This is a genomic window from Saprospiraceae bacterium (assembly GCA_016713025.1).
Lineage (GTDB): Bacteria > Bacteroidota > Bacteroidia > Chitinophagales > Saprospiraceae > OLB9.
Genome location: JADJPZ010000004.1, coordinates 3,692,672 through 3,750,342 on the forward strand (window position 1 = coordinate 3,692,672; position 57,671 = coordinate 3,750,342).

Consider the following 57,671-nt stretch of genomic DNA (forward strand, 5'->3'; position numbering starts at 1 on the left):
AAATCGATATTTTATTATGAGTAACGAAGTTAATATTAATTATGAAATGGAGTATATAACGGATAAGAAAATCTTTTATTTACCCTGACCGACCGCTTCAGTAGTGTCACTCTCCAATATTGGCACAACATAATCACCTGTATCCAAATACACAGCAGGAAACTGATCGTATATAGTACTTAATAAATTTTTATCAATTTTGCTTCCATACAAATAGACTTTTTGAAGTGAAGGAATTTTCAACTGTTTCAGTCCGGCATTAGTCACAGATGTATATGCCAGGTTGATGAATTTCAGTCTTTTTAAGACATTAAGTGGAGAAAGATGCGCATCTGATATATTTGAATGGTCGAGAAAAAGTGTTGTCAGGTTATCCATCTGACTCACAATTGGGATAAGCTCATCAGCGAGGGGACAACCAGTGGCTTTTAATCGGATGATGTGCGATTTTAATGGCAATAGTTCGTTCAATTGACTTGGTGTAAGGTCTTTGCAATATGTGAGGTCAACTGTGAGATAGTTATCCTCCTGGGATACGGTATGCACAATGATGCCATATTTTTTAATTGCATCGATTACTTTAGGCTCTGCTTGTCCGATCTTTGGAAGAGGCACTTCTTTTGGCGATGTTTGCTGACTCAAGCCAAGTAGTATGGGTTTGATATCCGGCCCAGGAGTCAGAGCAGCAATGGTTTTGTCTTGATCAGCACCATTATCGATCCACCAGGAGATTAGTTTTATTTCATCATTGCTGAGTTGCGGTTTTCCTTTGGGAGGCATATGTTCTTCATCCGACTCAGGTAAATGGATTTTTTTGATCATCATACTTTCGGCAGATTTTCCTTTTAAGATGATGGCTCCGTTCTCACCACCTTTGATGATATGGGCGTATGAGTCCAAACGGAGATCACCCTTTTGTTTTTTATCTGAATGGCATGAGACACATTTTTCCTGCAGTATCGGTTGGATCACATCACGGAAAACCACCGAATGGTTCATGTCAATTTTGGGCCTTTGTATATCTTCATGTTTTGTAAGTGTTAGGTAATGTTCTCCATGTGTAAGGCTGCCTCCCAGATGCCCTGTGATGGTCAATATAATTGCGGTCGTCACCCAAAGTACATTCTGAAGTCGTTGATGTTGGAAAGTAAAATATAGGCCAACCACCATGATAGTCAGACCAATGCCGGAATACAAATGGTTATGGACCAATGTATCATCGTACTCACCTGACAAGTGAAGCACAAATCCTGTGATACTTGCAAAAAGACATGCTACAAAGGCAATTTTTAAGAGGAATGGCATCAAAGTTTTGATCTCTTGCTGGTAACGATATCCCGAGTATATCTTCAATATCATAGCGAGTACCAATATACCTATGGGAAGATGCACCACCAAAGGGTGGATTTTTCCAAATAATTCCTGAATCATAAAGTATATCTGTTTTTTATCAGGTTTTTCATATGCACATTGATGTCCCATTGATTGGCAACGGCTTGACGGGTATATGGCAATGCTTGTAAATAGTTTGGAGGACCAAATTCAGTGGTGAAAGAGATGTGTTTGTATCCTGATTTTTCTCTTTGTGCCACTACCTTATCCCACCACAACAGATGTTTTTCGACATGTTCTTTCCATTCAGGTGCACTAGGGTCGTTGACCTGTGGTCCTTGTTCATGACCGATCCTGGCGTGAATATGATGTGAATGATTCAATGCCTGATTGATTGTGTCTTTCTGGTTATCCAGCATCGATTCGTGTACATTGGTCCAATGAGAAATATCAAGAGTCAATTTCATTTTTTTATATCGGTCTAAAAACATTTTAGTGACCGGTGCGGAGTAACACATCCTGCCGCGATGGGTTTCATGTAGAATTTCTATGCCGGTTTTGGCTTCCTTTTCCAGGGTAAATTCAATCAATGCGGCATTCTGATCAAAGGTAAAAAAATCTTTGCCCGAATGGCAATTGATATATAGTGGTTTTTGGCTGATTCCAGATGTGGCAGCATCAACAGCTTCTTTAAATTCTTTCGTATGTTTTGCAAATTCAGAAGAATGTCCTCCACATAAAAAACCTACTTCCAGTTCATATTTTTGCAAAATACCTGCCATAGATCTAAATTTTTCATGCCCCGGCCACCAAATTTCAATACCGTCATATCCGGCATCTTTTGTTTTTTTGCAAAACTCCTCCGTTGTACCTGAAAAACCCCAATCCGTGTTCATTATTTTTACCTTTAGATTGGTTTTTACGGGTAAAAATGACTCTGTTGTCATGATCGCAGCCGGAGCAGCAATAGATGATTGTAAAAATGTTCTGCGTTTCATTTGTTTCTTATTGGTTCATTTTTTAGCAGGATTTTAAATTTTTTGTCCAAATTTAAAGTATTGGTTTAAGTATGGACAAATTCTGACAACATTTAGCCCGTTTACGCCAGTATTTCATGAATCACTTTTCCCCCAACATCTGTCAATCTGAATGGTCGTCCCTGGAATTCATACGTCAGTTTTTCATGGTCAAAACCCAGTCGATTCAGAATAGTCGCTTGTATATCAAATACTTCTAATTTTCCTTCTGTAGCATAATAGCCAAGTTCGTCTGTCGCGCCATATGTATGTCCCCTTTTGATACCGCCACCAGCCATCCACATAGTAAATGCTTCAGCATGATGATCCCTGCCTTTGAACGCATTTGGTTTACCTTCCCTATTTTCTGCCATAGGTGTACGGCCAAACTCACCACCCCAGACGATGAGGGTTTCGTCGAGCAGCCCTCTTTGTTTCAGATCCAGGATCAGCGCTGTGATGGCTTTGTCAGTTTGCCTGCATTTATTCTGAAGACCGATATCCACTGATTCTTTGGCCTGAGTACCGTGGGTGTCCCATCCCCAATCAAAAAGCTGTACAAAACGAACACCATTTTCCACAAGTTTTCTGGCAAGAAGTACATTATTGGCAAATGTAGCTTTGCCCGGAGTAGTCCCATACATGTCGTGGATATACTGTGGCTCGTCAAATATATTCATCACTTCCGGTGCAGAAATCTGCATTCTGAACGCCATCTCATATTGGTTGATTCTACTTAAAATCTCAGGATCCTGATACTCATTGTACTCTGCTTGATTGACTTCATTGATGGCATCTATGGATAGCTTTCTCAGGTCTCTGTTCAGGCCTTTAGGATCGTCCAGAAACAACACCGGCTGTCCATGTGATCTGCATTGTACTCCCTGATAGACAGAAGGCAAAAAACCACTTCCCCATATACTTTTGCCGGCATCCGGATTATTGCCTCCTGACGTTAATACGATGTATGCCGGCAAATCAGCATTTACACTACCCAAACCGTAGGTCGCCCATGCACCCAAGCCTGGCCTTCCCAATCTTGCTGATCCGGTATGCATGAGCAATTGTGCGGGAGCATGATTGAATTGATCAGTACTCACCGCTTTGAGAAAACTGATCTCATCGGCCACCGTAGAAAGATGTGGCAGATAATTACTTATGGTAGCACCACTTTCTCCGTGTTGTCTGAATTCGGCAGTTGAAGCCAGCATTTTAGGAACACCTCTGATAAAGGCAAATTTTTTCCCTTCCAAAAATGATTGAGGACAATCCTGACCATCCAGTTTTGCCAGTTCGGGTTTGTAATCAAATAATTCCAACTGGGAAGGTGCACCTGCCATATGCAAATATATAACCGATCTGGCCTTGGGTGCAAAATGAGGCGGACGCGGAGCCAAAGGATTTTTAGGATCAAATAAATTTAATGACGTTGGACCAGGCTTAGTCTGGCATGACATCATGGTGCCCAAGGCAAGCCCTCCCAAGCCCAGGAAGCTTTGTTTGATAAAATTGCGTCTTGTCTCCATCTGAAGATGCGCATGGATGGCTTCTTTCACTATTTTATCATTCATGTCTCAGCTTTTGGTAAGTACTTCATCCAAATTCAAAATTGCATTACATACTAACGATAGTGCGGCAAATTCCACATCATCATAGCCTTCGTTTTCACCTGCCAGGCAAGTCAAATATTGATCTGACTTATATTTATTAGTGGCTTCTATATATAATTTTTTCAATGCATTGAGTTTTTCTGACTTTATATCCCTGTTTGTAGCAAGATGATAGGCATAGGAAATCTTAGCATCAATATTTCCTTTTACAGTTTTGATCACCCGGCCTGCAAATTTGCCTGACAGATCCATATATACATCATCATTGAGCATGACCAATGCCTGGAGTGGTGTATTCGTTCGGATACGTCTGGACAAACATACTTCCCTGCCTGCACCATCGAAAGTAGTCATACTTGGATAAGGACTGGTACGTTTCCAGTAGGTATATATCGCCTTACGATACCGATTGGGATAATTGCTCATTTTCCAGGTGGCACCATCATAGGGAGAACTCCAAGTACCTTCTGGTTGGAATGGCATCACAGGAGGTCCGTACATCGTATCATTTAATGCGCCAGAAACCGTTAATGCCTGATCTCTGACTTGTTCGGCACTCAAACGGATTCTCGGACCTCTGGCCAGCAAACGATTGAAAGGATCTCTCTCCTGAAGCTCTTTTGATACACCCGATGACTGCTGATAAGTGGCAGAAATTGCAATTTCCCTGATGAGTCTCTTGATACTCCACTTATACTCGTGCATGAGTTGCCAGGAAAGGTAATCCATAAGTGCCTGATTGGATGGTGAGGCTCCCTGTGAACCGATGTTTTCTAATGTTTCCACCAGACCCGTACCAAATAACTGCTCCCATACCTTATTGACAATCGTCCTGGAAACTAAAGGATTGTTGATGTCTGTCATCCATTGTGCCATTCCAAGGCGGTTTTTAGGGGCATTTTCTGGAAATGGGTTCAAAATATGTGGTGTACTAGGTTGTACTTCCTTACCTTTTGACAACCACGAACCACGTTCAAACAAGTGATTTTTTCTAAGTAATTCCTTTGGGTTTTCTATAATGACGGGAGTACTGGGTACTGACGCATTGACCAATTCATAAAATACTTTTTGTAAAGAATCGGAAGGAGATGTTTGTGAAGGTAAACCTCTTGTAAAATAAAACCAGTTGAATCGGATACCGTATTCATCAGGATTGGTGAGTTTTGAATTTTGATATTCAAAAACCAGATCATGAACACCAGCTTTTGGCATTATGGGTATAGAAACGTTGAACCAATGTACATTTTCTGGCTTATAAGGTTGCCATCTACCTATGATTTCTCCTAAGTTATTGTCCAGTCTTATGATAAACTCACCTCCGGGTACGAAGACAGCAGTCTGGAAGATCAGTTGGGATTTACCATCAAGTGTCACATTGGGCATCCTTGCAGAGGCATTGGTTCTCATAGCCAAAAACTTGGTATCGCTAAGCTCACACCTTACAAAATCCCTGCATGCAATCGAATTGATGGAAGGTTGGAGAGTTTTTATAAATAACATCAATTCATTTTTGTAGCCTTCATCTACTTTGGTTGAAAGGTCTTTTTCCAAAAATGCCAATTTTTTGACCTGATCGGGATTGTAATGTCTGTACACCGGGTAGTCATGATAAGTATCCTCGTCCCTTGTATTGTTAAAAAAAGACATAAACTGAAAATACTCCTCATGTCTGAATGGGTCATAAGGATGGCTGTGGCATTGAACACATGCAAAAGTAGTACTCATCAGTCCTTCCCAGGTGGTATGGACCCGATCTATCACGGCAGCAACCCTGAATTCTTCATTGTCAGTGCCACCTTCATCATTGGTCATGGTATTTCTGTGAAAAGCCGTCGCGATATATTGGTCTTCTGTTGGATTTTCGAGCAGGTCTCCTGCCAGTTGCTCGGTGATGAACTGATCGTATGGTTTGTCTTCATTAAATGCCCTGATCAACCAATCCCTGTACCTCCAGATATCTCTGTGACCATCTCTTTCATATCCTTTGGTATCTGCATATCGGGCTATATCCAACCACATGGAAGCCCACTTTTCACCATAAGCGTTTGAAGACAGTAAAGCATCTATATATTTGTCAATGTTGGAATAATTTTGATTTAACGATAGTCCCTTCATTGAAGGTAATCCTGTGACATCCAATGCAAGTCTCCGCTGTAAAATATTGGCTTCGGCTTTGGACGATGGATGGAGTTTATTGTTTTGTAATGCGTGCAGAATAAATTTATCTATGTCATTTTGAATCCACTTATCATTAATATCTGGTATCTCCGGTTTTTTGACGGGAACATACGCCCAATGTTCTCCCCATTGTGCTCCTTCATCGATCCATTTAGTCAGTATTGTTATTTCGTCTTTTGTAAGCGGATCTTTATCATGTGGCATGCGCTCATCAGGATCGTGATGATTGATTCTGGCGATCATTTCACTTTCTGCGGCATTTCCGGGTACAATGGCATATTTTCCTGATTTACACTTCGCCAGAGCTTCCTCTCTGAAAAGCAAACTGAAGCCACCTTGTTTTTTGACACCACCATGGCATGCCAGGCAATTTTTGTTGAGTATAGGTTTTACCTGGGTGCTGTAATCAATTCTGTCTGTCTTCAGAGTACAATGGTTGAGCAGGACTACTGTGATTGTAATCAATAAAATAGTAATATATACAAATGGTTTGCTCAAGACACAATATTGAGAGAAGTTCAGCAATGCAACGTAAAAGCATTAATGTTAAAAAAGAGCAATTTGTAAATCACTAAAAAATATTGTTGACAGATAATTTATATATTTGCTCAATAACAAATAATCAACACAATATCTAAAAAAGAATCGATTAAGCAAGCAAAATTGCAGTAAATATTTTTGCCTTGGTGTATTATGTCGCACCGTGCCAAGCTTACCTTCAGCTTTCGAGACGTGCTGCCTCGATCAAGACAATTTTTTAAAAATCTTTTACAGGCTATATTCAGTATTTGCTACGAGCCTGACTGAATGATGATAAGCAAAATCGTGATACTAAATCATGATTTAATGAAAGGAACCTATCAAGCAAGTCAACCCTGCCTGCCAAGACGCAGGCAGGCTCATTCCCCGACAGGGGTCTACCCACGCAAAGTACAATTGGGCTATTGTTTTATGATATTTGGCTGCAGTGCAACAAAAGATTTTTCCAGATTTATCAGATCCCTGATGATAAACAGGGTTTCTTCGATATAAATGTCTTTTTTTAGTCCTTTGATAAATTCTTGATTTTTGGCAATATTAGATTCATCTCTATTTATTTTTGCCATATCGACCACAAGGTTTTTAATATCCAATCCTGCAATTTCGTTTTTGAACAGATTGTCAAATTTTTTACTTTCTTCGTTTTTCCTGTTGATCATTGATCTGTAATCATTGATTTTCAACGGGTATTTAGTCTGGTCTCTAATTTGCTTTATTTGGAGCGCACTTTCAAGTACCATTTGAAAATCCTTACTTTCAGCCACTCTACCTTTACTGTTTTCTATTAGTTTCTGTTTATTCTCTATCAAAACTACGTTTTGTGAAAGGGGAACTGATGAAATTTGTGTCCATTCAAGTGGATTGTCATAATCTTTTTCCCCTGTTTTGATATAGTGATAAGTATCAGGCAGAATAATATCCGGAACTACTCCTTTCAGTTGTGTAGATCCACCATTGATTCTGTAGAACTTCTGAGTTGTCATTTTGACCGCACCAAGAGGTTTGAACTCATCATAACCACTGATACCCCTGTCTAAATCGTAAAATCTCTGTACAGTACCTTTGCCAAAAGTAGAATTACTTCCTACAATGATAGCGCGGTTATAATCCTGCATGGCAGCAGCGATAATTTCTGATGCTGATGCACTAAACTGATTGACCATAATAACAAGCGGACCTGTGTAAAGCACACTTTTGTCTTTATCAACATGCAAAAAAGGTTTGCTTTCTTTTCCTTTTACCTGCACTATAGGTCCCTGCTCTATGAACAAACCACTCATATCTACCACATCGTTTAATGATCCACCTCCATTATTTCTGAGATCTAGGATGATGCCGTTGACTTGCTGTGCTTTGAGTTTTTTGATTTCTTCAGCTACATCTGCAGCGCAGGAATTGCCTCCTTCTGTCTCAAAAGAAGAGTAAAAACTCGGAAGGTTGATATATCCGATGTTCTGAATTTTACCAGGAATATTGAGTAAAACAGATTTTGCCTTATTGTCTTCGAGTTGTACTTCATCTCTCTCTATCGATACATCCACTACTGAATTGTCCTTTTTTCTGACTGTCAATATCACGGTAGTACCTTTTTTGCCTCTTACCATCTGTACTACATCATCCACTCTCATCCCGGCAATATCTACAGGCTCTTTGCCTTTTTGTGTTACTTTAAGTATCACATCATTATCGTCCAGCTTTTTGGTTTTCCAGGCAGGACCACCAACCACGATACTGAAAACTTTGGTATAATCACCCTCAGTGGTCAGACGAGCTCCTATTCCTTCCAATTTTCCGCCCATATTGATATCAAAATCCTGTTTGTCTTTAGGGCTGAAGTAATCTGTATGAGGGTCATAGTAATTAGTGATGGTACCGAAGTATACTTCCAGACGGTCACTTCTTCTGAGTTTCGCTATTCTGTCAAACCAATCTGTAAATCTTTTTTTAACATCCTTGACAGCATCTTCTTTGAGTTCTTCTTCAGTTTTGTTCCCTTCTTTGTTTTCCTTCCCTTCCTGATCTTTGATCAATTGAAACCATTTGCTCATCACTTCAAACTGAATGATATTTTTCCATTGAGCCTTCAACTCATTGTCATTTTTTGCATAAGTTCTTTTATCTGCATCCGTTTCTATCACATCGCCTTTGCTGAAATTCATTGGTTGATCTATAACTTCAGAAAAGAACTTCTTACCTTTCAGAACACCTGCATCCAACATAGGCAATGAAGCATTAAAAAACTCAAAAGTTCTGTTATTTGTCTGCTCATCTATCTGCTGCTCGAAGACTTTTAATTTGTCGATATCTTGTTGTGTTAAAAATCTTTTTTGAAAATCAATTCTGTCAAGATAGGTCTTGTAAACAAAAGCAGAAAAGCTGTTGTCTATGGTCTTTGGAGTCAAGTGTACATATTTTGTTGTCTCCATAATTCCTTGCAGAATTAAAGCTTCTTTATCATTTACGGGTGGCTTCTGGTCGAAATTTTTAATAAAAAACAATCCCAAAAGAGCTGTAATAACTAACGAACTTCTAAATATCATCTTTCTTATTTTTTCTGAACTCATTAAATATTCTGATTATTTCCAAATGTCTGAGTGGAATAAATGAATTGTAAAATAACACTAAAAGTTGTTTACAAAATCAAATATCAACTTTAAAACTCAATTTATAATCAAAGATATCAAAAACAGGGCCGTTTTAACAAAATTATAACGCGAAATTAGATTAAGTACCAATTTTTACCGACAGTTGTATACTCAGGTTGTTGCAGCATTAAATAATTGCTGAGTTATTTTTTCTATAATATATGCCCCAGCCGTCGGATCTGTTACAAACCCAAAACCACTTTCTTCCTTCAAAACATTGTGGATATTCAGGCTTAATCTGGCCGATTCACCATCATCACCATATGGGATGCCAAAAGCAGCATCACTCATGCCGAGATAGGCAGACATCAACAGATAATTGATGATGATCATAGGATGTACCTCAGTATTGTTGTAAGCATCATCATTTGCAATAGCAGCTATAAAAATTGTACTGTTTTGGGAAAGCGATAGCATACGGATTGCCCTCAACTCACTGATCTGCGTCAAAAAGTCCCTCTTAAGTTCTACGAAAATAATCTGATCATCTTTTTTGTTATCTATGAATGCTTTGGTTTTGGCCATCCTTTCCACAAAACTCAGGTCTGCTGATAACTGCAGGGCATTATTTTGATCTGCAATTCTGACATCAGTTTTTTTATTTTGGTAATTTGCAGTTATATATTTATCTATCATGGCCCTTATCCTCAAAGCATCTTCTGTTAATAATAATATCGTGATCATGTCAAGAAAAATACCTTCAAAAAGTTGATCAAAGTTGGTCTCTTCAGATACATCAAATGTCAAAACCTGTGCAGCATTCCTAAGCATTTCCTTTGCTTTCTGATTGGCTATTTTTTCATTTTCAGCTTTGATTGTTACTCCTGCCAAAGTTTTTGGCCCGGAAATGGATTGATTTTGTAATACTTCGTGATGAGTAATAAAAGGGCTGAAACTCAAGCCTTCCTCTATATCGTATTTGATATTTTCAGCTTGCACTTTGCCTTTAAGATCTGCGTTAGCATTTACTATCCATTCTTCCTGATTGATTTTTTTGAACATTTGATGCGTGCTCATTTGGTGAGTTTTATTAACAGCACAAATTTAGTAAATTTAAACGTACTTAGCACCGAAAGCATCTTCAATTTATTAGATACTCGAATATTAATTTGTATTTTTATTCAATCTAAATAAATTTTGTCACTAAGTATTAAACTATACTTTTTCTGATGTGTTTATCATCCTAAAATATAAAAATATGGAAGCTGTCAAGAGCCCAGTAATGTTATATACAGAGCAAACCCCAAATCCCGAAACCCTCAAGTTTGTCACCAATAAAATGTTGTATCGAGGTACGGCAGATTTTAAAGATGAATCTTTTGCAAAAGAATGGTCACAACTGGCAGCGGCATTGTACGCATTTCCATATGTCAAAGGTGTATATATATGCAATAATTTTGTGACCGTCACCAAAGAATTCAACTATGCCTGGGAAGACATCATGCTGCAGCTAAAAGAATTTATAAAATCTTATGTCACAGTAGAAAAATCGATCATCCACGAAGGATTTGAAGCAGCCATGAGCGAAATGGATGCGAAAGCCAATGAACATATTTACACTGGTGATCAGGGAGAACTGGTCAGAAAAATCAAGGAACTGATAGACACCTATGTCAAACCTGCAGTTGAAATGGATGGTGGTAATATCGAATTCAAGTCATTTCAGGATGGTGTAGTTACAGTGATATTGCAAGGTGCATGTAGTGGATGCCCTTCTTCTACTGTCACTCTGAAATCCGGCATCGAAGGCATGCTCAAGCGTATGGTACCCGAAGTGAATGAAGTCGTTTCTGAAATGGGGTAAGCAGCATACATTCAAAATAAATTGGTTTCTAAAAATTCATATTCTATAGTATTCATTTTAAGTAACGACGAAGTTTATGTATATCCAAAGCGGTAACACTAAGCTTGTTTTTAACGTGATTTGGGATCAGGACATTTATCGTCTTTATAAAAAGATACATAATATCATGTCCTGCGTAGCGAAGTTTTTCACCTAAGGCTAAGAATGGTTCCATGTCACCTCGGGTTCCAATAGAAGCTAAAAGGACTTTCATTAATAAAATTTACCAGTTATGATCAAAAAATAAATGTAAAGAAAAACTTCAAACCTCCTCACTGCTACACCAGGATGGAGATTAATCGATGTAAAATTATGATTTTAACGCCACTTTTCAAATGAAATGAGTATGAACCATCTTTGTGGTACACAAACCTTGATGATTATTTTCATGCGAAACGTAAGTTCGATAACACCAAGTTGGAGATAAGTTATCAATTCCATCTGACAATAAAAATCAAATAAAAATAAACAGATGAAATTAGACCAAGCCATCAAATTTAAAGATGATTGAAAAGATATCTTTTATATAAATTTATTTAAATTTACCTTTTATAAAATAATAAGCAACATGTTAGATCATCACGCACCTATAGAAGAAGCTGAAGTCTGGATCAACAGATTCAAGCGTCACGCAAGGGAAATTTTTATCAATACTATGATTGCAGGAACTGCGATTTTTATATTCAGTTATGGAGGCCTTTTTGTGGCCATTCGTTTGTATCCATCATTTTTTATTGACTATATCAATCCCGTGTTTAATTCAGATGGCAGCAGAGATACGTATTTTTATATGCATCCTTTTATCCTGGCTATTGCCTTGTCTGTATTCTGGAATAGATTTGGAAAATATTTTACAGGCAATATCCTGAAAGCGGGAATAGAGTTTGGCCTGGTGTATGCGTTCGTGGCCCTTGTTCCAATACTTTGGATCACTTACTCAGCCATGGATGTGGAATTTCAGATGGTAATAACATGGCTGGTTTATGGCTTTTTTCAGAGTTCAGTAGCGGGTATCTTTTTCTGCTGGAAAGGGAAGAGATAAACTCACTCCAAAATGAAGTACTTCTAAAATGTGTATTTTACAAATTACAGCAATTAATAAAAGCCCCTCTTTACCCCTGCCTGCGTGCCTTGTCAGGTAGGCTTAATTCCTAAAAGGACGACCCACCAATTTACCTCAATTTCATATAGAATCTGAGACGTTGCAATCCAGTGGGATGCGGTTCCTTCCCTATCTCATGCTTTTAGCATTCGATTTACTTTTCAACCGTTCAGTCATACTTTAGGAGTCGGGTCTGCCTGCCTGACCTGTCAGAAAGGGGTTATTTAAGCAAACCACTTCATTATACGTACATCTTACCTTAGCCTACTTTTCGCAGATGTAATCTTACTTCTACTTCAAGTTCGTTTTTCACTTTGATAGTACCTCCCAATTTACTGGGTGGTGTTAAGCCGAAATCGGTAAATAAGATAGTTTTGTTACCTTTGAACTCGATCATATTCTGATGATTTTTTGCAGTAAAGCGAATCTGATACTTTACCTTGGTTCCCGCCAATGAGATGTGGACATCCCCTGTACTACCTGTAGTCAAAGCATTACCGGGCAATGCATTTAATGACTTGATATCAATATACATTAAGGGATATTGGTTTATTTTCAAAGTCTTTTGAAGATCTTTGGTCATGATTTTATGGTGGCAGTCAAAATTGGAAACAGGCATATCCATGATGCTCCTGATTTTAAAATGCGTGTTTCCACCTCTGTTTAAATCACAAATTAATGTATCCGTTTTGCCATAAGAAGATACCACACACTTAAAAGTATTGATATTGGTCTTGCCATCTACGCTCAGGCTGCTTGAAGCGTTGATCTGCCAGTATTCGCTATTTGATTCTTTTACTTTGGGACTGAATACATGTACATGCAGATACCCAATGACTATGAAGAAGAGAATATTATACATGCTGCAAAAATAATTAAAATATAAAAATGATGAGCAATTTAAAAGTAGTTTTATGGTGTGTATAACATATTGCACTTCTTTTAGGATAAGAATGAAAACGAGCAAACTGCACTTTTGAGAATGTGTCTAGATGGAATATTTCATCAATTTACCCCCGACCCCTGAAGGCCCCTTAAAGGGGAGATCAGATGCCTGAAGAGTGGTAAAGGGTGGGTCGTCTCAAGCGTAGCTTGACAAGCTCTTTAGGGAATGAGGGTAGCGGGCCATTTAAATATTTGTGCAATATGTTATACACACAGTCTTATGTATCCAAATTGCACTTTTACAGTGTTTTTTTAAATTAGCGGTAAAAACATGGTTGAATTGGGCAGGTCGTCCCAAAGGGAATGAAGGTTAATGGGAAGGTAATTTGGCTTTTCTTACCCCTGCCCCTTAAAGGGGAATTCATCGCTTTTATTATGACAATTGGGCGGTAGGGAGGAAGAAAATTTGAATTTGTGCAGTTTGTTATACACACAAAGTTGTCCTTTTTATATGTTTCATATTTCTAAGAGCCGTCAACAGTGATTACACATTGTAAGTTCCTGATAAAAATTATACTTTTCTTAAAATAAAAAAAGAGTTGGGTCGAACAAGAAGCCCGACCCAACTCTTAATCAATTTTTATCATCAACAATACTAACAAACAATTTGTGTATTAGAAACCGATTACTGCTTCAATTACAACTCCGGAAAATTCTCCTTCATTCCTATAATCAGCTTTTGGAAAATCTTTATATTTCTGATTAGTATATTCTAATTTCAATAACATATTTTTGGTTGCAAAATATCCTGCACCTACTGAAAATCTATTTATACCCACTTTTGCTTGAGAATTAGCGGTTTTACCTGTATCAGATGCATCGTATTTTAATCCATTTGGCTCACCGTTAGCGTTGACGTATCTTGCGCCAATATATACTTCCTCATTTTTCAAAAATCTATATATTGCTTCGGCATAAAATTGGTTCCAAGATCTTTTTGTCCATTCCTTTTTGCCCGAAGTTTCGACAACATCTTGATAAACAGATCCCTTCAATACATCAACTCCACCTTGTACTTCCAGTCCTTTAAATTTGACAAATGGGCTTATATTGAATGTTGTCAACCTGTTTGCAACTCCCGGATCAAACCTACCTGAAGCAAAATTTGGCCCTGCTTGGGTTGCAGGGTTGGAAGGACTTGTTCCAATTGAAATAGGCAATCCACCGATAGTTGCTGGCTCCATAACTCCAAACCAATGTGAACCTGTTCTATCACCTGCAAACATAGTATTTCGTTGTATATTTGAATTATGGTATACAGAAGCTGAAAGTCTGTAACGGAGTTCTTCAGACGATTTATCATAAGCTATTTTAGCAAAAAGTGATGGATTCCTTTTAGTAGGAACTACTCCGGATGAATTAACAGCATCAGGTTGCTTAATGATATTCCCACTTATAAATCCAGAAGTCATACCACCCATCAACATTAGATTTTCAGCAGGAAAGATATAAACTTCACCACCAATTTCAGTCGTAAATGCATCAAGAATTAAATTTTCTGTGAAAGGATTGAATATTGTGTTCCCTCCATCACTTCTTCTGAATTGAAAGTCACCATAATTGGGTTGGAAATGTCCAATTTTTACTCTAAGATATTTTGTAAACCACTCTGGATTGTTAAACATTGGTAGCTTATCTATCTGAATAAATCCTCCTTTTACCCAAAATTCACTATGGTGCCTTGAAGACATATAATTTTCAAGAAATACTCTGATACCATCGCCAATTTGAATATCGAAGTTTAAATTTGCCATAGCAAGATTAAAACCGGCAAGTTTGGAAGAAAGTGTATCCTCTGCTTTGATATATCCATATAAATAATTCTTGTTTAATGGATTTGTACTGGATGTACGAACGTAGTTAGCTTTGTTTTTGACAGTAAAATTCTGATAATCTTGTGTAAAAGAACCACCAATTCTAATTTTAAAACCATCAAATGGTGTTTCATCTGTTTTACTTGGCTCAAATACGTTCAATCCCGTCTTATCATATAATCTGGTATACTGAATCTGTGCCGACAAACTGGTAACAAACATTGTTACAACTAAAAAGCTGAAAAGATTAATTAAAGATTTCATATTGTTTTTGTTTAAAGATTAAGAATATTGTTTTATTAAAAAAATTTTATTGGTTTAATGTTACATCAAAAGCAAGGACTACATCATTGCCTGATTTTACAGCACCCAGCATAAATGATGGAGGCTCCATTCCGTATTCTTTCATGCTTAGCTTTTTTTCGCCTTTGACCGAAATGGAAGTATCATTTACCTTCTTGGCTGTGGTGATCAGGTCAGTTTCCAGTGTTTTTCCTGCGATGGTTAATTTTATAACACTTTTTATGGTGTATGTCTTATTGTCTTTGGTGGTGACTTCAGCACTTTTCAAAGTTGCAGTGATAGAAGGATTTTTATCAGCCTTGAGTGCTTTGTAGGCGTTTTTGTCCATGGCATCCTTACCACTCTTGAGTGCTTTGGATGATACAGTTAAAGTCATTGCTGAAAGATCTGTAACTTTACCTGTAGCATCAACAGTAAAGGTGGCACTGCAATCTCCGGCAGTAGATTTCATCACCCAATCGTGCATGGTCGATGTACCCGATACAGACATGTTTACAGCTTTGGCAGAATATTTAGTTTGTGAAAAGGCTATCACACTAAGCGATAATAAAACTGCTGCTGTAAGGATATACTTTGTGGTTGTTTTTAAGATTTTCATTCTGAATATTTTTGTTGTTATCGAATTATGACACAAGATTAGAGAGTTATTGGGTACCAAAAAATGATCTGAATTAGTATCAATCATGATAATAAATATACAACTATATGACTTAAATCATTGATTTATATGTTGAAAGAAAAACAATTGGTTGTTGTACTAACTAATGATGCTGATAGTCAGTCAATTAGGTTTGCAGTTTTATTTTTGAAGATATTGTCTTTTGACAAATGAGTCCCGAAAAAAAAGCTAAATGAAATTCTAAAAACCAGAATGTTTTGGAATTTTACAAACTTGAGTCCACTTTTGAAAGTATCTGGAAAGAATACGTTCAAAATATTAGTTTCTACTCATTTGATAATCAATGGTTTTCCTTAAGGGCTACCCGCCGATTAAGCATAGGGAAGGAGCAAGAAAAGCTTATATTTCCTTCCTTCAACCCTCATTCCCTGAAAGGACGACCTCCCAATTATGAAAATCGAAGCGCAAGAACCCCATTTAGAGCAAGGGTGAATATGTTTGATAATTTTAAAACATTTGTTTTCGACGTAGACTCATCAGCAAAACAAAAAAAGGCTAAACTTCCTCACTCCTCCTCCTGAACCGAAGGCGGATACATCGTTTTGATCTCTTTAAATAGTGCATCTACACGATACATTTCGTCGATGGTCTCGTCAAAATAAAAATGAATCTGAGGGATTCTTCTTAATTGATTTTTTATGCGCGCAGCAAGTGCCTGTTTCAGTACGTGGGTATGATTGTTGATCTTGCGCAGGGCTTCGTCTCTGTCAGCAACATTAAAGACGCTCAAATATACTTTTGCTTGTGACAGATCAGGTGTCACCTTTACTGATGTGACACTTACAAATCCTTGTCCATATATATAAATCCCGTGCTCCTGAAAGACCGGGGCAAAATTTCTTTTGATTAATTCTCCAACCTGTGCTTGTCTCTTACTATCCATTATTTTTATTAAAGTGTCACAAATTTAATATTTTTGCATTTAGTAATCGAATCAATACACGGATAATTTGCCTAATCATCTAAATATACTGGACACACCCATAGAATACGTCAAAGGTATCGGCCCATCCCGTGGTGAAACTTTCAGAAAAGAACTTAACATACATACGGTCAGAAATCTGCTGTATACATTTCCATTCAGATATATAGATCGTACCAAATTTCACCTGATCAAAGATGTAAAAGCAGAAGGTGACAACATCCAGCTTAAAGGAACTTTAGTCTCTGTTGAGAAGATAAAAGGAAAAACCAACAGGTCCCGTATTACCGGAACATTTAAGGACAGTTCGGGGTTTTTGGAATTGGTCTGGTTTCAGGGAGTCACTTGGTTGGAAAAGAGTCTGAAAGAAGGCGAAGAATATATCATCTACGGCAAGGTAAATGTCTTTAATGGAAATAAGTCCATGGTTCACCCTGAGATGGAGCTGGTATCTGAGTCTGCTATACATCTGACATCTACGTTTGACCCTGTTTATCCCAGTACTGAAAAAATGGATGCCAAAGGCCTGGACAGCAAAACCAGAAGAAAGATTATCAACAGCCTGTTGGTAACTATTGAGGAAAAGGATGTATCGGAAACGCTTCCACCTTATATCCTCGAAAAACTGAAGATCAGCTCAGCCTACAATACTTTAAAATGGATACATTTCCCTTCCAATGAAAGAGAAAAGGAATTGGCTGTCAACAGAATAAAATTTGAAGAATTCTTTTTTGTTCAGGTGCGCCTGTTGCTCAGCAAAATATACAGAAAATATAAGTACCGTAGTGCTCCGTTTGCCACAATAGGGCATTATTTCAACACCTTTTACAATGATAAACTACCCTACGAACTGACAAATGCACAAAAAAAAGTGATCAAAGAAATAAGAGCAGATATGGGTAAACCTGTGCAGATGAATCGGCTCCTCCAGGGCGATGTAGGTAGTGGTAAGACAATCGTGGCATTATTGTCCATGTTGATAGCACTTGACAATGGATTTCAGTCCTGCCTCATGGCACCGACTGAAATCCTGGCTCAGCAACATTTTGAATCGATTTCGGGATTACTGCAAGGTATGGATATAGGCATTGCTTTTTTGTCCGGAAGTGTGAAAGGTAAAAAAAGGGCTACCATCCTGGAAGAACTGAAGGAAGGTAAGGTCAATATCATCATTGGCACACACGCATTGATAGAGGAGCACGTTGTCTTCAAACACCTCGGCTTTGCTGTAGTGGACGAACAACATAGATTCGGCGTGGCACAACGAGCCAGATTGTGGAAAAAAAATGATGCCCTTGCACCTCATATTCTGGTGATGACAGCAACCCCGATACCCAGGACGCTTGCCATGACACTGTATGGCGATCTGGATGTGTCTGTCATAGATGAGCTGCCACCGGGCCGGAAAGAAATCAAAACCATACACAAATATGAAACCGCAAGGCCACAGCTTATACAGTTTTTACATAGCGAAATAGCCAAAGGCCGGCAGATATACATCGTCTATCCTTTGATAGAAGAATCAGAAAAACTTGATCTACAAAACCTTAATGATGGATATGAACGGTTGCTGCAGTATTTTCCTCAGCCAGATTTTCAGATAAGTGTCGTACACGGTCGCATGAAATCGGCAGACAAAGATTGGGAAATGCAACGATTTATCAAGAAAACCACTCAGATCATGGTAGCAACAACGGTGATAGAAGTAGGTGTAAATGTTCCCAATGCCAGTGTGATGGTCATAGAAAATACGGAGCGTTTTGGATTGTCCCAGCTACATCAGCTGAGAGGACGCGTAGGTCGAGGTGCTGACCAGTCTTATTGTATCCTGATGACAGATTACAAAATATCAAAGGAAGGCAAAGAACGCATCAATACTATGGTAAGAACCAACAATGGATTTGAAATAGCTGAAGTGGATTTGAAACTGAGAGGACCCGGTGATATACAAGGCACTCAGCAAAGCGGCTTGCTGGACTTCAAGCTTTTAAATATCGGCACTGACAGGGCTATCATGGATACAGCCCGCAACTTTGCACTGCACATCATAGAAGATGATCCGAAACTCGAAAAAACTATACATGAAAACATCAGACAAGAAGTCTCCAGATTGAAACATCAGTATAAAGACTGGGCAAGAATCTCGTGACAAGATAAAAAATCAACCATTTTTTGAGTGCAACAACTCATCCCAATATTCAGCTGCTCTGCGCGTATGAGGAATACATATGGATCCACCTACAAGATTGGCCACAGAAAAAACTTCATAAATCTCTTCGGTAGTGACACCCAGATCATGGCAAGTGCCCAAATGGTATTTGATACAGTCATCACATCTCAGGACCATAGAAGCTACAAGGCCCAAAAGCTCTTTTACTTTTTCTGAAAGTGCCCCGTCCTGATAAGTCTGATTGTCCAGGCTAAAAAATCTTTTCAGCACTTTATTGTCCTGGGCCAATATTCTGTCATTCATTTTGGCTCTGTAATCATTAAATTCATTGATCAATGACATAACTTGTGATGTTTAATTTGTTGTTGAAAAAATCAAACCCTGTCAGGTGTGTTGATAATACGCCAGAAAGATATGATCATCCTCATGGGCAAAAGCACTGTGGTTACAATAGCTCCGGTGCAAAAGAAGATGAACTGATATTTTATAAATCTGCCGAAATCATAATCTCTCATATCAGATGATCCTCTCAGAAAGCTGATGGTGCCTTCTTCGTCTATGAATTTCTGAAAATCATACATGCTCCCCACGAGATACATAAAAATGGCGATCGGTAAGAAAATTAAGATCCATTTGACCCATTTTGATCTCGAATATGGCACAAATTTCCACAAAAACAGCCACCTGGTAAACCATAAGAACAGGAAAATAGACGTGATATTTGAAAGATAAAAAGGGTAATTTTCTCCACATTTCAAATAAACAGGAATCATGATCATTGAACAGAATATCAGTATAAACATCCAGCTTAAGATCTCAAATCGCCACTCTTTTTGCATGTATTTTCGCTGTTTAGTCCCGCAAATGTAATGTAATACAATTAGTTTCAGGCTATCGCCGTGGAGATAATAAAAAAGAAAGCATTTTGTTTTAACAAAATTTTACTTTACCACCTTCATAAATCAAAGTCAAATACACTTTCATCAAAATGTAATAAACCGGATAACCTGATATTTTTTCCTAGTTGAAGAGAAATGTATAGGTTAATTAGGGTCACAACTGTTGAGTTAACCCAACAGTTTCCAATCAACCGGTAAGTCTGTGTAGTTTAACAATGTACAAATAATTGAATAAAAACGTAACTGTTTAGGTGCTTAGTCAAATGAATAGTTTTTGTCACGATTTTTGCAACTTTCAGGCAAAAATAGCGCCAAAACTAAGAGTTCCATTCTTTTAACGACGGGCTTTACCCGTCGTTACTAATATTTTGCCCCTACAGGGCAATGACCTAAATAGTTGCATAAAAACTTAAAATGAAAATCTATTACGACAATCCCTGACTTTCCTATCTGCCCTACCCTTTTTAGATTTGGATCAAATCACTTCAGAAAAAAAGGGGCATCATCCGAAAATGATACCCCTTTAAACTTTATTACAAAATAATAATTACTCGAGTCTGATCAGCTTTTTCTGAATTGCTTGCCCGTTGATGGTGATCACTACGTTGTAAACACCTGCAGGTACATCATTCAGTTTAAGATTGTACATCGTTTCTCCAGCTTTCTGTGCATCAGAAGGTTTGATAGAAGCAATGAGCTTACTCGCACTGTCAAACAACTCAATCTCAACCTTTGAGTCTTGTCCCACCATGACATTTATATTTGTCTCTTCTTTAGCAGGGTTAGGGTACAGACTCACTGATAATGTGCCGCTATGATTTACACTTACCATTTTGCTATATGTATATTGTCCATCAAAATCTGTCTGCTTCACTCTATATACATACACTCCTGGTTTTTCCACATCCTGATCGTTCAAACTATAGTTGCTCACATCTGTTGTGTTGCCTTTAGCAGGAACCTTTCCAGGTATCAATTTAAATTCAGCATCTGATTCCATCCTCCTTTCTACCTCATAGTGACTTGCATTCACTTCTTTGGCAGTACTCCAGGTAATTTCATGGACATTATTGACACGTCGTGCATTTACATCCAGCCAATCTACAGGCAGTACCCCAAAGGCAATACCCATATCAATGTTTTCATTGATTTTACCTGAAGTAAACTCAATTGTTCTGGTTGTATTTGAGCCATTACTGTGATCCACATCACTATCCATGTCATCTGAAGCTCGTCTAGGTAATGTGGCACCATAGCCAGCAGGTGGTGAAAACCGCAAATAGTAGGCCTGTTGTTCCAGATAGTTGATGTTGTAAGTACCATCAGAATCTGTAACGGTTGTGGCAGCAACTTTTCCTGTTGCTTTTTCTATTGCTTCGACTTTCACTCCTTCCACTTTTGGTTCATTACTTTCCTGGATACCATTGACATTGGCATCTCTCCACACCAGGTTACCTGCTTGGGCCATCGGATAGAAACCTGCACCAAGATCACATTTCTCCTGACCAGACAAGACTGTAAACTTATCAGTGGTAGTAGGTCCGTTGGCATTAGTGATATCACTATCATTTTCCTCATTGGTACCTACGTTTGCTCGTGCTCTTACCAGTCCCAATGGAGGCATGATCACTTCTACATAGTACTCGCCCGGAGGAGCACAGAACTTCCAGTAGCCATCATCAGACGGAGTACCAGGTTTATGTCCAGTATATTTGAAATCCCAGATCAACCATGTTCCGAAGTGATTTCTCCACAAGTTCACCTTCAATCCATTGATACCGTTTTCATTAGTATTCCAGATATCATTTTTGTTGATATCATACCATACTAAGTCTCCGATAGGTATACACTTGTAATATCCTGCATCCCATGTCATATCTCTCTCTCCCGGAGCCAGATATGTTGTGGCAGTAGTACGTGGTCCATTTGATCTATCTACATCACTGTCTGTTACATCACTTCCTCTATTGAAGAAGGTCTGTTCAAATCCAGCAGGATCTATGAACTCAAGGTAGTAGTTGCCTGGATACAAGAAGTCAAACAAGTAATATCCATTGATATCTGTGTATGTAGTACCTACGTATGAGCCGTCACCTTTGTAAAGATTCACTTGAACTCCAGCTATTCCTGGCTCACCTGCATTTTGCTGTCCATTACCATTAAGGTCATGCCATACAAAGTCTCCAATGGCTGCAAGTATCAATAAACCTGCATCATAAGTACTATCGAACTCTCCACCTGTGATATTGGTACATGGTCCTAATCCGTTAAGATCTACATCACTATCAAGTCTGTCATTAGCACCTTGATTCTGGAATGTAAATGCACATCCTCTTGGTAAATTACTAATATTAAACTGTACCTGATAATCTCCAGGGATCAAGTTATTGAAGAAATAGAATCCTGTGGCATCAGTTGTAGTAGTCTGTAAAACATTACCTCTACAATCTGTAAGCGTTGCAATTACATTAGCTACTCCTGGTTCTCCCGGATCCTGAATACCATCACCATCTAGGTCTTTCCAAACTGTATCTCCAAGACCTCCTACTACGATCACTTTTTCAGGATCGTGATCGTCTTCATCTTGGTTGAAGTTTGGTCCGTTACCATTGATGACATTATCCCATGGTCCGTCTGGCTCTACTTCGTTTTCACGTGGTGAATTTGTATTACCTACACTGTCTGCATCATCATTTCTGTTGTTACCAACATTATCTTGTGATGATCTGATTTCAGCATAATTCCACCAGTCTTTCACTGCTGGATTTGCATCCAAAGCTACGACTAAGTTTAATGGTATGGTGATACTATCTCCTGGCATCAAGACACTTGTAATGGTGTAATTCAATAAGCCATCAGCCGATGCTGTAGGGGCCGTAATTAAGCTCCATCCTGCATTTGACACTGCATTGAATGTAAATCCGCTTCTCATCTAGTCATTGATTACTATATTTCGAGCAGGAACATTACCTTGATTGAATACTTTTATTCTAAATGTCGCTGTCTCACCAATCATATATGGACCTCTGTTATCTACCGTCTTACGCAATGCCAAGTCAAACACTTGTATCTGATTAGGATCATGGTCGTCCTCATCTTGTGGTGCTCCAGGGTTATTAGGATTGTTCGGATCACCATTGATCTCATCATCTTGTGGTGTATTCGGTTGTCCTCCCGGATCATTATTGTTATTGCCATCTGGTGTACTATCTATATCTACTGGTGGAGTAGGTGTAGATGGATCATTGTCATTAGCTGATTCGATCTCTGCCCAGTTGGTCCATGCTTTTCCTACATTAGTGTAACAAGGTATAACTCTGTTATCTAAAGTAAGCTGAACACTTGCTCCTGCTGCTAGTACACTGCTGTATGTGGTACGTACTTCTCTTGTAGCTGCATTGTATACCCATCCTGCTGCTGTGTTGGCAGGTGTAGAGATATACTCTAATCCACATGGAAGTGTATCGATAATAACTATATCCTTAGCATCTATATTTCCTTGATTGAAAATAGAAATTCCAAATTGTACATTCTGACCATAGCTAAAGCTAGGCAATGCTGTCAATTGCACTTTTCTAAGTGCAAGGTCAAAGACTTTAGGTCCCGCAGGGTCACTATCATCTTCATCATCATCACCTGGACTATTCGGATCATTAGGACTTTCGTCCACTACATCATCATTTGGATCACCCGGATTGACTGGATTGTCGTTATTCGGGTTATTATCCGGTGTGCTGTCTGCATCATCATTATCACGTGGATTTCCACCTGTATCCTCCATTCCGGTGATCTCTGCACCATTAGTATAGACTCGTCCGCCGCCATTGGTTTGTACTAACTTAAGTCTAAGTCTTACTGTGGTGCTTGCCTCCGGTGCTAATGGGCCAGGAATTATTCTAAATACTGCAGGATATGCTCCTGACCATCCTGCATTGATTGCTGGGTCGTAAGTAAATCCTGCTGGTATATAGTCTACCACTTCGATATCCGTCATGGTCACATTTCCTTGATTGAATACATCGATATCAAAGTCTATGATCTGACCATATTTGTATGGTCCTGCTGTAACCATACGTTTTCTCAACGCTAAGTCAACGATCTCCAATCTTTCAGGATCATGATCATCTTCATCATCTCCCGGAGGTAGATTTGGATCCTCTGTCACCTCATCATCGTTTGGAGTATCAGGTTGTCCACCTGGATCATTATTAGGATTGGTATCTGGTGTGCTATCTATATCTGTTGGTGGTTCACTTGGATCATCGCTGTCTCCACCTGTAATCTCACCTATGTTTGTCCAAGCACGAGTACTTCCTACTATACATGGTTGTACTTGCAGATAGATGTCTATCGTTCTGCTTGCTCCCGGTATCAATGAACCTGGTAAGGTAATGGATGCATTTCCTGTAGTGGCATTGTAGGTCCAACCTAATGCGTTGTTACTTGCCGCTACATATTTCATTCCGCATGGTATATAATCTACTAAGTCTATACCGCTAGCCTGAATACTACCCTGATTAAACACTGTGTAAGTAAACTTAACAATATCTCCATATCTGAATGGTCCTGTTGCTGTCGTTGTCTTTCTTTGTGCTAAATCATATATCTCTATTCCAGCCGGATCGTGATCATCTTCGTCTTCATCTGGATTTGGCTTTGGTCCACCACCAGAGATGTTGTTATCATCCGGATCTCCAGGCTCTACATCTCTCTCGTCAGGACGGTCACTACCTGGTGTACTGTCCACATCCGGTCTTGGAGTGCCAGTCTCATCCTCCATACTGGTGATTTCTGAATAGTTGATCCAATTTTTCTCACCACCTGTGGTCTGTCTGACTGTAAGTCTTAATGGCACACAAATAGTATCGCACACTGCAATTGGTCCTGCTACATTGGCCGTTAAATTACTTCCTGAAACCGTCCAAACTCCTGGTGCATTGTTTGCAGCCACATATTGGAATCCTGCTGGTAAATAATCTATCAAACGTACATCAGTCATGATTTGATTACCTTGATTGACAACACAAACATCAAAGTCTAACACTTGGCCATATCTGTATGGGCCAGCTGTCTTCAATGATTTGTATAATGCCATATCAAACACTCTGATCACTGTAGGGTCATGATCGTCTTCGTCTGTTGCAGCTACATTGCTCTTGAATGGTGCCTGTACTACGCCAAGCTTATTAACTCCTACACCTGTGACTACATTGTCACTTGGTGAATTGACTGCTCCACCTGCATCATTATTTCTAATAACATCTGGACGGCTATCAATATCTACTGTTGCCAATGGATCCGCACTATTGTCTCTGCTAATCTCTGCATATACCAACCATCCATCTTCAGCTTTGGTAGGTACTGCTGTAAGATTAAGAGTATATTGTAACGTTTGCCCTGGTGCCAATACTGCACTTGAAACATAAGTTACTGTTCCGTTTCCATTATTTACCCAGCCTGGATTATTGCTTGTACTGAATGTATAGCCCGCAGGTACATATACTGTTACATCAAATCCATTACTTGGTATATTACCTTGATTGGTTACAGTGATCGTTTGTACTACATTATCTCCATAGCTGGAAAGAATATCTGTATTATTGACCATAAACAATGCTAAGTCAAATACTTTTGGCCCGGCAGGGTCATGGTCATCTTCTTCACCTCCTTCATTAGTACTTGTCGTATTGTCATCAGCAGGACCTCCTGGGTACACTGCTCTCTCATCTGGTCCATCACTACCTGGTCTACTATCTACGTCATCTCTAACTGTACCTGTAAGGTCTTCCATTCTTGTGATTTCACTGTAATTGATCCAGTGATTTCTACCACCTGTGGTCATATTGAAATTCAAGAATAAACTTACACACAATGTATCACACAAATCTACTGGTCCTGCTATGGTCCTTACTAGATTACTTCCTGAGACAGCCCATCCTGCATTGCCTGCATTTCCTGCTGCAAATGTGTAACCCGTTGGCAGGTAATCTGTAATCTGAACATTTTGCATGACTGAATTACCTTGATTCACTACACATACTCTGAATTCGTGTACATCTCCATACTGGTATGGCGCAGTAGTAACCAATTGCTTGTACAATGCCATATCAAATACTCTGATCGTCGTAGGATCATGATCATCTTCATCTGTAGCAGCTGTGGTGCTTCCAAATGTTCCTGTCATGTTTCCGTTTCTATCTCTACCTATTCCGGTAAGTACATCATCTGAAGTGGTACCAACAGCACCGCCTGAGTCATTTGTTCTATTATTGTCTGGTCTACTATCGATATCTTGGGTTACCGCAGAATAAACACTGTTGTCTCTGCTGATTTCAGCATAAACCAACCAGCCATTTACGTCTGTCTTGGTAGGTCTTGCTGTAAGATTCAATGTGTAATTGACCGTCTCACCTGGTGTCAGAACTTCTGGTGATACATAAGTCACTGTACCATTTCCATTGTTTACCCAACCTGGATTATTAGAAGTACTAAATGTATATCCTGAAGGCACATGTACAGTTACATCGAATCCATTGGAAGTGATGCTTCCTTGATTAGTTACAGTGATCGTATGTACTACATTGTCTCCATAATTGGCAAGGATATCTGTATCGTCCACAATCATCAATGCTAAGTCAAAGATTTCAATACCCGCTGGGTCGTGGTCATCTTCTTCTCCACCTTTATCCATACTGGTGATATTATCATCCGCTGGGAATCCTGGTTCTACTGCATTTTCTGCAGGTCCATTACTTGCTGGATTACTATCAATATCCCAATTGTTTCTCGGTGCTAAGTCATCGTTGTAAGTATCAGTGATTTCAGCATAATTGATCCAATGTTTTTCACCACCGGTTGTTTGCTGTATTCTCAGTCTGATACTGATCATCTGACTTGTTGCTGGTGCTAATGGACCTGTAAGTATATATGTTGCATTAGATCCTGCTGCTGTCCAACCCGGGTTATCTCCTGCGCTGAATGTATATCCTGCTGGTATATAATCTGTTATACGTGTATTACGCATTGGCTCATTTCCTTGGTTGAATACCTCAATGTTGAACTGAAGTAAGTCACCATAAGCGTATGGTCCTGCTGTCACTAAAGTCTTTCTTAATGCAAGATCTATAATCTCGATTCGCTCTGGATCATGATCATCCTCATCTGTGGAAGGTGCTCCGTCACCTGGTGTGCCCGTACCATTACCATCTACAAAATCATCTGCAGGACTATCAGGCTGTCCACCTGGATCGTTAGTCGGACTAGTATCTGGATCACTATCCACATCCTGATTTCCTACATTATTTCCAGAAAGATCTTCAAACTGATATACTTCTGCATAATTATCCCATCCGGTTGTAAAGTTTGTTGTCGGTTGTACTTGTAAATAAATACTTACCGTGGTACTTTGACCTGGCTGTAATGTCAATGGTATAGTTGTAGTGGCACTATTTGGTCCAAAAGTCCAAGTAGGGAAATTTGCACCTAAAGCTGAACCAGTAAAACCTGTAGGAATATAATCAACTACTCTAACGTTTCTAACCGGAAGATTACCTTGATTCAATACTTCTATATCAAACTTCACGACCTGTCCATAACTGAATGGTCCTACTGCAGTCGTAGTTTTTCTAAGTGCTACGTCGTAGAAAGCAGGTCCTGCCGGATCATGATCATCTTCATCTTGCCCTACTGTCGGTCCACCGCCATTGATATTATTATCATCAGGGCTTCCTGGTGTCACTGTATTTTCAGTAGGTGTATTGCTACCTGGGGTACTGTCTGCATCTACAGGCGGCGTATTTGAAGGATTTTGGTCATTGTCTGCAGAACCAATCTCCGCATAGTTGATCCAATCTCTTGTACCACCATCTGTCATACTGTAGGTTAATGAAATCTGTACAGTAGTACTTAAACCTGGAGCCAAAGGTCCTGCTATAGTACGCGTTGCAGTACTTCCCGCTAAAGTCCATCCTGCATTCAATGCACCATTGAAAGTATATCCTACTGGTATATAGTCATTTACAACTATATTGTATGCATCTACATTTCCTTGGTTAAATACTTCGATGTTATATACATGTTGTTGTCCATAAGTATATGGTGCTGTAGTAACCAATGTCTTACGTAATGCAAGATCAAATACTGGTATAAATTCAGGATCGTGATCGTCTTCGTCAGTAGCTGCGGTACCACCACCTACTGGTCCAGTACCATTACCACCTATAAAGTCATCTGCTGGACTTTCTGGCTGTCCACCAGCATCGTTTGTATTATTGCTATCCGGATCACTATCGATATCTTGATTGCCAATATTAGTTCCTGCTTCATCTTCCATTGCTCTGACCTCAGCGTAGTTGGTCCATGCATTAGGCTGTGCACATGCTTGAGCTCTAAGATCGATTCTGATCGTTTTTGATAGACCAGGTGCTAATGAACCCGCACACATCGTTGTTGCTTGCATTCCACTCACTGTCCATGGTTGACTGCCATTCACGTATGTAAAGCCGCATGGAATATAATCCACCACATCAATGTCATATAATGTTACATTACCTTGATTGGTCAGCTCCACATTGAAACTCACCACATCTCCATATCTGTAAGGAGCAGGTGTAACTGTTGTCTTTCTTAAAGCGATATCCACGATTCTAGGTCTTGCTCCATCATGATCATCTTCGTCAGTTAAAGGATTATTTCCACCTACAGTACCAGTACCATTACCTAATACTGCATCATCAGCTGGTGTACCTATGGCACCACCACGGTCATTAGTTGAATTTCCATCAGGTGTACTATCTGCATCAGTGACAGGGTTTCCGCTACCATCAGTTGCAGTTGTGATTTCTGCAAAGTTATCCCAAGCTGTTAAGCCAGATGACATTTCTAAAGTTAAAACAATAGAAATGGTTGTAGAAGCACCTGCAGCCAATGAACCTGGAATAGTTCTAGTTACAGTTGGTGCAGCACCACTCCAATCAGGATTAGCAGCTCCAGAGAAGCTATAACCTGCTGGTATGTAGTCACTCACGACTATATTACTTGCCGTAGTATTACCCTGGTTGATTACTTCAATATTGAAGGTCAAAGGCTGACCATAAGTATGTGGTCCGGCTGTTGCCAAAGTTTTCCTTAAAGCTAAGTCAAATACTTGAATCAACTCAGGATCATGATCATCTTCATCAGTAGATGTAGCAGCATCGCCTGGTGCTCCACCAGTGGCTTTACCATTACCATCTACAAAGTCATCATTAGCACTATCTGGAGAGCCTCCATCATCATTACCATTGGTATTGTCAGGTGTACTGTCTATATCAGCTCCATTCAGGCTATTTCCTTGTGTATCTTCCATGTTTCTAACCTCAGCATAGTTTAGCCATGCATTTGGTGTTGCACAAGGTTTTACTCGTAAATCGATTCTTATCGTTGTCGATGCCCCTGGATTAAGCACCCCTGCAATATTAGTTTGTGCTTGAGTACCATTTAATGTCCAAGTTTGGCTTCCACCAACATATTCAAATCCACATGGTATATAATCCACTACATCAATGTCTGTAAGGGCTACATTACCTTGATTGATCACTTCCACATTGAAGCTTACAACATCTCCGTATCTGTAAGGGCCAGGTGTAGCCGTTGTTTTTCTAAGTGCGATGTCTACTATTCTTGGCGCAGCCGGGTCATGATCATCCTCATCCTCATCAGGATTGGCATTAGGACCACCACCTAATATGTTGTTATCATCCGGATCACCAGGTTGAACTGGGTTATCATTATTTTGAATTCCATCAGCCACACTATCAGCATCATCACCTCTATTGTTCCCTCTATCATCTTGGGCAGATGTCACTTCAGCATAGTTATTCCACGCTGAACCGCCGGCTCCATTTTGTTGAAGAGTTAAAACTAATGGTATTGACACACTTGCTCCTGGAGCTATAGGTCCAGATATTGTTCTGGTAGCTACTGTTGGACCACCTGTCCATAAATTATTGTCTGCAAAGGTATATCCTGCAGGTATATAATCACTTACTATGATATTGGTCGCAGTAACATTTCCTTGGTTATGTACTTCTACATTGAAAGTCAAGGCTTGTCCCCAAGTATAAGGTGCTGCTGTAGTTAATACCTTCCTCAGTGCCAAGTCGAATACTTCTATCTTTACAGGATCGTGGTCATCCTCGTCACTATTTTCATTATTGATGGTGTCATCAGTTCCACTAATTACTCCTCCAAAATCAGGAACGCCACCAGGATCATTACCATTGGTACCATCTGGTGTGCTATCTATATCTGTAGGTAAGGTTGAAGTAGCAGGATCTGTGTCATCAGCTCTTGAAATTTCTGCAAAATTTGTCCATGCATTGTTCAAGTTAGTGTAACACTCCCTGACAATAAGGTCTATCGTCATTGTGGTCGACTGACCAGGATTAAGAGTACCTGTAAATGTTCTAGTCACTTGGCTTCCGGATAAAGTCCAACCTGCATTTGCTGCTGATGCCACAAACTCTAATCCACAAGGAAGATAATCAGTAACTTGGATATTCGTTGCAGGAATATTACCTTGATTGAACACCTCGATCTGATACATTACTGCTTGACCATAACTATAGCTAGGAGTAGCTGTCAATTTCGTCTTGCGAAGGGCTAAGTCAAAGATTTTCGGCCCAGCTGGGTCATGATCATCTTGACTGCCTACACCAGTATCTGTCGTACTTGCAGTATCATTATCTCCCGGGCCGTCAGGTAAAATGTTATTCTCATTTGTACCATTGCTACCTGGTGTACTATCAGCATCAACAGCTGGATTTCCAGCCCCGTCTTCTGCAGATGCTATTTCCGAATAATTTACCCAAGATTTATTAGTAGTTGTTGTCGTGATTCTGGTCAATACCAAATCTAGGTTCAACGTCATACTTGCACCTGGAGCTAAAGGTCCTGCTATGGTACGAGTAATCGTAGGAGCACTGCCCGTCCAACCATTATTTGATGCAAAAGTATAACCAGCTGGTATATAATCATTTACAACTATATCCGTCGCTGTTACATTTCCTTGATTAAATACGGTAATGGTAAAATTGTGCGTCTGTCCATAAGTATATGGTGCCGCTGTATTTAATACTTTGGTCAATGCTAAATCAAAAACAGGCACTAATTCTGGGTCATGGTCATCCTCATCTGTAGCGGCTACACCACTTCCAGGAGTTCCCGTACCATTACCATTGATGAAGTCATCTGCTGGTGAATCTGCTTGACCTCCTGAGTCATTTCCATTTGTATTGTCAGCATCGCTATCGATATCTGCTGTACTTACGTTGGTTCCAGATGTGTTTTCCATGTAACTTACTTCTGCATAATTTAAATATGCGTTTGGAGTTGAACATGGTTGCAATTTAAGTGTAATCGTTAGATTTACGCTCGCTCCAGAAGCCAATGGTCCAGCTATTCTTGTCACTGCATTAGATCCAGCTACAGCCCAAACCTGACTACCACTTACATAAGTAAATCCACATGGTATATAATCTGTTACATCTATGTTCTGTAACGCTACACTACCTTGATTGGTCACCGCTATATTGAAAGTGATATCCTGACCATAGCTGTATGGACCTGCTGTAACTGTTGTTTTTGCTAATGCAATATCTATTATTTGAGGCCCTGCTGGGTCACTATCATCCTCATCTTCATTTTGACTTGGACCATTGCCATCAACATTATTGTCATCAGGATCTCCTGGATTGACTGGATTATCATTACCTACTATAGCATCTGGTGTACTATCCGCATCTGTACCTCCCGTAGCTGCAGATATTTCTGCTCGGTTGACCCAGTTTGGTGGTGTACCTGATGCTGGTGTGATAAATGTAAGTTGTAACGGAACTACTATACTTGCTCCAGCGGCTAAGCTTGGTATGGTATTGGTAATCGTAGGATGTGATCCAGTCCAACCATTATTAGCTGCAAATGTATATCCATTTGGTATATAATCTGTAACTACAACATTGGTTGCACCTACATTTCCTTGGTTATACACTGTAATATTGAAGGTCAATAACTGTCCATTTGTGTATGGACCTGCTGTAACCAATTCCTTTTTCAGTGCAAGGTCGAATACATTTACCAATGCTGGATCCTGGTCGTCTTCATCTGTAGCTGCAGTACCACTATTTGGTGCACCTGTACCATTACCATTTAAATGATTATCCGCTGGGCTTCCTGCTAATCCTCCAGCATCATTATTTGGACTTTGATCTGGATCACTATCTATATCAAACTGACCAATAGCATTACCACCCACATCTGTAAATGAACTGATTTCGGCTACGTTCAACCAAGCATTTGCTGTTGCACTTGGTTGTAGGGACAACACTAAATCTACCGTCGTACTACCTCCCGGTGTCAATGGACCTGGAATAGTTCTGGTGATTAATGGTGCTGAACCAGCCCATCCATTATTTGAACTAAAAGCAAATCCAGCAGGTACATAATCAGATACCATTATATTGGTTGCTGTTTCATTACCTTGGTTTGCTACTGTTATTCTAAATGTTATATTTTGACCATAGGTGTATGGCCCAGGTGTTATGATCTCTTTGATCAAGGCTAAGTCCACGATGCGAACAGTTGCCGGATCATGATCATCCTCATCAGATATTGGATCCGTTCCACCTGGTGTACCTGTTCCATCACCAGTGAGCACATTATCACTTGGGGTTCCAACTGCTCCACCTGCATCATCTGATGGACTGTCGTTTGGAGTGCTATCGACATCATTTGTACGCCCTCTTGAGTCTGTACCGGCAGTGATTTCTGCAATATTAAGTACATTGGTAGGATTAACTGTACTATTTACTACCATATCTATAGGTATCGTCACACATGATCCTGCTGGCAATCCTCCTGCTGGTAAACCCATACCGGGCGTGAGTGTTCTGACTGCATTGGCTCCAGAAGCTGTCCAACCATTGTTGGCAGTAAACGTAAATCCAGTTGGCACATAGTCAATCAAACTCACACTTGTTGCAGGGTCTGTACCCTGATTGCATATCTGGATATTGAAAGTAATGGTTTGTCCAATACTAACAGGTAAATTATCACTCTTTTGCTTTATCAGAGCCAAATCTAGATATCCGCAATCTCGTGTCTGTACCGTAATAGGACAACACAAGCTGACTAAACATCCCGTTCCGTCAGTAGCTGTGTATCTAAATACTTCTGATCCGTCAGACATTCCAGGTGTTGTAGTAGAGACAACTAATTGTCCCGACCCAACATTGACATTGGCAGCATTGAACCATTGCACATTTGTCAATCCGCCAGGTGCAGTAAGCGTTATGGTTTGTGGTCCCGGATTTCCAGGCGTATCACAAATAAACTGTACAGGTGTAGAACATCCTGCGCTACAACTTGCCTGAGGACCAACTACCACTGTACGTTGACATGACAAATCAGTTTTGTCAGTAATTGTAAGTGTGTAGCTTTGACCACTGCCTGCAGTGCCATTGCCCAGCACCACGGCAAATGCCGACCCATACGTCCCTTGTTGTGGTGTCACTGTAGTACCTCCGCTGACATCTATCCAAAATCCTTGCGTACTACCCGACGTAGCCGCGACATTTAGATTGAATTGGATAGCATCATCTGACGGCGAGTCTGTTCCCTGATTTTGACAAGAAACAACACTTGCAGTGGCAGATGTGATACTACACTGACTCCAAAGATTTTGTGCTCCAGTAAGGAAGAGCAACATTATAAAAGTCTGTAAAATACTTTTCATTACTTTGAGGTTAAGTGATTTGAATAAATAAAATTCCTCTCCTGGAGGCTTACCATGAAATTTAACGCTTTCATATGAGGGATGCCTGAGAAACATAGAATAAAATTTTAAATGTGAGTGAATTGTGCCTATTTGAAAAAAGTAGTATATAATCTTTGTGTGGTATTTTTTCAATTATATTGATCCCTTTCATACAAAATGAAGAGAGTATACTTTTCAATATTATGAAAAGTAAAAACATTATAATAGCAAGTGAATTAAAGTGTAAATCGCTCATTTTGAAATAATTAAATGCATTAATAAATAAGCAAAATGCTAATTTATTCGTTGTTCTATTATCTCAAAATGCACGTAAAGCGCAGATTGCTTAGGTTTGTAGGGGCAAATATATTACACATTTATTTAATATTAAAATTTTTTTACTTTTTTTTTACTTTTTTTTTATTTTAATATTCATGAGTCATTTTGTCATGAATTTATTTTTTAAAATTCTCTCCATTAATCAGGAAATTAGGATATCTGGATAATTTCCTTTCACAAATTATTGTATCAAGCTTGCTAAATGCATGGCATCTGTTAAATTTTTCTTAAATATACGAATTCTTTCGTACAAGGTGTTGACAATACGAATAGCTTCGTATATCTTTGTTTCGTTTTTAAATGTAAACTTTAATATGTCTAAATTGAGACCAACAGAATCCGAACTTGAAATCCTCCAGATCCTATGGAGAAAAGGGGCTTCAACTGTCAGAGATATCAATGATCTGCTCAATCTTCGCAGAGATGTGGGTTATACAACTACACTCAAATTCATGCAAATCATGAATGAGAAAGGATTGGTCATCAGAGATACTACCACCAAAGTCCACATCTATATGGCGGCTGTTAAAGAAAACGAAACAAAAAATAATCTTATGGAAGCTTTTATCAATGTGACATTTCAGGGTTCTGCTATGAATCTGGTGATGCAGGCATTGGGCAATTCCAAGTCATCTCCCGAAGAATTGAAAGAACTGAAATCTCTGATAGATCAAATAGAAAACAATACCTGATATGATATCTGATATGTTATTACCACAACCCGAAATCATCAATGCATTGGTTTGGACGCTGTTGCACTCTGTGTGGCAGTTTGCACTGATAGCATTATTGATGTCCTTTTTGTTGAAGAGATATGAAACCGGCGGACCTGAAAAAAGATACTTTATTGCCTTGGTTAGTCTTTTGGTGGCCTTTTTTACGGGTGTTGGTACTTTTTTATATTATCTTAATCTATCAGCATCAGATCACACAAATACGTTCATGCAAACTATCCAATGGAGCGAAAACGGGTCACTGGCGGCCAATGGATTTTCTGACGATCTTTTTTTATGGATTGAAAGACATCAACACCTCATATTCTACTTCTGGATATCCGGAGTAATACTTTTCAGCATCAGATTTATTTTGGCAGCTTTGTATTCAGAGTTTTTATCTTCATCATTTATACATGTCTATTGTCAGGATACCTTTAAAGCATTCAAAAAGGTAAGCCAGCATTACAACATTCATGGAAATATAAAAATAGGTGCCAGCAAATATGTGACAAGTCCACTTATCCTCGGTTTCGTAAAACCCATCATATTGTTTCCTGTGAGCCTTATCAACCAATTGGATATTCGGGAAACTGAGGCCATTTTAGCACATGAATTGGCACATTTTGTAAGGAAGGATTTGTATGTCAATGTGGTGCAAAATCTGATAGAAGTAATTCTGTTTTATCACCCGGCCATATGGTGGATATCTGCCAATATCAAATTAGAAAGAGAAAGTTGCTGTGACGATATGGCTACCCAATATCTGGGAGACAAGCTATTGTACGCCAAAACACTTCTGAAAATTCAGGAGATGTCACAAAACCATTCTCAACCGGCATTAGCCATGTACTACAGCAAAAAAGAAAGTTTTTTTTCTAACCGTATAAAACGTATATTAAACATGACACAAACACGCAATTATCTCAAAGAGAAGATTTTCACATCAGTATTACTTATTTTGATCATGATGGTGGCCACTAAAAATCTTAGCGGCACGTCAGACAAAAACCAGAAAGACAACACTTTGGCAAATCAAAATATCTTTGTTTCACCGAATACTATAGATTCCATCCCAAACAAAAAGGAATCGGTACGAATTCAAAAAAGGACGAATGACAAGGACTATAAAATAGCCATTGAAGATGGTAAAATCACAGAACTTGAAGTAGATGGAAAAAAAATCGATGAAAAGGATTATGACAAATATGAAGATATCATCGCTGAAGCAAAGCCGGGAAGATCGGGTGATGGCTCAAAAAGAATGTTTTTCTTTGATGGAGATCACGACGGTCCTATGGTATTGAGATTTGGTCAGAATCCTGATTCCTTTTGGTACGATTATAAAACATTGAAGGATTTTCCCGGCAAGTTCAGGTCTTTTGATTTTAACAATGATATGTTGGATGAAAATATCAAACAACAGCTTAAGGAATACAAAATCCTTATGGAGGATTTCAGAGGAAAAATGTTTGATAAGAAACATTTTGAAGACATGCAAAAATCATATGGCATCACTGAAGAACAAATGAAAAATATGCAAAAACAGATGGAAAACTTCAGATTCAATTTTAAAGACCTGGACAGCATGGGATTTGGGCTAAGAGAATTTAAGTTTCCGGAATTCAATTTTGAAGACTTCAATGGTTTTAAAATCCATCCATTCGGTGATGAAAATGAAGACATTTTGGAAAGAATCAATCCGGAAGCAAGGACAAATAACTTTTCTGATGCCCTTGGTAATGCTTTGAACAAAGACGGATTACTCATTCCGGGTCAGGAAAACAAAGTGGAACTTTCAGGAAAACATCTGAAGATCAATGGCGAAAAGCAGCCCAACAACATATATCAGAAATACAAAAGGATTTTTGAAGAAGCCTCCGGATCTACATTGGAGAAAAATTCAAAACTTCAGTTTAATTTTCTGGGTAAGGAATCAAAAAGGAAGTTTAGGGTGTATTAGATCAATACCCTAATATTTTAAATTACGCTATCGCCTACAATGCATACAGAGAGGATAATCCATCGTTTTTACCCTGACCCTAAAGGGAATCAATTGATTATCAATGAAGTAAAGTTGCAGTACCAATGTATTACTTACATTTTTTAACACACCCAATAGCAAGAAATATGTACTGATAAGATAATCAATAGTTTTTTACCCTGACCCTTATATGTTTGCATTTTAAAAATTAATGGTTTCAAGATAAACAAATAATTTATAACTTGGCGGTTGAAGGGGAACACCCCTTGATACTTAGATATCGTCCTTTAGTGTCCCTTTCGCCAAGCTTAATCATGAGGTATAACTTGATACATTGATATCGTATAACATAAGGGAATGTAAGGCTTGACACTTTTTTTAACACATTTTAAAGTAATTTATGTATGAAAGTTGGATTTGGAGGACTGGACGCAAGTAAAGGTTATTGTGATTTCAGTTTAATTTCGAAGGGTAATGAATTTACTAATCGCAGGATGAATTTTATTGATAATCAATCCGGTCTTGATGAACTCAAAAAGTCTTATCACAGGCACTTTTGTCTATTGATAAAATTTATTTGGCTATTGAAAGTACCGGTGGGTATGAAAACAATTGGTATAATCAATTGGTAAGTTTTGATAAGCGAATCATCATGTTCAGGATTAATCCGTTGCGGACACATCATGAGTCAAAAAAGAATATGCATCGCAATATTAATGACGCCATCAGTAGTGAAATTATAGCTAGGCATGTATCTGAAAATTATGAAGAACTAGAGAAAGCCAAGCCTAGATCCTTACATTTTTATACTGCGAAACAGATGCACAAAACTATACAAGGATTTATTAAACAAAAGACGAGAAATATCAACCAACTTGAGAAAGTAGTGTATAGTTGTATTCCTGGTCTTTTAACTTTTAGTAAAAATGGCATGCCAAAATACATGTATAAATTACTTCAAAAGTATCCATCAAAGGCAAAGATATTAAATGCGAAAACAGCTTCTTTGGCTAAAATCAAAGGGTTAACCATGGAGAAGGCTAAGGCCATCCAAAAAGCGGTGAAGCTAGATTCAGGGTCGGGTAATACGATACTTACTGAGCTAAATATTAAAACATTGGCCCAAACTATTAACTTATTCTCCACCCAGATCAAAGAACTTCAATCAGAACTTGCTAAACACGGAGCCAACGACTTAGCGGATTTCTTAGTCACAATTCCTGGTTGCGGCATCGAGTCAGCAGTGTCATTAAGCATAGAAATAGAAGATATAAATCGATTTAACAGTGCCGCATCACTTTGTTGCTATTTTGGAGTACACCCAGAAAACCATACAAGTGGTGATATATCAAAGAAACCTAAAATGAGCAAAAAGGAAGTAGTTCATATAGGGGTACAATAGACATGGTAGCTAAAAATGCGATTATGTATGACCCTTATTTTAAAGAGGTATATTCAAATCAAAGAGCGAAAGGTAAGACCTATAACGATGCTTTAGGTGTAATAATGAACAAGTTAACAAGAGTGATCTATGGTATGCTTACAAACAAAGAGGCATACGATTCATCAAAACCTAAAACACAAAAAAACAAACCAGTAGACGCAGATCAGCAAATAGAGAAGTTGGAAAAAGAAACCGCAGATTATAAGGCAGAGCTAGAAAAGATGCAAAACGCACCAGTTTCTCGAAGAGCAGAAAATAAAATAAAAAAGGCAATGGAAGAGTCTCAAAACTCAATTGAAGAGTTGCGCACGAGATCAAAACCATTACCAAGTGCAAACATATAAATTTGTTTGAACTTGGTAATAAAAAACACCGCCAAATATTATAAAATCAACGGTATAACTAAAGGGAAACAATTGATTATCAATGAAGTATAGTTATTAGAACATTTTGTATTTTTTGTAAGGGACACATTATTGAGAATTAAAAAACAAATTTTTAAAAATATCAGTTAATACTTTAATTAAAAATCCAAATAATGAAATCTAAATTTTATGTTATCCTGTGTATGTTAGCGGTGGCGATTTTACCAAATTTTGCATCAGCACAACAAAACAAATCAGACTATAAAAAAGTAGTCATCATCAAAAAGTCCAATGAAAATGGCAAGGTGACCGAAACCAGACAGGAAGCGGAAGGCGAGGCTGCTGAAGATTTGATGAAATCGATGTCACCTGACGATATAGAAACGATCAATGTCGAGAAAGATAAAAACGGTGACAAGAACATTAAAATAATAACTAAATCAGCTTCAAAATCCAAAATCGTGTCAAATGATAAGGATGGAGGTAAGACAATAGAAATCACTTCCGACAACAAGGATGGCAAAACCATCGAAAAGTATAAAATCATCAAAAAGGATGGCGAAGGAGAAAAAGTGATAGAATGGGACGGGACGGGAGAAATGCCGGAAGAAATGAAAAAAGAGATGGGCAAAATCAATATCAATAAAAATATGGATGGTGAAAAAATGGAAATCACGGTTGATGTTGAAAACGATGACGATGGTGGCAGTAAAGAAGATAATAAAATGATCATCGTACGCAGAGGTGGTAAAGATAAAATGCGCAAGGAAATCGAATGGATAGAAAGAGACGGAGCAGGATTCGGACCTGAAGGAAGACACAGAAACTATAACTTCAATGATGAAAATCCTAATAACAATAAGGCATCTCTGGGCGTCATGATAGATGATACCGATGATGGCGTTGTGATTACCGATATGACCGAGGGGTCAGCAGCCGGTGCCGCCGGACTCAGAAGAGGTGATGTACTACTTAAAATCAATGACAAGTATATATTTACATCCAATGGACTTATAGATGCATTAAAACCATACAATCCCAATGAGGCCGTAAAAGTCAGATATATCAGAGAAGGAAAAGAAAAGTCAGTCAGTGTGACTTTGAAGGCGAGGAAGTAGGAGTGTCTTTTAACTTTTATGCATGAGCATATGTGAAGCACATTCAGGCAAAATGGTGAAATGTTAAGCATGCTCCAAACGCTCTAAAATACTATTATAAATCTATTTAAAACTTTAGAAATGAGAATCCGATTCATGGTGCTCATAGGCTTGGTTATTGCCATTAATTCAACTTTGACAGCACAAAATAATGATACATTTGATGGCTATTTTAATGAAATCAAAGCATCAACGAAGAAGTATAAATCATTGTGGAATAAGGATCTGTATGGACCACTTATACTTGTAGATCCCAAGACAAGAATAGTACACTCCAACTATTCTGATTCACTGGGCATTCTCAAAAAAAATGGAAAGATATACTCAGGTGTGTTGCCATATGAAATTAATATAGCAAATACAGCTTTTAACTGGAATGGACGTAGGTGGACCATGATCATGTTACCTGTTTCTGATTCTAAAATTGAGAGGGTATCTCTGCTGGCTCATGAATTATTTCATGCGAGCCAACCTGCATTGGGCTTTACACTTTCAAATGCGGATAATAATCACCTTGATCAAAAAGAAGGAAGAATTTATTTGCGTCTCGAGATGGAAGCATTAAAAAAATGTATTAATGCAAAAAACAAAACTGAACTCAAAAAATTCCTAATCGATGCATTTGCATTCAGAAAATACAGAAATTCTATCTACCCCGGATCTGCCGATACTGAAAACATCCTCGAATTGAATGAGGGAATTGCCGAATACACAGGATTGGTCATCAGTGACAGAAACAAAATCCAAACTGTTGAACATTTTAATAATTACCTGAATTCATTCTTTAATAACCCCACTTTTGTGCGCTCATTTGCTTACCATACTATACCTGTGTATGGATATCTGCTGCGACAAACAAAACCATCCTGGAATCAGGAAATTAAATACTCCACAAATCTGGTTGACTATTTTATACAATCTTTTCAAATATCACTTCCGGAAGATTTAAAGTCATATATCAATACTAAGAAAGATTTTTATAATGGAAAGCAAATAAGTACAGAAGAAAATTTACGGGAGGAAAACACTTTGAAGCTTGTAGCCGAGTATAAGAATAAATTCACAGTCCAACCCCATGTAGATATCTATTTTGAACAAATGAATATTTCTTTTGATCCTGGAAATATTATGCCTGTAGAAAACCTTGGAACTTATTATCCTGATCTTAGAATTACTGACAACTGGGGCATATTGTCGGTAAAAAAAGGTGCTCTAATTGGTCCGAATTGGGAAAAAGTTTCCGTAACACTTCCTCTAAAAATAGAAAATAACAACATTGAGGGCGAAGGATGGAAGCTTGAATTGAAGGAAGGATACCATCTCAGAAAAGATGAAATATCGGGACATTTCAAGGTGGTAAAGGTATGATCCTCTGATTTCTACCTCGTATCAATTTAGCTAAAAAAAGTAATTGCGGATGAAATTATTGAAATAAGAAATCATTTATTCGTCACTCCAAACAACTTTTTGCCAATCCATAAAAGAAAGTTGAATCATCCTATTCTGATAAATTAGTATATAAAACGTTAATATAAAGAATATATGTCGGCGATAATATCCCAAAATCATATTTTTGCATTCGTTTTTCAAAAATAATCTAAATATATTTATGGTACATACAGAAAAAACATTGGCTTACAAAGTCAAAGATATCAGCCTTGCTGAGTGGGGAAGAAAAGAGATTACCCTTGCAGAGGCTGAGATGCCAGGTCTTATGTCTCTGAGAGAAGAATTTGGTCAATCCAAACCTCTACAGGGTGCGAGGGTTGCTGGTTGTCTTCACATGACAATTCAGACAGCTGTATTGATAGAAACATTAAAAGAGTTGGGCGCTGAAGTGACCTGGTCTTCTTGCAATATTTTTTCCACTCAGGATCATGCTGCTGCTGCGATTGCTGCTGCCGGAATTCCTGTTTTTGCCTGGAAAGGTATGAATGAAGAGGAGTTTGACTGGTGTATCGAGCAGACCTTATTTGCATTTGAAGATGGCCAACCACTCAATATGATCCTAGATGATGGAGGTGATCTTACCAATATGGTTTTTGACAGATATCCTGAACTCGTAGATGGTATCAGAGGTCTTTCAGAAGAGACCACTACAGGAGTACACAGGCTTTACGAAAGAGAGAAAAAAGGCACATTAAAACTTCCTGCTATCAATATCAATGACTCAGTAACCAAGTCAAAATTTGACAATAAGTACGGGTGTAAAGAGTCTTTAGTGGACTCAATCAGACGCGCTACTGATGTGATGATGGCAGGTAAGGTTGCTGTTGTAGCGGGATATGGTGATGTAGGAAAAGGGTCTGCTGCTTCTCTGAGAGGTGCCGGATGCAGAGTGGTAGTAACAGAGATTGACCCTATCTGCGCTTTGCAGGCGGCTATGGATGGTTTTGCTGTCAAAAAAATGGATACGGCCCTTATAGAAGCTAGTATCGTTGTCACTGCGACGGGAAACAAAAACATCATCAGAGAAGAACACTTCAGAAAGATGAATGACAAAACCATAGTTTGTAATATAGGTCACTTTGACAATGAAATCGATATGGCTTGGTTGAACAAAAATTATGGCCATACCAAAGATGTCATCAAGCCTCAAGTAGATCTTTACAACATAGATGGCAAAGATATCATTCTGTTGGCTGAAGGTCGTTTGGTGAATTTAGGTTGTGCTACAGGTCACCCTTCATTTGTAATGTCCAACAGTTTTACTAATCAGGTATTGGCACAGCTTGAACTTTGGACCAATACCGACAAATATGAAAACAAAGTGTATACCCTGCCAAAACATCTTGATGAGAAGGTGGCAAGATTGCACCTCGCAAAGATCGGTGTTGAACTTGAAGAGTTGAGTGCTGATCAGGCTGAGTATATAGGTGTCACTGTACAAGGACCATACAAACCTGAATATTACAGATATTAAGATCTTATTTCTTAATTGCATAAAACACAAAGGGGAAATTCTGTAATGAAAACAGAATTTCCCCTTTTTAATTCAACTTTGTCACTTTCATCAAAATTTAATCAACCTGAAACCTGATATTTTTTAATATACTTAAAGTTAAAAGTATAGGTAAACTAGGGTCACAACTGTTGGGTTAACCCAACAGTTTCCTATCAATCAGAAAGTCCGTATAATTTAACAAAGTAGAATTAATTGTAGAGACTATTTGTTCGAAAAAACTAAAATGAAAGGAAGCTATTTAAGGCGTAATCAGCAATCCTGATCTCTTAAGCATCGCTTCAGGTTTTGGTTCTCTTCCACGAAATTTTTTGTACAATTCCAGTGGTTTTTCACTTCCACCTTTTGACAAGATATTATTCCTGAAAGATGCGGCGACATCTTTGTTAAAAATTCCCTTTTCCTTAAAGAGGTCAAATGCATCCGCGTCCAGGACTTCTGACCACTTGTAGCTATAATAACCTGCAGAATATCCTCCTGCAAAAATATGTGAAAATGCAGTACTCACTGAATATCCGGATGTTTCAGGATATAATTTATGAGTGATATCAGCTTGTTTTTCAACTTCAGCTACTGTCTTACCGGAGGGAACGGTAGAATGCCAGGACATATCTATGAGCCCCAGACCCAACTGTCTTATTGTGGCTGTTGCTGCCATAAAATTGGCACTTTCTCTGATTTTATTGATCAGATCATCTGGTATGACTTCACCTGTTTCATAGTGTTTTGCAAATAATTTAAGCACTTCCTTTTCTGATACAAAATTTTCCATCAATTGGCTGGGTAACTCTACAAAATCCCAAGCCACACTTGTGCCGCTAACACTTGCATATTTACCTTGCGCCAGCATATCGTGCAGTGCGTGTCCAAACTCGTGATACAATACTTCCACTTCACCGAAAGTAAGCAATGATGGTTTTGTATCAGTAGGCTTGGAAAAATTACAAACATTGACTACATGTGGTCTGTATTCTTTACCGTTTTCTACCCATTGGCTCCTCAAAGTATTATTCCAGGCTCCTGCTCTTTTTCCCGGTCTTGGGAAGTAATCTCCGTACCAGATAGCCATAAGTTTTCCTGTTGCATCATACACCTCATAAGCTACTACATCTTGGTGCCAGGTTTTGATTTCTTTGTTCTGTCTGAAAGTAAGACCAAAAAGACGATTGGCCACATCAAACATCCCATTCAGTACATTCTCAAGCTTAAAATATGGTTTGAGTATCTCATCATTGATATTAAACTTTTCTTTTTTAAGTTTTTCGGCATAATATGCAAAGTCCCATCTTTGCAACCTATCATCTGTAAATCCTTGTGACTTAGCAAATGAAATTAACTCCTTCAATTCCCGATCGGCAGCAGGCTCAGCGTATTTTCTTACATCTTCCAAAAATCCATTACGATAGTCGTGCTATTGGCCATACGTTCTTCGAGGATATAATCAGCCCAGGTGTCATAGCCTAATAATTGAGCCTTGTCATATCGTAATTTTACCACTTTTTCAATAATGGCATTATTATCATTTTTGTTTCCTTTGGCACATCGACTGTTGAATGCTTTAAATAATTCTTCTCTCAAGTCTCTGTTATCAGCATACTGCATAAATGGGCCATAGCTTGGTGCCTGCAATGAAAACAACCAACCTACTTTACCAGCCTTTTTTGCAGCTGATGCAGCTGATTCTTTTACAAATACCGGAAGCCCAGACAATTGACTTTCGTCTGTGATGTGTTTTGAATAGTCATTGGTTTCATTCAATACATTTTCAGAAAATTTTATAGACAAGTCAGATAATTCTTTGTTGATGGCTCTCAACTGATCCTTTTTTTCAGGAATAAGATTGGCTCCGTTTCTTGAAAATCTTTTATACGTTTTATCCAGAAGCATATAACTCTCCTTGTCCAGTTTGAGTTTATCTTTTTTGTTGTACACTGACTTGATTCTGGCAAAAAGTTTTTCGTTGAGAGAAATATCATTGCTGTATTCCGTCAGAAGCGGAGATATATCTCTCACATTTTTTTGTATAGCTGGATTTGTCTCAGCTGAATTCAGGTTAAAAAGCACTTTGGATATTCTGGTAATACCCTTTCCGGATTGCTCCAGAGCGACAACAGTATTGTTAAAAGATGGCTTTGCTTTATTTTCAGTTATTTTCTGAACTTCTGCTCTTCCATCTTTCATAGCTTGGGTCATAGCAGGCATAAAATCATCCGGTGTAATCTTGTCAAAAGGTACGGTACCAAAAGGGGTATTGAATTCTTTGGTAAGTACATTTTCTTTTGGTGCTGCTGTCTGTGCAAATGATGCCACATGAAGGGTCAATGTTATCACTACTAAAATCGTTTTCATTTGATGTTTATTAAAAATGTGGTCAAAGATATAGATTTCAGATAACAACGTTATTATAGTGAAAAGAAAATATTCTGCAAAAAACTTATATCACAATATATTGTAAATTAATTAACGTGAATTCGGGTTAAGGTTGTTTTTTATAGTACTTCTTAAAATAATAGGGGTGTACCCTATAATCTTTGTAATCATAGTCCCAAAACATATAATCCTTGCAAGGGAAAGATTTAGATAGGGTAAAAACAAAGAAAAATTCCTTATCTAAACGACAATGAAACAAGAGTATGTTTAAAGTATTTTTAAAATTTTTCCTTTGGCTTCAAATTGCAAAATATAAACATGATCTCAGTTTATTTTTTAGTTTTGCAGATTGCAAATATTAATTTTATTCATTAATGAAACATCCTCCTGTTTTTACCGAAGATTTTGTTGTATTTGGCATATTGATGCTGATACTAGGGTTTGTATTTTATACTTCATCAAGTAGCAATACATTCTGGAAAAAATTTTATACCATTTTCCCATCATTATTGATGTGTTATTTACTGCCATCTATCCTTAGTTCACTGAATATCATCTCACCGGAATGGAATGTAATGGACAGTACCGGCAATTTTGTTATGGATGAAAATATGAAGCCCGTTACTGCAAAATTATCTATATACAAAGTAGCCAGTAGACTATTATTGCCCGCAGCACTTATCCTGATGACCTTAAGTATAGATATGAAGGCACTATTTGGCTTGGGAAATAAGGCATTGATCATGTTTCTCACAGGAACGGTGGGAGTTATCCTGGGAGGACCTATAGCTGTCCTGATAGTTTCTGTTTTTTCACCTGAGACAGTAGGTGGTGCCGGTTTTGATGCAGTCTGGAGAGGCTTGTCTACCCTTGCAGGTAGTTGGATTGGTGGAGGAGCCAATCAGACAGCCATGCTGGAGATATACCACTATAATCAGGAGAAATACGGGGCAATGGTGTTAGTTGATATCGTTGTGGCCAATATCTGGATGGCCATCTTACTTTATGGAATAGGAAAAAAAGAAACCATTGACCGATTTTTTAATGCTGACAATACGGCCATCGAAAAACTAAAAGAAAAGGTGTCTTCTTTTAGTGCATCAATCAGCAGGATGCCTACACTGAAAGATTATATGATCATCTTGGGTGTAGTATTTGGAGCTGTGGGTTTATCACACTGGGCAAGTGTAGTTATTCCTGATGCATTGGTCTCTGTTTTTCCATCGGTAGGAGACAAATCAAGTATGCTCAGTACCTTTAGCGATGGTTTTTTCTGGATGATTACAGTTGCTACTGCCTTAGGAATCATGTTTTCATATACGCCTATCAAAAATTATGAAGGAATGGGTGCCAGCAAATTGGGAAGTGTTTTGATTTACATTCTGGTGGCTTCTATAGGCATGCGTATGGATTTGTCATCGGTGCTCAGCAATCCCGGCCTCATAGTAGTGGGTTTGATATGGATGAGTATTCATGTCACTTTGTTGGTTGTAGTAGGTAAGATTATTAAAGCGCCATTCTTTTTCTTAGCTGTAGGCAGTCAGGCCAATATAGGTGGAGCGGCATCTGCCCCGATAGTTGCCAATGAATTTCACCCGTCTCTGGCAAGTGTTGGTGTATTACTGGCAATATTTGGATACGTCATCGGGACTTACGGGGCGATCATCTGTGCTATGTTGATGGAGATGGCAGCACCTGTTTAAAATAATGAAAAAAGGGTTTGGTAAGCAATGACTTACCAAACCCTTTTTAAAGTCGTCCACTATCCAAAAAAGTGGAATTATAATTTATAGCTCAGACCCACTGTGTAGTAATTCTGAGTCTTTGCTACTTCCTGCTCTGAATATCTCAGTGCAAACTCCACACCTACTCCGATACCATTAAACAGGTTAAAGCCCAACCAGTTGGTCCAAGTCCCATTATGAAGAGAAGGACTTGCATTTTTATAGCTTAAAAATCCGGCAAGATTTGTCCTCCAGTTGATTCCTTTTGAGATTTCTGTATTATAATCTCCCACAATTTTACAACCCAAAGATGGAGAAAATTTTGTATCATCTTTTGCAAATACAAAGTTGTAGTTAAGCGGGTGAAAAACGAACACCATGTTTTTCATTGGAGTATAGGTCACCCCGACTCCAAGGTCAAGATATCCCGGATCATTAAATTTTCTAATGATAGACGTTCTATATTCTCCAAGAGCAGATGCAGCCAGCTTACTTGTAATATTGTATCCAAATAAAGAAGTTACATTAAAAACATCTGCAATCGGCTCAAATTTTGGTTCGTTGGCAGAAGTTTCTGTTCCTTTTTTCAATTTTTGCCATCCGAGATTGAGGCTCCCTGCATTTCTCCAGAAATATTTTGACTCTATCTGATTGGCAAATGCATTGAAGCTGCCCATGAGGGTAGTTGCTCTTGAGTCTTTAAGATCTCCTGCGGCAAACCATTGATTTCGTCCCAGGAAATTGGCGCCCAATGTTCCGAATGCTCCTTTGTACCAACCTGGAAAGGATGAAATTTTACCATTTAACCCCGAGATTTCTGCCTTGATTGCATCAGCTTGTGCCTGGATGGGTGCCGCTTTGGCTTCGAGGTCTGCTTTTTGTTTTTTGAGTTCCTCCAGAGTTTGAGCCTGACTGACAAAAAATGTCATTGTCAAAAATAAAAGTGTTATTACCTGTTTCATACTGTCTGTTTTTAATTGATTAAATAAAATTGTTCTGTTTGTTTATAAATGAATTTCAATATTATGCTGAAGGATTTTATTCAATGGGATGATGACGGATTTATTGTCTGATCGAATAGTTACGGAAGATTTATCCACATTGGAAATGGTGCCTGTCACACCATTTAATGTCACTTTGTCTCCTACATTCAATTTGTCTTTGGTATAATATGAAGCCAAAAAACTAGCAACAAGATCTTTTGAAGCAAAGCCATAACCAATGGAAAAAGCAAGTACGCCTCCCGCTATGATAATGGAGATATTTTGTGCAAAAAATTCTGTATTGATCTTCGCCTGTGACAAAGCTACTATAATGACATTGACAAAAATAAAATAAAAAACAAACGATGCGATAATATTGGCAGAAGGCATACCTAATGACTTACAAGTTGCGTGTACTATATTTTTGAGAGTGTCAGCAAGAAGAAGTCCGCCAAGGAGTATGATAAATGCAGCGATGAGATTTGGAACAAAGATGATAAAGTTCTGAATTAAATCCGCCAGTACAGGCATATCTAATGCGCCCACAGCAGTCATAATAAATATAAGAAGAATACAATAATATAAAATTTTGCCCAAAACCGTACTAATCTTGATGTTGATATTGTTTTTTGCCAGAATATCTATATTATTTAATTGCTCCCCCGAATTTGTTGATTCCTGATTTTTCTATTGCCTTGGAGACAATTTTCATAACCATTTTGGCAATAATAAACCCAATAATCAGAATTATCGCCGCTGTAATAAACCTGGGGATGGCAGACACCATACTCAAAAGCATATCCAACAATGCTTTTTGAATATCAGCACCAAACATGAGATTAACCTTTGCTAATAATTTCATTTTTTAGAATTTTTATCAGAGTTATTTGTTAAGTCCGAAATATTTTTCACTGTATTGAAACTCCCTAATGACTGTATTACATTGCCTGCTTTGGGCAAATATAGATCGAGAATATTGGCAATAAATCCAAATAAATGTATGTTGGACTCTATTTTCTGTCGAGTTTCCTGTGCACCTGTACTTCGGCCTTGGATATATAAGGTTTCCAGCTCTTTAAAACTGTTTTTTTTCATCTTGGTATAACTTTGATAAAAGTTTAAACATACTCTAAGAAGCTAATTCTTTAAATTCTTCGTGATAAATCTTTAAAAATTTCTCTTTTGCCCTGAGTATCTTCATTTTGACAGCCGACTCCGTCTTATCCAGTATGCTACATATATCCCTGATAGACAAATCATCCTGATATTTCATCATTAAGATACTTTTATCTTCCGCATTCAACTTTTCCATTACTTCTTTCAACCTGAATACATTCGTCTCCTTTATTTCTGAATCATACATATCATCATCTACCTGATCTATTCGGCTAAAATCATTGACAGTAACAGTATTTTCTTTCTTCTCTCTTCGAATTTGATCAATACAATAGTTGTATGTTATGGAGTACAACCATGTAGAAAATTTTGATTTTCCACTAAATTTAGATAAACTCAGTAAGATTTTTACAAATATTTCCTGAGTAGCATCTTCTGCAAGTTCCTGGTCCCTCAACATGGATATACATTTGGCATATACTTTATCTGTATATCTGTCATACAGCAGGTTGAAGTAATTTACATTCTGAGACAAAAGATATTGTTCAACAGCCTCTTCATCGCTCATGGTCTTGAACGATGGAGTGGTCAGAATGGGGTTTAAGAGATTAAATATCAAAATAAAAGCCTGTTAATAATTTTTACAGTTTTATATGTCTATTGCAGACGTCAAAATTTTAAAAAGTCACGCAAATATATAATTTAGAGTTAGAAAACCTGTAATTTTTCCCAATAAGCAATTAAAATCATCAGATTTTAAAAAAAATTAAAAATAATCATTTCTATTACAGGTTATTTTAAAAGTGACTCTTGCTGAAAACAGAGTAAATTAATTTTTGAGTTAAGGTTGTGTTAAAAAGTATAGATAGAATAATCCTTCTACCTAATAAATCGTTTATACACTCAAATTTTAGAACCAATGAAGACATTTTTTCAGTTGCTGATGGCGGGCATAGCCGGTGGTCTGATCGTCTTGGCCGGTCTGAAGTTTTCAGAAACCGAATCTGACACATCAGATATACAAAAAGCTACTTTTACTAATTTTAATATGTCACCGGTTCCATATACCGGGAGTGATTTTGTCGAGAGCGCAAAAAAATCAACCGGGTCTGTTGTACATATCTTCGCAGAAGAAAGTGATGAACAGGTAAATGCAAAAAGAAAAAACCAAAGACGCGACCCGTTTTTTGATCTTTTTGGATTTGATGATTTTTTTGGAGGCAACAATTTTTACCCCAAAAATGGTAGCGGGTCGGGTGTAATATATACATCAGATGGTCATATAGTCACCAATAATCACGTAGTCGGTTTTGCTGATAAAATCACAGTGACTGATGCCAATGGCAAAAAATACGCAGCAAAAAAGATAGGTACTGATGAATCAACCGACCTTGCCGTCATAAAAATAGAAAACACAGGCAATCTGCTTCCTATCAAAGTAGGCGACTCTGAAAAAGTACAGGTGGGTGAGTGGGTACTGGCTGTGGGTAATCCATTTGGATACCTTACATCCACGGTGACCGCCGGCATAGTAAGTGCCAAAGGAAGGTCACTGGATATCATAAGAAATGAAAAAGCCATAGAGGAGTTTATCCAGACCGATGCCGCCATCAACCCTGGTAATAGTGGTGGTGCTTTGGTCAATCTGCAAGGTGAACTGATAGGTATTAATACCGCTATCGCTACCCCTACAGGCGTCTTTGCAGGATATTCTTTTGCAATTCCTTCAAAAATTGTAAAAAAAGTAATCAAAGACATTACAGATAAAGGTGGCAATATCGAAAGAACAAATCTTGGTGTAGGTGGCTACGATATCAACGATGAAATCGTAAAGGAATATGGCCTTGAATTGAAAGGAAAGAAAGGGTTTTATGTAGAAGAAGTTGAAAAAAGAAGTGCTGCACAGATGGGTGGTTTACTACCCGGAGATGTGATTGTAGAGATTAATAGCACTCCTATAAATAATTATGATGATATAGAAAAAACGATGAAGTATAATAAGGTTGGTGATAGGATCAATATCAGAGTCAACAGAAATGGTAAAGAAATCATATTGCCCGTACAGCTTAAAAAATCGTTTTAGAGTATGCTTAGGATTAAATCTACCCATATTCCTTAAAGAAGTATAAGTTTAGATTGGTTAAGAAAAGTTGGTTTTTCGTTTTGTTTTGATGCGTCTGCTCCCCCAAAAGAGCAGACGTTTTTTTTTATCATTAATGGTTGCCGACTTCACTTTTATCATCTTTCAAATTGTAACCGATTAAAGTATATTTAATTGTATATCAATATATTGTGATTTTTTATTAAATATTTAAGTGTGTAATTCTTTGCCTTAAAAGATCGGTTTTTTTACTAACAGAAATTTACTTTTGCTGTTTCTGTTTTTTCCGAATGCAAAAGAAAGGTCCTGATGCAAAAGAAAATGAACTAAAAGATAAATCCAAAAATCAAAGAATATGTCTTCCGAAAAAATTTATGTATTTGATACCTCATTAAGAGACGGTGAGCAGGTACCCGGATGCAAACTGAGAAAAGAACAAAAACTTGCAATAGCAGAGCAACTTGATTATTTCGGTGTAGATATCATAGAAGCTGGATTTCCCATTTCAAGTCCCGGAGATTTTGAAGCCGTAAGTGAAGTGGCCGCTATAGTAAAGAATGCCACAGTCTGTGGACTCTCAAGAGCGGTGATGAAAGACATTGAAGTGGCAGGCCAGGCAGTCAAAGGAGCAAAAAGACCACGTATTCACACGGGTATAGGTACATCTGATAATCATATACTTTTCAAACTTAACACCACCAGACAAGACATTTTGGAAAGAGCTGCTGCTGCAGTAAAATATGCTAAAACGTTTGTGGAGGACGTAGAGTTTTATGCGGAAGACGCCGGACGTACCGACCCGGAATACCTTGCCAGAGTTTGTGAAGCAGTCATCGAGGCAGGTGCTACAGTACTCAATATACCTGACACAACGGGATACTGCCTTCCCCATGAGTATGGAGATAAGATTGCATACCTCAAAGCCAATGTAAAAGGAATCCATAAGGCCATACTAAGCACACACTGCCACAATGATCTCGGTATGGCCACGGCCAACTCCATAGCCGGAGTAGAAAACGGTGCAAGGCAGGTAGAGTGCACCATCAACGGTATCGGCGAAAGAGCCGGCAATACTTCTCTGGAAGAAGTGGTCATGATCATCAAACAAAGATTTGGCGGTACATATCACACCGATATCAAAACACCTATGCTGAAATCTATGAGTCTGCTTGTATCAGAGACCATGGGTATGCCGGTACAAGCCAATAAAGCCATTGTTGGAGCAAATGCTTTTGCCCATTCTTCAGGGATACATCAGGATGGTGTCATCAAGCAAAGGGACACCTATGAAATCATGAATCCCGCAGATGTGGGAGTGGATCAGTCATCAATCATACTTACCGCCAGATCCGGTCGTGCTGCATTAGCTTACCGGTTTAAGGAATTGGGCCACAACCTCACGAAAGATGCACTGGACGTCGCCTATATACATTTTCTTGAGCTGGCTGACCGTCAGAAAGAAGTAGTAGATGACGACCTGGAGGTGTTGTATCAGGAGAGAATATACTCTATGACATGACGTAAAAAAAATACAGCAATATGGGGTTTCTGACACTAGAAAATATCAAACAGCAAGAGTTGATTCCTGGTTTTACTGCCAGATTGATCCATACTGAAAATATGACGATCGGGTATTTCAACATTAAAGCTGGAAGCGTGCTTCCTGAACACTATCATGTCCATGAGCAGGTATCCAATGTCCTTTCAGGCGAATTTGAGATGAACATAGATGGGCAATCTCAATTGTTGACACCCGGACAAGTTGCAGTCATTCCTTCTGGTGTCCCACATTCGGGAAGAGCTGTCACAGATTGTGTTATTTTGGATGTTTTTAATCCTGTGCGGGAAGATTATAAGCTCAAGTGATCTTCACACCATAAAATTCAGAAGGAATTCTTTAATATCCTTTTCAAAAGCAAAACCTTCCTCTGCTAGAAATTTTACTTTTATCGGTAGGACATATATCGGGATATTCATTTTTTCGAGTAAATCCCTATGCAGGTCAAGCCTCATAGCATCTTTTTCAGTTGTCAAAATCAGTTTCCTGTTACTCTCCAGATTTGAGAATACTTTTGATATTTTTTCAATATCATGACGATCAAAGATATGATGATCTTCATATTCAATTTCATTGATGGATTGTACATGTTGTTCCAGATATTTAAGAAGATATTCAGTATTGGCTATAGCACTTAACAGAATTATACTCAATGACTCATCAAGAAGTATTTTTTGTTCCCGATTAAAAAAATTATACGGATGATCGTATTGGTAACATGAAAAGTAAACGTGCTGGCCTTTTGTTGGATTGATTTTATGTTTTATGGCATTTTTGGTATTTTCATCCAGATCCGGAGGACATTTACTCACAATGATTATATCGGCCCGCTTATATCCCGATCTCCACTCTCTGAGCCTTCCCGCAGGAAGCAAATAGTCATCAGTAAATAGCATATCATATGCAGTAAGCATGATATTCAGCCCTGGTTGTACACTTCGGTGCTGAAAAGCATCATCCAGCAATATGGTTTGTGTTTCCGGATAGTTTTGGATAATCTGCGGAATGGCGTAAGCCCGGCTTTCCGACACTGCTACTACGATATCCCTGTATTTTCGCCGATACTGCAATGGTTCATCACCTACTGTCAGGGCTGTATCATGATATTGTACCAATCGAAATCCGGAAGTCTCTCTTTTATATCCTCTGCTCAGCGTAGCCACATTGATATAGTCTTTTAGCAAGTCGATCAGATATTCGATATGCGGTGTTTTTCCGGCTCCACCGATGCTGAGATTGCCCACACCTATCACCGGAATACTAAACCTGGAAGATTTCAGCAATCCTATATCATAAGAAAAATTGATCAATGAGATAATAATGCCATAAATCAATGCAAAAGGTGATAACAGTACCCTCAGGACTACGTTTCTAAACATAAATTATTGGATCAATCATAAATTTTAAAGAGATATGATGTTGAAAAATAAAATCAGTTCTTTTGTAACAACATAACATCCGATTGTGTTATGAAATGAAGAATTTTTTTTATCAAACAAGATTGTCTCTATGGATATCAGACCCGACATCATCAGTCACCTCAAACAAGATAAACAATTGGCAGTACTCATCGATCATTGTGAGATTGAGCTTCACAAAAGTCCTATGAGCGTATATGACGACCTGATACGATCTGTAGTTTCACAACAGCTATCCACTTCTGCAGCTGCAACCATTTATGGGAGGTTTGTTGCATCATTGACTGACTCCGTACCCGTGCATACTCAAATATTGAACAAAAGTATCGAGGACCTACGGTCTTATGGCTTGTCTTTTCAGAAAGCAGGTTACATTCAGAATATCACACGTCATTTTATAGATAATGAGCTCTTTGATTACAATTGGGAAAATCATACAGATGAGGAAATCATCAGCGAACTGAGCAAAATAAAAGGTGTGGGAAAATGGACGGTGGAGATGATCCTGATGTTTTCGATGTACAGAGAAGATGTACTTCCGCTTGATGACCTCATCATCAGAAATCACATGATCTCTTTGTACGGTGTGCAGTCCACCGGAAAACAATTGATAGCTGATTTGACAGAGATTGCAGCATCATGGCGTCCTTACAGATCTTATGCGTGCAGATACCTTTGGGCAGCAAAAGATTCAGGTTTGATAAAATGAACGATTTGAACGATTCGAATGATTTGAACGATTCGAATAATCTGAATGATTTGAATAATCTGAACGATTCGAACAACCGAATGATCTGAACAACCGAATGATTTGAATAACCGAATGATTTGAACAACTGCCTTCATTTCATTTCAGCAGTCAAGTCCGAACGATGAAAAGCGTGGGTCGTCCCTTTAGGGAATGAGGGTAGCGTGGCCGAGCGACGAATGATTTGAACAACCGAATGATTCGAACAACCGAATGATTCGAACAACCGAACGATGCGAACAACCGAATGATCTGAACGATTCGAATAATCTGAACGATTCGAACGATTCGAATGATTTGAATAACCGAATGATTTGAACAACTGCCTTCATTTCATTTCAGCAGTCAAGTCCGAACGATGAAAAGCGTGGGTCATCTCAAGCGTAGCTTGACAGGCTCTTTAGGGAATGAGGGTAGCGTGGCCGAGCGACGAATGATTCGAACTACCGAATGATTTGAACAACCGAATGATTCGAACAACCGAATGATCTGAACAACCGAATGATTTGAATAACCGAATGATTTGAACAACTGCCTTCATTTCATTTCAGCAGTCAAGTCCGAACGATGAAAAGCGTGGGTCGTCTCAAGCGTAGCTTGACAGGCTCTTTAGGGAATGAGGGTAGCGTGGCCGAGCTACGAATGATTTGAACAACCGAATGATTCGAACGATTCGAATGATTCGAACTACCGAATGATTTGAACAACTGCCTTCATTTGATTTCAGCAGTCAAGTCCGAACGATGAAAAGCGTGGGTCTTCCCTTTAGGGAATGAGGGTAGCGTGGCCGAGCGACGAATGATTCGAACTACCGAATGATTTGAACAACCGAATGATCTGAATGATTCGAATGATCTCATCAACTTTTTAAATGTCCTCCCAATAAGTTTCGGCAAGCACTATATCTTTTCCGTTTTCACTATTTTTAACTGCGTGGCTGATTTTATTGGTTTCAGGATCAAATTTGTTTTCAAAGAGCAGCGACTGGCCTAGTATGGCTTCAGATTTAAACTGTAACAGAAGCTGTTTTAAGGTCTTTTGATAAAAAATATCCGGATCCAATGACTCCATTATCAATCTGCACATGGCGACATTATTGACATGACCATTCCAGTCAAGGTGCAAATAGTTCACTTTAATGGTTAAAGTAGAATCAGATCGGAGTATTGGGCTCAGTCTGAAATCAGGTCTTGGGAGTGGATTGTCGGTATGACAGACCAACTTACCAAACTCTTCCGGAATTCTGATCATCTTTCTGGACTCTGTGTGCATCATAGTCCATACACTTGATGCAGTAGCACACAACTGATGGAAACGATCGAAGACCAAATAATCCCTGTATGTAAAATATCCTTCTTTGCCCGATGGGAATGTTTCTATAGTGATGGTATCATTGAGTAGGGGTAATGAGTAAAACCTTACATCCATCTTGAGCAAAACCCAACTACCTTGCATGTCCTGCAGATCCCATAGCGAGACTTTCATGCCGATAGTGTGCTGCATGGATGATTCCTGCATCAGTTGTATCAATGCATGAGGATGAATTCTTTTTGCATGATTGATTTCAGATGTTCTGACTGTATAGGTTTCTTTATGGATATATGACATTACATGGGTTGCTTGTAAAATATCCTGTACATGGTTGTCGGCCTTTTTCTAATTGAGATAATTTTTTCTGAAGAGAATCCCTTTAAAAGCATCGTATCCGGGATTGATGCCAGCTCTGATCAATATGGTTTTATTTTCACCCTTTTTGAGATCGATTATAAATACTTTACAACCTACGGCGTGCTCAAGTTCTGGGTTGGCCATTTTCCATGAGTAGGAAATCTCAGCAGCCGTTACATTATAATTTTTATCCCATTTTCTTCCGAGAGTAACTTCCAGATGAAATACCCCATTTTCAAATTTTAATAACCTTGAAGAAAGGCCCAAACTAACTCTGTAATAGAGATCAGTCTCCACAAAATGCCTGCGATTTATTTTCTGAATGTCCATATATAGCATATCGCAGAAACTATGCCACATCATTTACTTTTTGAAAAAAAATTATTTTTTAATAATAATTTATCAAAATGTTTTCATATTCTGACAACAGAACTATTTTATAGTTTCACAATTCTGTGTGTATCAATCTGTCCATCTGAAGATTGTACAGTTACATAGTACAATCCTGCTATAAGGGCTGACAAGTCCACTTCGATCTCCAGAGATTTATTATTTTTAATACTAGTGAGTGTTTTACCTTCACCATCAAAGACAGATATATTTTCACCTTGACCATACAATCCACTGATCCTTATAACATCAGATATCGGATTGGGATAAATTTTTATAGAGTTAAGTTTTGCGGCATTGTTAGTGCTTGAAATAACTCTTTGGAAACCAAGGAAAAAAGACAAGGTTTGTGTCAGAGCAGGATTAACACATCCGCCATGATTTAAGGTAGAGCCTACATCCGTAACTATCAGATCGGTCGCACCTCTGGCAGTCAACGAATCCCTTGCCACAACACTGTTCATAAATGGTACCTGATCATCAGCCATACAGTAAAATATCCTGGTGGGACTTTTAGGTGCCCATCTGAAAAGGTCGTTTTCTTTGAGAATAGTATTGGCAGGGTGATTTGGATTGGTTTTTATAAGATTCAAAACACTATCTTTAATCATGCGGCTTCCAACCGATGCGCCTGTATTGGTCGTAAGTAGTTGAATAAGTTTAGTATTTAAAGCCGTCAAAGAAGATGTGCCTTCATAGTATTTTTTTATTTCTGATGCATATTCCGGTTTAAATATATCTGTCAGTTCTTTGTAAAGAGAACCATATGCTTCGTTGAAGCCCAAAATAGTGTTGGGTATGTATGCCGGATAGTTATATGCTTTATCACTTAAAATCAGAT

At 38.4% G+C, this 57,671-nt stretch carries 41 protein-coding genes and 1 pseudogene (1 of these 42 cut by a window edge); 17 read left to right on the forward strand and 25 right to left on the reverse strand.

All coding sequences use genetic code 11. The features are described 5' to 3' along the window. Window positions 1–75 precede the first annotated feature (75 nt). The 6 genes from IPK35_22045 to IPK35_22070 all read right to left on the reverse strand — a co-directional run bounded on the left by IPK35_22045 (window position 76) and on the right by IPK35_22070 (window position 10,338). A complete protein-coding gene (locus tag IPK35_22045) occupies window positions 76–1,431 on the reverse strand; it encodes a hypothetical protein (protein MBK8055874.1) in 1,356 nt (451 codons plus the stop codon). Continuing rightward, complete coding sequence (locus tag IPK35_22050; protein MBK8055875.1) at window positions 1,428–2,330, reverse strand: sugar phosphate isomerase/epimerase; 903 nt, start codon at window positions 2,328–2,330, stop codon at window positions 1,428–1,430. The genes IPK35_22045 and IPK35_22050 overlap by 4 nt, the downstream gene beginning before the upstream one ends. A gap of 101 nt (window positions 2,331–2,431) precedes the next feature. Next, window positions 2,432–3,919, reverse strand: coding sequence for a DUF1501 domain-containing protein (locus IPK35_22055; GenBank protein ID MBK8055876.1), 1,488 nt, complete (start codon window positions 3,917–3,919; stop codon window positions 2,432–2,434). A 3-nt stretch (window positions 3,920–3,922) separates the two neighbouring features. Next, window positions 3,923–6,658: a DUF1553 domain-containing protein gene (locus IPK35_22060; protein ID MBK8055877.1), complete on the reverse strand. Its 2,736-nt coding sequence runs from the start codon at window positions 6,656–6,658 to the stop codon at window positions 3,923–3,925. Window positions 6,659–7,077: 419 nt separating this feature from the next. Next, window positions 7,078–9,240: a carboxy terminal-processing peptidase gene (locus tag IPK35_22065; GenBank protein MBK8055878.1), complete on the reverse strand. Its 2,163-nt coding sequence runs from the start codon at window positions 9,238–9,240 to the stop codon at window positions 7,078–7,080. Window positions 9,241–9,432: 192 nt separating this feature from the next. Next, window positions 9,433–10,338 carry a hypothetical protein gene (locus IPK35_22070; GenBank protein MBK8055879.1) on the reverse strand — a complete coding sequence of 302 codons (906 nt, stop codon included), beginning with the start codon at window positions 10,336–10,338 and terminating at the stop codon, window positions 9,433–9,435. 181 nt (window positions 10,339–10,519) lie between these two features. On the opposite strand from IPK35_22070, the gene IPK35_22075 reads away from it, so the two are divergent. Next, the gene (locus IPK35_22075; protein ID MBK8055880.1) at window positions 10,520–11,125 is read left to right on the forward strand and encodes a NifU family protein; all 606 of its coding nucleotides are present in this window, start codon (window positions 10,520–10,522) and stop codon (window positions 11,123–11,125) included. 52 nt (window positions 11,126–11,177) lie between these two features. Here the strand turns inward: IPK35_22075 and IPK35_22080 are convergent, their stop codons facing one another. Next, on the reverse strand, window positions 11,178–11,378 hold the full coding sequence (locus IPK35_22080; GenBank protein ID MBK8055881.1) for a glycosyltransferase: 201 nt from the start codon (window positions 11,376–11,378) through the stop codon (window positions 11,178–11,180). A gap of 441 nt (window positions 11,379–11,819) precedes the next feature. Between IPK35_22080 and IPK35_22085 the strand changes: the two genes are divergently transcribed. Further along, window positions 11,820–12,206, forward strand: a complete 387-nt coding sequence (locus IPK35_22085; protein MBK8055882.1) for a hypothetical protein — start codon at window positions 11,820–11,822, stop codon at window positions 12,204–12,206. Between the two features lie 319 nt (window positions 12,207–12,525). Here IPK35_22085 and IPK35_22090 read toward each other — a convergent pair whose 3' ends face one another. The 3 genes from IPK35_22090 to IPK35_22100 form a co-directional block, all read right to left on the reverse strand. Beyond that, window positions 12,526–13,128 carry a YceI family protein gene (locus IPK35_22090; protein MBK8055883.1) on the reverse strand — a complete coding sequence of 201 codons (603 nt, stop codon included), beginning with the start codon at window positions 13,126–13,128 and terminating at the stop codon, window positions 12,526–12,528. A gap of 697 nt (window positions 13,129–13,825) precedes the next feature. Further along, window positions 13,826–15,289 (reverse strand): hypothetical protein, encoded by a 1,464-nt coding sequence (locus tag IPK35_22095; GenBank protein MBK8055884.1) that lies wholly within the window; start codon window positions 15,287–15,289, stop codon window positions 13,826–13,828. Between the two features lie 46 nt (window positions 15,290–15,335). Beyond that, complete coding sequence (locus tag IPK35_22100; GenBank protein MBK8055885.1) at window positions 15,336–15,926, reverse strand: YceI family protein; 591 nt, start codon at window positions 15,924–15,926, stop codon at window positions 15,336–15,338. Between the two features lie 278 nt (window positions 15,927–16,204). Between IPK35_22100 and IPK35_22105 the strand changes: the two genes are divergently transcribed. Further along, on the forward strand, window positions 16,205–16,528 hold the full coding sequence (locus tag IPK35_22105) for a hypothetical protein (protein MBK8055886.1): 324 nt from the start codon (window positions 16,205–16,207) through the stop codon (window positions 16,526–16,528). Here IPK35_22105 and rbfA read toward each other — a convergent pair. After that, window positions 16,513–16,890, reverse strand: coding sequence for a 30S ribosome-binding factor RbfA (gene rbfA, locus IPK35_22110; protein MBK8055887.1), 378 nt, complete (start codon window positions 16,888–16,890; stop codon window positions 16,513–16,515). The two genes, IPK35_22105 and rbfA, sit on opposite strands and share 16 nt — an antisense overlap. Before the next feature lie 67 nt (window positions 16,891–16,957). Between rbfA and recG the strand changes: the two genes are divergently transcribed. Then, the gene (gene recG / locus IPK35_22115; GenBank protein MBK8055888.1) at window positions 16,958–19,078 is read left to right on the forward strand and encodes an ATP-dependent DNA helicase RecG; all 2,121 of its coding nucleotides are present in this window, start codon (window positions 16,958–16,960) and stop codon (window positions 19,076–19,078) included. Between the two features lie 12 nt (window positions 19,079–19,090). Here the strand turns inward: recG and IPK35_22120 are convergent, their stop codons facing one another. The 4 genes from IPK35_22120 to IPK35_22135 all read right to left on the reverse strand — a co-directional run bounded on the left by IPK35_22120 (window position 19,091) and on the right by IPK35_22135 (window position 33,769). Continuing rightward, complete coding sequence (locus IPK35_22120; protein MBK8055889.1) at window positions 19,091–19,441, reverse strand: carboxymuconolactone decarboxylase family protein; 351 nt, start codon at window positions 19,439–19,441, stop codon at window positions 19,091–19,093. A 32-nt stretch (window positions 19,442–19,473) separates the two neighbouring features. Further along, window positions 19,474–19,938, reverse strand: coding sequence for a hypothetical protein (locus tag IPK35_22125; protein MBK8055890.1), 465 nt, complete (start codon window positions 19,936–19,938; stop codon window positions 19,474–19,476). Window positions 19,939–20,545: 607 nt separating this feature from the next. Further along, window positions 20,546–22,930: a T9SS type A sorting domain-containing protein gene (locus IPK35_22130; protein ID MBK8055891.1), complete on the reverse strand. Its 2,385-nt coding sequence runs from the start codon at window positions 22,928–22,930 to the stop codon at window positions 20,546–20,548. Further along, the gene (locus tag IPK35_22135) at window positions 22,931–33,769 is read right to left on the reverse strand and encodes a DUF11 domain-containing protein (GenBank protein ID MBK8055892.1); all 10,839 of its coding nucleotides are present in this window, start codon (window positions 33,767–33,769) and stop codon (window positions 22,931–22,933) included. A gap of 674 nt (window positions 33,770–34,443) precedes the next feature. Here IPK35_22135 and IPK35_22140 point away from each other — a divergent pair. From IPK35_22140 to IPK35_22175, 8 genes are all read left to right on the forward strand, one after another. Beyond that, on the forward strand, window positions 34,444–34,821 hold the full coding sequence (locus IPK35_22140; protein MBK8055893.1) for a BlaI/MecI/CopY family transcriptional regulator: 378 nt from the start codon (window positions 34,444–34,446) through the stop codon (window positions 34,819–34,821). Between the two features lies 1 nt (window position 34,822). Beyond that, window positions 34,823–36,805, forward strand: a complete 1,983-nt coding sequence (locus IPK35_22145) for a M56 family metallopeptidase (GenBank protein ID MBK8055894.1) — start codon at window positions 34,823–34,825, stop codon at window positions 36,803–36,805. A gap of 425 nt (window positions 36,806–37,230) precedes the next feature. Continuing rightward, window positions 37,231–37,458: a hypothetical protein gene (locus IPK35_22150; GenBank protein ID MBK8055895.1), complete on the forward strand. Its 228-nt coding sequence runs from the start codon at window positions 37,231–37,233 to the stop codon at window positions 37,456–37,458. Continuing rightward, a complete protein-coding gene (locus tag IPK35_22155) occupies window positions 37,404–38,228 on the forward strand; it encodes a transposase (protein ID MBK8055896.1) in 825 nt (274 codons plus the stop codon). Before IPK35_22150 ends, IPK35_22155 begins: the two co-directional genes overlap by 55 nt. 23 nt (window positions 38,229–38,251) lie before the next feature. Beyond that, window positions 38,252–38,614 (forward strand): hypothetical protein, encoded by a 363-nt coding sequence (locus IPK35_22160; protein MBK8055897.1) that lies wholly within the window; start codon window positions 38,252–38,254, stop codon window positions 38,612–38,614. A 194-nt stretch (window positions 38,615–38,808) separates the two neighbouring features. Continuing rightward, window positions 38,809–39,753, forward strand: a complete 945-nt coding sequence (locus tag IPK35_22165; protein ID MBK8055898.1) for a PDZ domain-containing protein — start codon at window positions 38,809–38,811, stop codon at window positions 39,751–39,753. A gap of 120 nt (window positions 39,754–39,873) precedes the next feature. After that, a complete protein-coding gene (locus IPK35_22170; GenBank protein ID MBK8055899.1) occupies window positions 39,874–41,160 on the forward strand; it encodes a hypothetical protein in 1,287 nt (428 codons plus the stop codon). A 241-nt stretch (window positions 41,161–41,401) separates the two neighbouring features. Continuing rightward, complete coding sequence (locus tag IPK35_22175; GenBank protein MBK8055900.1) at window positions 41,402–42,715, forward strand: adenosylhomocysteinase; 1,314 nt, start codon at window positions 41,402–41,404, stop codon at window positions 42,713–42,715. 280 nt (window positions 42,716–42,995) lie between these two features. Here the strand turns inward: IPK35_22175 and IPK35_22180 are convergent. After that, window positions 42,996–45,103: pseudogene (locus tag IPK35_22180) on the reverse strand (M3 family metallopeptidase). A gap of 395 nt (window positions 45,104–45,498) precedes the next feature. Between IPK35_22180 and IPK35_22185 the strand changes: the two are divergent. Then, window positions 45,499–46,827 carry a DUF819 family protein gene (locus IPK35_22185; protein ID MBK8055901.1) on the forward strand — a complete coding sequence of 443 codons (1,329 nt, stop codon included), beginning with the start codon at window positions 45,499–45,501 and terminating at the stop codon, window positions 46,825–46,827. A 77-nt stretch (window positions 46,828–46,904) separates the two neighbouring features. Here the strand turns inward: IPK35_22185 and IPK35_22190 are convergent, their stop codons facing one another. The 5 genes from IPK35_22190 to IPK35_22210 all read right to left on the reverse strand — a co-directional run bounded on the left by IPK35_22190 (window position 46,905) and on the right by IPK35_22210 (window position 49,515). Continuing rightward, window positions 46,905–47,810, reverse strand: coding sequence for a DUF3078 domain-containing protein (locus tag IPK35_22190; protein MBK8055902.1), 906 nt, complete (start codon window positions 47,808–47,810; stop codon window positions 46,905–46,907). Window positions 47,811–47,852: 42 nt separating this feature from the next. Continuing rightward, entirely contained in the window at window positions 47,853–48,386 is a 534-nt protein-coding gene (locus IPK35_22195) for a mechanosensitive ion channel (protein ID MBK8055903.1), read from the reverse strand. 91 nt (window positions 48,387–48,477) lie between these two features. Next, the gene (locus IPK35_22200; protein MBK8055904.1) at window positions 48,478–48,693 is read right to left on the reverse strand and encodes a hypothetical protein; all 216 of its coding nucleotides are present in this window, start codon (window positions 48,691–48,693) and stop codon (window positions 48,478–48,480) included. Then, entirely contained in the window at window positions 48,690–48,926 is a 237-nt protein-coding gene (locus IPK35_22205; GenBank protein MBK8055905.1) for a hypothetical protein, read from the reverse strand. Before IPK35_22205 ends, IPK35_22200 begins: the two co-directional genes overlap by 4 nt. Window positions 48,927–48,960: 34 nt before the next feature. Continuing rightward, entirely contained in the window at window positions 48,961–49,515 is a 555-nt protein-coding gene (locus IPK35_22210) for an RNA polymerase sigma factor (GenBank protein ID MBK8055906.1), read from the reverse strand. A 351-nt stretch (window positions 49,516–49,866) separates the two neighbouring features. Between IPK35_22210 and IPK35_22215 the strand changes: the two genes are divergently transcribed. From IPK35_22215 to IPK35_22225, 3 genes are all read left to right on the forward strand, one after another. Further along, window positions 49,867–51,030: a trypsin-like peptidase domain-containing protein gene (locus IPK35_22215; GenBank protein MBK8055907.1), complete on the forward strand. Its 1,164-nt coding sequence runs from the start codon at window positions 49,867–49,869 to the stop codon at window positions 51,028–51,030. Window positions 51,031–51,403: 373 nt separating this feature from the next. Further along, on the forward strand, window positions 51,404–52,567 hold the full coding sequence (locus tag IPK35_22220) for a 2-isopropylmalate synthase (GenBank protein MBK8055908.1): 1,164 nt from the start codon (window positions 51,404–51,406) through the stop codon (window positions 52,565–52,567). 20 nt (window positions 52,568–52,587) lie between these two features. Next, entirely contained in the window at window positions 52,588–52,914 is a 327-nt protein-coding gene (locus tag IPK35_22225; GenBank protein MBK8055909.1) for a cupin domain-containing protein, read from the forward strand. Between the two features lie 3 nt (window positions 52,915–52,917). Here IPK35_22225 and lpxK read toward each other — a convergent pair whose 3' ends face one another. Then, window positions 52,918–53,985, reverse strand: coding sequence for a tetraacyldisaccharide 4'-kinase (gene lpxK, locus IPK35_22230; GenBank protein ID MBK8055910.1), 1,068 nt, complete (start codon window positions 53,983–53,985; stop codon window positions 52,918–52,920). 130 nt (window positions 53,986–54,115) lie between these two features. Here lpxK and IPK35_22235 point away from each other — a divergent pair, with 130 nt between their 5' ends. Next, a complete protein-coding gene (locus IPK35_22235; GenBank protein MBK8055911.1) occupies window positions 54,116–54,733 on the forward strand; it encodes a DNA-3-methyladenine glycosylase 2 family protein in 618 nt (205 codons plus the stop codon). A 906-nt stretch (window positions 54,734–55,639) separates the two neighbouring features. Here IPK35_22235 and IPK35_22240 read toward each other — a convergent pair. From IPK35_22240 to IPK35_22250, 3 genes are all read right to left on the reverse strand, one after another. Then, the gene (locus IPK35_22240) at window positions 55,640–56,380 is read right to left on the reverse strand and encodes a hypothetical protein (GenBank protein ID MBK8055912.1); all 741 of its coding nucleotides are present in this window, start codon (window positions 56,378–56,380) and stop codon (window positions 55,640–55,642) included. Window positions 56,381–56,428: 48 nt separating this feature from the next. Next, complete coding sequence (locus tag IPK35_22245; protein MBK8055913.1) at window positions 56,429–56,770, reverse strand: hypothetical protein; 342 nt, start codon at window positions 56,768–56,770, stop codon at window positions 56,429–56,431. A 107-nt stretch (window positions 56,771–56,877) separates the two neighbouring features. Then, a protein-coding gene (locus IPK35_22250; GenBank protein ID MBK8055914.1) for a T9SS type A sorting domain-containing protein crosses the window boundary here: on the reverse strand, window positions 56,878–57,671 show its 3' portion. 673 nt of this gene lie beyond the right edge of the window; 794 of the gene's 1,467 nt are visible here — the last part of the coding sequence; the start codon falls outside the window, past its right edge; it ends in the stop codon at window positions 56,878–56,880.

Coding starts and splice junctions, on each gene's coding strand:
- IPK35_22145 (MBK8055894.1), top strand. CDS start 34,823: ATGATATCTGATATGTTATTACCACAACCCGAAATCATCAATGCATTG.
- IPK35_22130 (MBK8055891.1), bottom strand. CDS start 22,930: ATGAGAAGCGGATTTACATTCAATGCAGTGTCAAATGCAGGATGGAGC.
- IPK35_22165 (MBK8055898.1), top strand. CDS start 38,809: ATGAAATCTAAATTTTATGTTATCCTGTGTATGTTAGCGGTGGCGATT.
- IPK35_22045 (MBK8055874.1), bottom strand. CDS start 1,431: ATGATTCAGGAATTATTTGGAAAAATCCACCCTTTGGTGGTGCATCTT.
- IPK35_22075 (MBK8055880.1), top strand. CDS start 10,520: ATGGAAGCTGTCAAGAGCCCAGTAATGTTATATACAGAGCAAACCCCA.
- IPK35_22185 (MBK8055901.1), top strand. CDS start 45,499: ATGAAACATCCTCCTGTTTTTACCGAAGATTTTGTTGTATTTGGCATA.
- IPK35_22190 (MBK8055902.1), bottom strand. CDS start 47,810: ATGAAACAGGTAATAACACTTTTATTTTTGACAATGACATTTTTTGTC.
- IPK35_22065 (MBK8055878.1), bottom strand. CDS start 9,240: ATGAGTTCAGAAAAAATAAGAAAGATGATATTTAGAAGTTCGTTAGTT.
- IPK35_22085 (MBK8055882.1), top strand. CDS start 11,820: ATGATTGCAGGAACTGCGATTTTTATATTCAGTTATGGAGGCCTTTTT.
- IPK35_22125 (MBK8055890.1), bottom strand. CDS start 19,938: ATGCAAAAAGAGTGGCGATTTGAGATCTTAAGCTGGATGTTTATACTG.
- IPK35_22120 (MBK8055889.1), bottom strand. CDS start 19,441: ATGTCATTGATCAATGAATTTAATGATTACAGAGCCAAAATGAATGAC.
- IPK35_22235 (MBK8055911.1), top strand. CDS start 54,116: ATGGATATCAGACCCGACATCATCAGTCACCTCAAACAAGATAAACAA.
- IPK35_22195 (MBK8055903.1), bottom strand. CDS start 48,386: ATGACTGCTGTGGGCGCATTAGATATGCCTGTACTGGCGGATTTAATT.
- IPK35_22220 (MBK8055908.1), top strand. CDS start 51,404: ATGTCTTCCGAAAAAATTTATGTATTTGATACCTCATTAAGAGACGGT.
- IPK35_22175 (MBK8055900.1), top strand. CDS start 41,402: ATGGTACATACAGAAAAAACATTGGCTTACAAAGTCAAAGATATCAGC.
- IPK35_22090 (MBK8055883.1), bottom strand. CDS start 13,128: ATGTATAATATTCTCTTCTTCATAGTCATTGGGTATCTGCATGTACAT.
- IPK35_22050 (MBK8055875.1), bottom strand. CDS start 2,330: ATGAAACGCAGAACATTTTTACAATCATCTATTGCTGCTCCGGCTGCG.
- rbfA (MBK8055887.1), bottom strand. CDS start 16,890: ATGGATAGTAAGAGACAAGCACAGGTTGGAGAATTAATCAAAAGAAAT.
- IPK35_22215 (MBK8055907.1), top strand. CDS start 49,867: ATGAAGACATTTTTTCAGTTGCTGATGGCGGGCATAGCCGGTGGTCTG.
- IPK35_22135 (MBK8055892.1), bottom strand. CDS start 33,769: ATGAAAAGTATTTTACAGACTTTTATAATGTTGCTCTTCCTTACTGGA.
- IPK35_22150 (MBK8055895.1), top strand. CDS start 37,231: ATGAAAGTTGGATTTGGAGGACTGGACGCAAGTAAAGGTTATTGTGAT.
- IPK35_22095 (MBK8055884.1), bottom strand. CDS start 15,289: ATGAAATCTTTAATTAATCTTTTCAGCTTTTTAGTTGTAACAATGTTT.
- IPK35_22225 (MBK8055909.1), top strand. CDS start 52,588: ATGGGGTTTCTGACACTAGAAAATATCAAACAGCAAGAGTTGATTCCT.
- IPK35_22100 (MBK8055885.1), bottom strand. CDS start 15,926: ATGAAAATCTTAAAAACAACCACAAAGTATATCCTTACAGCAGCAGTT.
- IPK35_22210 (MBK8055906.1), bottom strand. CDS start 49,515: ATGAGCGATGAAGAGGCTGTTGAACAATATCTTTTGTCTCAGAATGTA.
- lpxK (MBK8055910.1), bottom strand. CDS start 53,985: ATGTTTAGAAACGTAGTCCTGAGGGTACTGTTATCACCTTTTGCATTG.
- IPK35_22205 (MBK8055905.1), bottom strand. CDS start 48,926: ATGAAAAAAAACAGTTTTAAAGAGCTGGAAACCTTATATATCCAAGGC.
- IPK35_22160 (MBK8055897.1), top strand. CDS start 38,252: ATGTATGACCCTTATTTTAAAGAGGTATATTCAAATCAAAGAGCGAAA.
- IPK35_22070 (MBK8055879.1), bottom strand. CDS start 10,338: ATGAGCACGCATCAAATGTTCAAAAAAATCAATCAGGAAGAATGGATA.
- IPK35_22245 (MBK8055913.1), bottom strand. CDS start 56,770: ATGGACATTCAGAAAATAAATCGCAGGCATTTTGTGGAGACTGATCTC.
- IPK35_22055 (MBK8055876.1), bottom strand. CDS start 3,919: ATGAATGATAAAATAGTGAAAGAAGCCATCCATGCGCATCTTCAGATG.
- IPK35_22240 (MBK8055912.1), bottom strand. CDS start 56,380: ATGTCATATATCCATAAAGAAACCTATACAGTCAGAACATCTGAAATC.
- IPK35_22170 (MBK8055899.1), top strand. CDS start 39,874: ATGAGAATCCGATTCATGGTGCTCATAGGCTTGGTTATTGCCATTAAT.
- IPK35_22140 (MBK8055893.1), top strand. CDS start 34,444: ATGTCTAAATTGAGACCAACAGAATCCGAACTTGAAATCCTCCAGATC.
- IPK35_22080 (MBK8055881.1), bottom strand. CDS start 11,378: ATGAAAGTCCTTTTAGCTTCTATTGGAACCCGAGGTGACATGGAACCA.
- IPK35_22200 (MBK8055904.1), bottom strand. CDS start 48,693: ATGAAATTATTAGCAAAGGTTAATCTCATGTTTGGTGCTGATATTCAA.